General features: G+C 28.3%; 56 protein-coding genes, 1 other RNA gene and 2 pseudogenes (1 of these 59 running past the window's edge). 28 read left to right on the top strand and 31 right to left on the bottom strand.

Annotated elements, in window-relative coordinates; all coding sequences use genetic code 11:
* From L8X97_RS03075 to L8X97_RS03025, 11 genes are all read right to left on the bottom strand, one after another.
* Nucleotides 1-70, bottom strand: the start of a protein-coding gene (locus tag L8X97_RS03075; RefSeq protein WP_263662601.1) for a hypothetical protein. The gene continues 266 nt to the left of window position 1, outside the view; only the first 70 of its 336 coding nucleotides appear in the window; it begins with the start codon at nt 68-70; the stop codon falls past the left edge of the window.
* Entirely contained in the window at nt 60-1,373 is a 1,314-nt protein-coding gene (locus L8X97_RS03070; protein WP_263662600.1) for a hypothetical protein, read from the bottom strand. The genes L8X97_RS03075 and L8X97_RS03070 overlap by 11 nt, the downstream gene beginning before the upstream one ends.
* Before the next feature lie 108 nt (nt 1,374-1,481).
* Nucleotides 1,482-2,654 (bottom strand): type II secretion system protein GspD, encoded by a 1,173-nt coding sequence (locus tag L8X97_RS03065; protein WP_263662599.1) that lies wholly within the window; start codon nt 2,652-2,654, stop codon nt 1,482-1,484.
* Entirely contained in the window at nt 2,617-3,762 is a 1,146-nt protein-coding gene (locus L8X97_RS03060) for a zonular occludens toxin domain-containing protein (RefSeq protein WP_133319746.1), read from the bottom strand. The genes L8X97_RS03065 and L8X97_RS03060 overlap by 38 nt, the downstream gene beginning before the upstream one ends.
* A gap of 2 nt (nt 3,763-3,764) precedes the next feature.
* Nucleotides 3,765-4,184, bottom strand: coding sequence for a hypothetical protein (locus L8X97_RS03055; RefSeq protein ID WP_133319747.1), 420 nt, complete (start codon nt 4,182-4,184; stop codon nt 3,765-3,767).
* Nucleotides 4,185-4,193: 9 nt separating this feature from the next.
* Nucleotides 4,194-6,023: a hypothetical protein gene (locus tag L8X97_RS03050; RefSeq protein WP_263662598.1), complete on the bottom strand. Its 1,830-nt coding sequence runs from the start codon at nt 6,021-6,023 to the stop codon at nt 4,194-4,196.
* The gene (locus L8X97_RS03045) at nt 6,024-6,155 is read right to left on the bottom strand and encodes a hypothetical protein (protein ID WP_263662597.1); all 132 of its coding nucleotides are present in this window, start codon (nt 6,153-6,155) and stop codon (nt 6,024-6,026) included.
* A gap of 11 nt (nt 6,156-6,166) precedes the next feature.
* On the bottom strand, nt 6,167-6,307 hold the full coding sequence (locus L8X97_RS03040; RefSeq protein ID WP_165955277.1) for a hypothetical protein: 141 nt from the start codon (nt 6,305-6,307) through the stop codon (nt 6,167-6,169).
* Between the two features lie 120 nt (nt 6,308-6,427).
* Nucleotides 6,428-6,571 carry a hypothetical protein gene (locus L8X97_RS03035; RefSeq protein WP_263662594.1) on the bottom strand — a complete coding sequence of 48 codons (144 nt, stop codon included), beginning with the start codon at nt 6,569-6,571 and terminating at the stop codon, nt 6,428-6,430.
* Nucleotides 6,572-6,580: 9 nt separating this feature from the next.
* Nucleotides 6,581-6,703, bottom strand: coding sequence for a hypothetical protein (locus L8X97_RS03030; protein ID WP_263662592.1), 123 nt, complete (start codon nt 6,701-6,703; stop codon nt 6,581-6,583).
* Nucleotides 6,704-6,817: 114 nt separating this feature from the next.
* Nucleotides 6,818-7,189, bottom strand: coding sequence for a hypothetical protein (locus tag L8X97_RS03025; RefSeq protein WP_133319750.1), 372 nt, complete (start codon nt 7,187-7,189; stop codon nt 6,818-6,820).
* 226 nt (nt 7,190-7,415) lie between these two features.
* Between L8X97_RS03025 and L8X97_RS03020 the strand changes: the two genes are divergently transcribed.
* Nucleotides 7,416-7,679, top strand: a complete 264-nt coding sequence (locus L8X97_RS03020) for a TetR/AcrR family transcriptional regulator (RefSeq protein ID WP_243705656.1) — start codon at nt 7,416-7,418, stop codon at nt 7,677-7,679.
* 337 nt (nt 7,680-8,016) lie between these two features.
* Here L8X97_RS03020 and L8X97_RS03015 read toward each other — a convergent pair whose 3' ends face one another.
* Nucleotides 8,017-8,298 carry a type II toxin-antitoxin system RelE/ParE family toxin gene (locus L8X97_RS03015; protein WP_133319751.1) on the bottom strand — a complete coding sequence of 94 codons (282 nt, stop codon included), beginning with the start codon at nt 8,296-8,298 and terminating at the stop codon, nt 8,017-8,019.
* Nucleotides 8,279-8,515 carry a hypothetical protein gene (locus tag L8X97_RS03010; protein WP_133319752.1) on the bottom strand — a complete coding sequence of 79 codons (237 nt, stop codon included), beginning with the start codon at nt 8,513-8,515 and terminating at the stop codon, nt 8,279-8,281. The genes L8X97_RS03015 and L8X97_RS03010 overlap by 20 nt, the downstream gene beginning before the upstream one ends.
* A 204-nt stretch (nt 8,516-8,719) precedes the next feature.
* Here L8X97_RS03010 and L8X97_RS03005 point away from each other — a divergent pair, with 204 nt between their 5' ends.
* Together L8X97_RS03005 and L8X97_RS03000 are read left to right on the top strand one after the other, a co-directional pair.
* Nucleotides 8,720-10,189 carry a DNA methylase gene (locus L8X97_RS03005; RefSeq protein ID WP_263662590.1) on the top strand — a complete coding sequence of 490 codons (1,470 nt, stop codon included), beginning with the start codon at nt 8,720-8,722 and terminating at the stop codon, nt 10,187-10,189.
* Entirely contained in the window at nt 10,182-10,376 is a 195-nt protein-coding gene (locus tag L8X97_RS03000; protein ID WP_039668753.1) for a hypothetical protein, read from the top strand. The genes L8X97_RS03005 and L8X97_RS03000 overlap by 8 nt, the downstream gene beginning before the upstream one ends.
* Before the next feature lie 18 nt (nt 10,377-10,394).
* Here L8X97_RS03000 and ciaB read toward each other — a convergent pair whose 3' ends face one another.
* Nucleotides 10,395-12,230, bottom strand: a complete 1,836-nt coding sequence (gene ciaB, locus L8X97_RS02995; protein WP_263662588.1) for an invasion protein CiaB — start codon at nt 12,228-12,230, stop codon at nt 10,395-10,397.
* Nucleotides 12,231-12,294: 64 nt separating this feature from the next.
* Between ciaB and L8X97_RS02990 the strand changes: the two genes are divergently transcribed.
* Entirely contained in the window at nt 12,295-12,699 is a 405-nt protein-coding gene (locus tag L8X97_RS02990; protein ID WP_133319755.1) for an acyl-CoA thioesterase, read from the top strand.
* Between the two features lie 64 nt (nt 12,700-12,763).
* Nucleotides 12,764-13,693, top strand: coding sequence for a ribose-phosphate pyrophosphokinase (locus tag L8X97_RS02985; protein ID WP_039619082.1), 930 nt, complete (start codon nt 12,764-12,766; stop codon nt 13,691-13,693).
* A 29-nt stretch (nt 13,694-13,722) separates the two neighbouring features.
* Here L8X97_RS02985 and L8X97_RS02980 read toward each other — a convergent pair whose 3' ends face one another.
* The 4 genes from L8X97_RS02980 to L8X97_RS02965 form a co-directional block, all read right to left on the bottom strand.
* Complete coding sequence (locus L8X97_RS02980) at nt 13,723-15,276, bottom strand: DUF4435 domain-containing protein (RefSeq protein WP_263659275.1); 1,554 nt, start codon at nt 15,274-15,276, stop codon at nt 13,723-13,725.
* A gap of 1 nt (nt 15,277) precedes the next feature.
* Nucleotides 15,278-19,030 carry a class I SAM-dependent DNA methyltransferase gene (locus L8X97_RS02975; protein WP_263662586.1) on the bottom strand — a complete coding sequence of 1,251 codons (3,753 nt, stop codon included), beginning with the start codon at nt 19,028-19,030 and terminating at the stop codon, nt 15,278-15,280.
* 225 nt (nt 19,031-19,255) lie between these two features.
* Nucleotides 19,256-19,614, bottom strand: a transfer-messenger RNA (tmRNA) gene (ssrA, locus tag L8X97_RS02970).
* A 1-nt stretch (nt 19,615) separates the two neighbouring features.
* The gene (locus L8X97_RS02965; RefSeq protein WP_039619086.1) at nt 19,616-20,026 is read right to left on the bottom strand and encodes a hypothetical protein; all 411 of its coding nucleotides are present in this window, start codon (nt 20,024-20,026) and stop codon (nt 19,616-19,618) included.
* An 88-nt stretch (nt 20,027-20,114) separates the two neighbouring features.
* On the opposite strand from L8X97_RS02965, the gene ruvB reads away from it, so the two are divergent.
* Both ruvB and L8X97_RS02955 read left to right on the top strand, forming a co-directional pair.
* Nucleotides 20,115-21,125 (top strand): Holliday junction branch migration DNA helicase RuvB, encoded by a 1,011-nt coding sequence (gene ruvB, locus L8X97_RS02960; protein ID WP_039619088.1) that lies wholly within the window; start codon nt 20,115-20,117, stop codon nt 21,123-21,125.
* On the top strand, nt 21,115-22,158 hold the full coding sequence (locus L8X97_RS02955; protein WP_133319757.1) for an AI-2E family transporter: 1,044 nt from the start codon (nt 21,115-21,117) through the stop codon (nt 22,156-22,158). The genes ruvB and L8X97_RS02955 overlap by 11 nt, the downstream gene beginning before the upstream one ends.
* Nucleotides 22,159-22,164: 6 nt before the next feature.
* On the opposite strand, the gene L8X97_RS02950 is transcribed toward L8X97_RS02955, so the two are convergent.
* A complete protein-coding gene (locus tag L8X97_RS02950) occupies nt 22,165-23,466 on the bottom strand; it encodes an MFS transporter (RefSeq protein ID WP_263662585.1) in 1,302 nt (433 codons plus the stop codon).
* A gap of 76 nt (nt 23,467-23,542) precedes the next feature.
* Between L8X97_RS02950 and rdgB the strand changes: the two genes are divergently transcribed.
* Nucleotides 23,543-24,160 (top strand): RdgB/HAM1 family non-canonical purine NTP pyrophosphatase, encoded by a 618-nt coding sequence (gene rdgB, locus L8X97_RS02945; RefSeq protein ID WP_263662584.1) that lies wholly within the window; start codon nt 23,543-23,545, stop codon nt 24,158-24,160.
* A 61-nt stretch (nt 24,161-24,221) separates the two neighbouring features.
* Here rdgB and L8X97_RS02940 read toward each other — a convergent pair whose 3' ends face one another.
* Genes L8X97_RS02940 through L8X97_RS02930 form a run of 3 tightly spaced genes read right to left on the bottom strand, consistent with a single transcriptional unit; the run spans nt 24,222 to nt 27,916 of the window.
* Nucleotides 24,222-26,651 carry an efflux RND transporter permease subunit gene (locus tag L8X97_RS02940; protein ID WP_263662583.1) on the bottom strand — a complete coding sequence of 810 codons (2,430 nt, stop codon included), beginning with the start codon at nt 26,649-26,651 and terminating at the stop codon, nt 24,222-24,224.
* Complete coding sequence (locus L8X97_RS02935) at nt 26,651-27,220, bottom strand: ABC transporter substrate-binding protein (RefSeq protein ID WP_258108135.1); 570 nt, start codon at nt 27,218-27,220, stop codon at nt 26,651-26,653. Before L8X97_RS02935 ends, L8X97_RS02940 begins: the two co-directional genes overlap by 1 nt.
* 9 nt (nt 27,221-27,229) lie before the next feature.
* Nucleotides 27,230-27,916, bottom strand: coding sequence for a VacJ family lipoprotein (locus L8X97_RS02930; protein ID WP_133319762.1), 687 nt, complete (start codon nt 27,914-27,916; stop codon nt 27,230-27,232).
* 211 nt (nt 27,917-28,127) lie between these two features.
* Between L8X97_RS02930 and modA the strand changes: the two genes are divergently transcribed.
* Genes modA through L8X97_RS02915 form a run of 3 tightly spaced genes read left to right on the top strand, consistent with a single transcriptional unit; the run spans nt 28,128 to nt 30,108 of the window.
* On the top strand, nt 28,128-28,874 hold the full coding sequence (gene modA, locus L8X97_RS02925) for a molybdate ABC transporter substrate-binding protein (protein WP_263662582.1): 747 nt from the start codon (nt 28,128-28,130) through the stop codon (nt 28,872-28,874).
* Nucleotides 28,871-29,260: a hypothetical protein gene (locus L8X97_RS02920; protein WP_263662211.1), complete on the top strand. Its 390-nt coding sequence runs from the start codon at nt 28,871-28,873 to the stop codon at nt 29,258-29,260. Before modA ends, L8X97_RS02920 begins: the two co-directional genes overlap by 4 nt.
* Nucleotides 29,254-30,108: an ABC transporter ATP-binding protein gene (locus L8X97_RS02915; RefSeq protein ID WP_263662210.1), complete on the top strand. Its 855-nt coding sequence runs from the start codon at nt 29,254-29,256 to the stop codon at nt 30,106-30,108. Before L8X97_RS02920 ends, L8X97_RS02915 begins: the two co-directional genes overlap by 7 nt.
* An 86-nt stretch (nt 30,109-30,194) precedes the next feature.
* Here the strand turns inward: L8X97_RS02915 and L8X97_RS02910 are convergent, their stop codons facing one another.
* Nucleotides 30,195-31,847: a 4Fe-4S dicluster domain-containing protein gene (locus L8X97_RS02910; protein WP_133319766.1), complete on the bottom strand. Its 1,653-nt coding sequence runs from the start codon at nt 31,845-31,847 to the stop codon at nt 30,195-30,197.
* 90 nt (nt 31,848-31,937) lie between these two features.
* Between L8X97_RS02910 and selA the strand changes: the two genes are divergently transcribed.
* From selA to L8X97_RS02890, 4 genes are read left to right on the top strand one after another with little or no spacing between them, the layout of a single operon-like run.
* Nucleotides 31,938-33,269, top strand: a complete 1,332-nt coding sequence (selA, locus tag L8X97_RS02905) for an L-seryl-tRNA(Sec) selenium transferase (protein ID WP_263662581.1) — start codon at nt 31,938-31,940, stop codon at nt 33,267-33,269.
* On the top strand, nt 33,262-35,067 hold the full coding sequence (gene selB, locus L8X97_RS02900) for a selenocysteine-specific translation elongation factor (RefSeq protein WP_263662580.1): 1,806 nt from the start codon (nt 33,262-33,264) through the stop codon (nt 35,065-35,067). The genes selA and selB overlap by 8 nt, the downstream gene beginning before the upstream one ends.
* Before the next feature lie 53 nt (nt 35,068-35,120).
* Nucleotides 35,121-35,834, top strand: coding sequence for a thioredoxin fold domain-containing protein (locus tag L8X97_RS02895; RefSeq protein ID WP_220566922.1), 714 nt, complete (start codon nt 35,121-35,123; stop codon nt 35,832-35,834).
* Nucleotides 35,821-36,348 carry a hypothetical protein gene (locus tag L8X97_RS02890; protein WP_412175469.1) on the top strand — a complete coding sequence of 176 codons (528 nt, stop codon included), beginning with the start codon at nt 35,821-35,823 and terminating at the stop codon, nt 36,346-36,348. The genes L8X97_RS02895 and L8X97_RS02890 overlap by 14 nt, the downstream gene beginning before the upstream one ends.
* 22 nt (nt 36,349-36,370) lie before the next feature.
* Here L8X97_RS02890 and gdhA read toward each other — a convergent pair whose 3' ends face one another.
* From gdhA to gltX, 4 genes are all read right to left on the bottom strand, one after another.
* A complete protein-coding gene (gdhA, locus tag L8X97_RS02885; protein ID WP_263662579.1) occupies nt 36,371-37,738 on the bottom strand; it encodes an NADP-specific glutamate dehydrogenase in 1,368 nt (455 codons plus the stop codon).
* Nucleotides 37,739-37,750: 12 nt separating this feature from the next.
* Nucleotides 37,751-38,416: an MqnA/MqnD/SBP family protein gene (locus L8X97_RS02880; protein WP_263662578.1), complete on the bottom strand. Its 666-nt coding sequence runs from the start codon at nt 38,414-38,416 to the stop codon at nt 37,751-37,753.
* A gap of 247 nt (nt 38,417-38,663) precedes the next feature.
* Nucleotides 38,664-39,899: a malic enzyme-like NAD(P)-binding protein gene (locus L8X97_RS02875; protein WP_133319773.1), complete on the bottom strand. Its 1,236-nt coding sequence runs from the start codon at nt 39,897-39,899 to the stop codon at nt 38,664-38,666.
* On the bottom strand, nt 39,899-41,290 hold the full coding sequence (gltX, locus tag L8X97_RS02870) for a glutamate--tRNA ligase (RefSeq protein ID WP_263662577.1): 1,392 nt from the start codon (nt 41,288-41,290) through the stop codon (nt 39,899-39,901). Before gltX ends, L8X97_RS02875 begins: the two co-directional genes overlap by 1 nt.
* Nucleotides 41,291-41,354: 64 nt before the next feature.
* On the opposite strand from gltX, the gene L8X97_RS02865 reads away from it, so the two are divergent.
* Nucleotides 41,355-42,182: a peptidylprolyl isomerase gene (locus L8X97_RS02865; protein ID WP_133319775.1), complete on the top strand. Its 828-nt coding sequence runs from the start codon at nt 41,355-41,357 to the stop codon at nt 42,180-42,182.
* A gap of 18 nt (nt 42,183-42,200) precedes the next feature.
* Here L8X97_RS02865 and L8X97_RS02860 read toward each other — a convergent pair whose 3' ends face one another.
* Nucleotides 42,201-43,532 carry an acetyl-CoA carboxylase biotin carboxylase subunit gene (locus L8X97_RS02860; RefSeq protein WP_263662576.1) on the bottom strand — a complete coding sequence of 444 codons (1,332 nt, stop codon included), beginning with the start codon at nt 43,530-43,532 and terminating at the stop codon, nt 42,201-42,203.
* A gap of 1 nt (nt 43,533) precedes the next feature.
* Nucleotides 43,534-43,983, bottom strand: a complete 450-nt coding sequence (accB, locus tag L8X97_RS02855) for an acetyl-CoA carboxylase biotin carboxyl carrier protein (protein WP_039626958.1) — start codon at nt 43,981-43,983, stop codon at nt 43,534-43,536.
* Between the two features lie 131 nt (nt 43,984-44,114).
* On the opposite strand from accB, the gene dcd reads away from it, so the two are divergent.
* From dcd to L8X97_RS02805, 10 genes are read left to right on the top strand one after another with little or no spacing between them, the layout of a single operon-like run.
* Nucleotides 44,115-44,675 (top strand): dCTP deaminase, encoded by a 561-nt coding sequence (gene dcd, locus L8X97_RS02850; protein ID WP_012661997.1) that lies wholly within the window; start codon nt 44,115-44,117, stop codon nt 44,673-44,675.
* A gap of 50 nt (nt 44,676-44,725) precedes the next feature.
* On the top strand, nt 44,726-45,733 hold the full coding sequence (gene pseB / locus L8X97_RS02845; protein ID WP_133319776.1) for a UDP-N-acetylglucosamine 4,6-dehydratase (inverting): 1,008 nt from the start codon (nt 44,726-44,728) through the stop codon (nt 45,731-45,733).
* Complete coding sequence (pseC, locus tag L8X97_RS02840) at nt 45,730-46,860, top strand: UDP-4-amino-4,6-dideoxy-N-acetyl-beta-L-altrosamine transaminase (protein WP_263662575.1); 1,131 nt, start codon at nt 45,730-45,732, stop codon at nt 46,858-46,860. The genes pseB and pseC overlap by 4 nt, the downstream gene beginning before the upstream one ends.
* Nucleotides 46,853-48,124 carry a DUF4910 domain-containing protein gene (locus L8X97_RS02835; RefSeq protein WP_263662574.1) on the top strand — a complete coding sequence of 424 codons (1,272 nt, stop codon included), beginning with the start codon at nt 46,853-46,855 and terminating at the stop codon, nt 48,122-48,124. Before pseC ends, L8X97_RS02835 begins: the two co-directional genes overlap by 8 nt.
* The gene (locus tag L8X97_RS02830; RefSeq protein ID WP_263662573.1) at nt 48,121-48,903 is read left to right on the top strand and encodes an AAC(3) family N-acetyltransferase; all 783 of its coding nucleotides are present in this window, start codon (nt 48,121-48,123) and stop codon (nt 48,901-48,903) included. Before L8X97_RS02835 ends, L8X97_RS02830 begins: the two co-directional genes overlap by 4 nt.
* 2 nt (nt 48,904-48,905) lie before the next feature.
* The gene (locus tag L8X97_RS02825; RefSeq protein ID WP_087699877.1) at nt 48,906-49,130 is read left to right on the top strand and encodes an acyl carrier protein; all 225 of its coding nucleotides are present in this window, start codon (nt 48,906-48,908) and stop codon (nt 49,128-49,130) included.
* Entirely contained in the window at nt 49,124-50,026 is a 903-nt protein-coding gene (locus L8X97_RS02820; RefSeq protein WP_173787020.1) for a class I SAM-dependent methyltransferase, read from the top strand. The genes L8X97_RS02825 and L8X97_RS02820 overlap by 7 nt, the downstream gene beginning before the upstream one ends.
* Nucleotides 50,023-51,546 (top strand): HAD-IIIC family phosphatase, encoded by a 1,524-nt coding sequence (locus tag L8X97_RS02815; RefSeq protein ID WP_263662572.1) that lies wholly within the window; start codon nt 50,023-50,025, stop codon nt 51,544-51,546. The genes L8X97_RS02820 and L8X97_RS02815 overlap by 4 nt, the downstream gene beginning before the upstream one ends.
* Nucleotides 51,536-52,603 carry a beta-ketoacyl-ACP synthase III gene (locus tag L8X97_RS02810; protein WP_263662571.1) on the top strand — a complete coding sequence of 356 codons (1,068 nt, stop codon included), beginning with the start codon at nt 51,536-51,538 and terminating at the stop codon, nt 52,601-52,603. Before L8X97_RS02815 ends, L8X97_RS02810 begins: the two co-directional genes overlap by 11 nt.
* The gene (locus L8X97_RS02805) at nt 52,596-52,814 is read left to right on the top strand and encodes an acyl carrier protein (RefSeq protein WP_214100219.1); all 219 of its coding nucleotides are present in this window, start codon (nt 52,596-52,598) and stop codon (nt 52,812-52,814) included. Before L8X97_RS02810 ends, L8X97_RS02805 begins: the two co-directional genes overlap by 8 nt.
* A gap of 12 nt (nt 52,815-52,826) precedes the next feature.
* On the opposite strand, the pseudogene L8X97_RS02800 reads toward L8X97_RS02805, so the two are convergent.
* Both L8X97_RS02800 and L8X97_RS02795 read right to left on the bottom strand, forming a co-directional pair.
* Nucleotides 52,827-54,066: pseudogene (locus L8X97_RS02800) on the bottom strand (DUF2920 family protein).
* A 34-nt stretch (nt 54,067-54,100) separates the two neighbouring features.
* Nucleotides 54,101-55,321 carry a DUF2920 family protein gene (locus L8X97_RS02795; RefSeq protein ID WP_263662570.1) on the bottom strand — a complete coding sequence of 407 codons (1,221 nt, stop codon included), beginning with the start codon at nt 55,319-55,321 and terminating at the stop codon, nt 54,101-54,103.
* Nucleotides 55,322-55,390: 69 nt separating this feature from the next.
* Here L8X97_RS02795 and L8X97_RS02790 point away from each other — a divergent pair.
* Both L8X97_RS02790 and L8X97_RS02785 read left to right on the top strand, forming a co-directional pair.
* A pseudogene (locus tag L8X97_RS02790) lies at nt 55,391-56,174 on the top strand (AAC(3) family N-acetyltransferase).
* Between the two features lies 1 nt (nt 56,175).
* Nucleotides 56,176-57,671 (top strand): amino acid adenylation domain-containing protein (locus L8X97_RS02785; RefSeq protein WP_263662569.1); only part of this gene is annotated, 1,496 nt, incomplete at its 3' end.

Genomic DNA, 57,671 nt, shown 5'->3' with positions numbered 1-57,671 from the left:
AATGTGTTGAAACTTTATAGTTATTTTGAGAAATTTTCAAAAATAATTCAGAATATGATTTAAAAGACATATTTATAACCTTTTTCAATCAAATAATCTTCTAAATCATCAATATCATTTATTTTTATTTTTTTAGCATCAATAAGCCCGCGTTCAATAGCTAAATTCACATGATATAAAATTTTTCCATCAATACCACAATATTTAAAATCATCGCTTTGAATTAATTTCATAAGTGCATAATCACTTAATGGATGTTTATTATTTCTCATTACAGAGAGAATGCCTGTATTTTCTCTTTTTTTGAATGATATTTTTTTATATCTTTTATATAATTTAGGATGTTTTTCTTTTTCATACTGATATACAATTCTTCCCATAAATTTATAAATTAATTTACAATTATCATACTCTATAGTTTCCTTATCATTCATAAAACAAAAATATTGCTTATCAAAACTCCATTCACAGACACAATCATCATTATTTATAAAATCAAATAAATTATAAAAATCTTTTTTAAAAAAATTAATTTTTCTATATATCCATAATGGAACAGGAGTTTTAGAAGTTAAAAATCTTCTTACTTTATGCTTAACATACCACGCACTTAAAAAATCTAAATCATATCTATCATTGAAATTAATAAAAGTTTTATAAATATATTTCATAACATAGCCGGTAGGATTATTTAAAGACCATTGAAAACCATTAATTTCACCATTTAAAACTTGTTCTTTTGTAAGTTTATTGCCTTGTTTTAAGTTTTGAGGTGCATAGAATATTTTTTTATATATTTCAAAAGTATAATTAAACGCATATTTAGGAATATAAATTAAAGCGTGAATATGTGGAACTCCGTCCTTTTTATGCGGTTCAAAGCACCTGATATAAAGCTTTTTTAAACCTTTATATTTTCTATGAATTCTCATAATAAATAAATTCCATTGATAATTTAATAGTTTAATTAAATCTTTAATTGTAAAAGCTTCATTAATATTTATTTTATAATTTAAAGAATAATCAAGATATTTTCTATCAAATGGTTTAAAAGAAGTAAAATCGCCTTTTAAAGCATTTCTAAAACAACCATTAAGAGTAATAGTCAAAAAAACAGGCATTAGATCGTAATCAAATTGTAAGCTTGAAATAACATTACAACGATTAACAAGCTCAGCATAATATTTTTTACCAAAATTAGCAGAATATGACAAATCTAAAAAAGATTTTATTTCACCGGTAAAAGAAGTATAAAATCTATTAGAAAGATAATTTCTTTGATTATCTAATTTTAAATTACACAGCTCTAAATCTTTTAAACTTAGTCCATAACTTAAAGGTAAGAGTTTTTTATTAAATTGATAAATTGACAAGAGCTGTCATTATGTGCGACTGCGTCGCTCATAATGCCATCTTTTTTTAGATTGTAATTTATTGATTGATTAAATAAATTATTTTCCATTGCAACACCTTTATATAATTTATAATATTTCTATTGAGAGAGTTAAGACAGTATTACTAACTTGATTTCTTTCTATCTTAAATAAATAACCAAGAAGCCAAATATCTTTTAATAATGGAATACCAGATTCATAATTAATATTAGTTTGCTTATTAATTCCACTTAAAACCAATAAATCGCCCCGCTTAAGTGTATAAGATGATTTTAATTCTTTTTTAGAAGTAATAGGAGTTAGATTATTATTTGATATTAAATCTTCAACAATTAAATGTAAATCAAAATCAACTAAATTACCTATAATTAAAGGTTTTAACCTAACTTGTAATCCTACATCTTTATAATCATAACTTGAATTTTGAGCAACTTCAGTATTAGAAACTTGTGTAGTAGATTTTAAAAATGGAATATTTTGAACAGAACTAAAAAACACTTCAGAATTAGATCTAGCGACCAAAAAAGGATTAGAAACGATTTTGGTAATACCTTTATTTTCTAAAAAGCTAAGAGTTGAATAAAAACTCTTTTTATCAACTTCAATAATATTATTTTCAGTTGAATAAGGAATAGTAATTAAATTAACATAGAAATTAAAATTATTGATAGAATTATTTTTTAAACGAGCTTTTAAGGTAGAACCCATATCTTTTAAATTATCAAGATTAGTTTCTAAGATAGTGATTTTAAACTTTAATTGTTTTAAATCAAAACTATCAATATCATTAATAGCACTTTTTAACTTAGAATATATGAAATCATCACTTAAAAAAGAAATAGAATTAGAACGATAAATATAGGTAGAATTAATATCATAAATATTTAAAAGAGAAGATATATCATCATAAGAATTTTTATTAAGTCTTATATATCTTAAATTCTTATTATTATTTTTATTTTTTAAATAACTTAAATTATTATCTTTAAAATTATTTTCATACACATAATAAAAAGATCCGGTAAAAGCAAGCTTTAGATTTTGAAGCTTTAAAGCACTTTCAAAAACATCTAAAGTAATATTAGGAAAATTTTTATTAGTATAAAAAATATATTTATCAGGATTAATATTAGAACTTACCAAAATATCAACATTATTATAAGTGGAAGCTAACTCAGCATATTCAAATATATTATTTGAAAAAGTATGACCAAATAAAAAACTAAAACTTAAAAGAATTAAAACTAGTTGTTTTTTCATTAGATTTATCATTTTTTTTAACACCTTTCTTAAGATTATCAAAAACTTCAATTTTAAAGACTAAAAAATAAGAATATCCCTTAAAAATTTTTGTTTTATGAATAAAAACAGGATTGTAAAAATTAAGAATTTCATCAAAATAATCTCTAGGAATACTAAAAAAAGAATTATCATCCTTATCAACAATATTACATTCAAGTTGAATACAATTAACCTTATAAACAAAAGTAGAATTAAAATCTTTAACATTATCAGAAAAATCATTTAAATAATTACTTGTTTTAAATAAAGGAAATGAAGAATTATTATCAAAGTTAAAAGTTAAGTTATTTTCATCAGAATTAATTTTAGGTATATCATTTGAATTAGTATTAAAATAATTTAAAAAAATATAGAAAAATAAAATTAAAAGAAAAAAAGAAATAAAAGCAAAAATAAAAATTTTAGTAAAAAAAGATTTATTAGAGCTAGATTTCCCAGACTGATAAAGATTAAAAACTTCTTGATTAGCTTTTAAAGAAAATCTAAAAACTAAATCTTTGCCATACATTTTATAAGATGAAAATTGAGCGTATCTAAAAGAATTTTTACTTATTCTTTTACCACTATCTAAAGCTTTATAAAAAAACTCAGCAACTCTTTTATATTCATTAGAAACTAAACTTAAATCTTGAGTGATTAAAATAATTTCTTGATGTATATGACGATGATATGTTAACCACCAAATTAAAATTTTATCATCTTTATTTTTAAAAACATTGTGTATCTCATCAATAATAAACATTGATTTAAATAATTTCAATTCATTGGCTTTAATATTTATTTCATCATCATTAGCACTATTAGAATATAAATTATAAAGTTCTGATAGATACAAATAAAAAACATCAAAATCAAACTTTAAAAGCTTATTGCTAATATCAAATTTTAAGCCATTTATATTAGTATAGCAATAAAGATAATCAAAAGTCTTAATTTTTCTTTTAATTTCAAAACCTAATATTTTTTTATTCTTTAAAGTAGGCTCAACAAAATATTCATATAGCTTATTTACCGCAAAATAAGTTTTACCACTTCCAGGATTGCCAACAATATAAGTAATAGCCATTTTTACTCCTTAATAGAAATAATTACAGCTAAAACAGAATTTCTAATATGAAAAAGAACAGACCAAAGAAGTTTAGAAAAAATTAAAACAAAAACACTAATTAAAATAGGAGAAAAAACAGAAAAAACATCATTAAAAGCCTTAAAAAATCCAAGAGATGAAAATACAGACAAAACATTTAAAAATATATCATCTGAACTTAAAAATAAAGAATTGATATATTCAAAAAAATTATTTATTTCATTAAAAACAAAAATTATAATTTTTGCAAACGATAAAAGACCAGCAAAAAAAGCCAAAAAAAATAAAGAATTTATAGCAATGATCGTAACAAAACTAGAAATTCTTAAACTAGCTTCAATAACATATCTTTTAAAAAAATCACCAAAAAAAGCAAGCGTAGCTACAATAATTTGAAACATATTATTCCTTTAAAGATTAATTAAAAACTTAAGAGAAAAACGCCAAATAACCCTGATAAAAAATAAGAAAAAAAGGCAATAAAAGAAAACATAGAAAACGCCTGATAATTTACTTGTAAATTCACAAAAATCAATTTTTATTTCATTTTTACCATCTATATAATCAAAATCAAAAGTTAAAGGACAAGTATTTGTCTGTATTGGAAAATCTATAGATTTAAAACCACTTTCAACAACAGATATAAAATCATTTATAGAATTAGAAAAAGACTTATATTGATTATTCAAATCATCAGAAAAAGATAAAAAATCTGATTTTAAAGAATCAATAAAACTATTATAGCTACCAAAATCAGATCCATCATAAGAACCGCAATTATTATCTTTACAAACATTATCGCCATTAGAACCATTTCCATTATTAGAACCATTTCCAACAGGATTAGAGCTATTACTATTATTAGAGCTATTACTATTATTAGAACCATTTCCAACAGGATTAGAAGGTTTTATAGAAGAACAATTACTACCAATACATAACTTATTATTATCCTTAATAGAAGTTCTTTCATCACTATGACCAAAATGAAAACAATTATTATCAATACAAATAGTATTATTTTTACTAAAGCCTGATCCTTTATTAATAGAAGAACACTTACCATTAATACAGATTTTATTGTCTTTTACATCAGTATTATCATCAGCTTTAAAACAACTATTACCATCAAAACAAATATTATCATTATCTTTAGAAATACTAATTTCAGAACCACTAGAAGATGGGGTAGAAGGTTTATGAAAAGGTATATTATTAGAACTAGTATTTTCATTTGAAATAAAACTACAATGATGCTCAATACAAGAAGGAGTAAAATTATCTTTAGAAAAATCAATAATATTAGGGCAATTATAATTTATATAAGTAGTTTCATCAGCACAAATACTAACACAATTATAACCTTTACCACCATTAGAAATACCAAGAACGCTATCAATGTATTTTAAACCACCATTTTCAAAACACTGAGCTTTAGCATAAGAATAGGGATTAGATATACTTTCTTTATCAATCAAAGAAACACATTTATTTTTAAAACTATCAGCTATTTCACCAGGTTGGCAAGGAACGCAAGTAACAGAATTAACGCTATCATCAATTTTAAAAATATAATTATCTTCACAAGGTTCATGAATTTTTTTATAAAAAGTTTGATAAAATTTCTGAACTTGTAAACCTCTTTGCAATTCAATATTAACATATTCTCCATTATAAGAGCCTTCGCAACCTTCATCTTCACTGTTCATGATAAAAGGAGAATTATAGTAATTATCACCGCCGTCGGTGTATATATAACCTTCTTCATAATCAAAAATAGAATCTAAAGGACGCAAACAACTATTATCAATCTCTTTCAGGGTATTTGGCTTTCCAAAACTAAGTAAAATACCAATTTCACCACCACCGAAATGAACATCATCTATAAATAATTTTCCGTAAATATAATTATCATTAATAACATGAACTTCATAAAATGCAGTATCTGGAACTTTAAAATCATACTTATCATAAAAATAGTCAGAATATGGATATCTTGAATCAGCTACAGTAAAATCTTGATAATCAGGATCTAACTCCTTAGATGAGTTAAAATAGAGTGCTCCACGCTCACTGACTACAAAACCAATCTCACTAAAAGCAAAATTAGCACTAAAATGTGCATTACCAATAAAATTTTTAGGAAAAGAACGATTTAGCCAATCCGAAGGAGAATAATACACAGGCCAAAAAGCAAAAGAAAAATCAAGAAAAAATAACAAAGAAATTAAAAAACGCATTTACTTCATCCAACGACTAACAAATAAAACCAAAATAAGCAAAATAGGAGTTATACCAACAATAAAATATATGAAAATACTAAAAAAGAAATCAAAACTAACAACGCCTGTTATGTTAAGAATACCACTCATAAAAACACCTTTTAAGACTTAAAAGAAGCTATCAAAAGCACCACAAGAAGCAAAAGAGAAAAACCACAAAGAATACCTGTTAAACTCATTAAAAAATTATAGTTTTGCTGACCCAAAATATATAAAACTTCCAAAGGTAATTCAAGTTTCATAAAAAAATCCTTTAAAATAGGCTTTGAAAGTGTTACACATCGCCGAGAAGTTTTTAAAAAGCCTTTAAGTTGAATTGTCGGCGCTAGGCACTATTTTTTTAAAAAAATAGTGCAAAAAAACTAATCAACAACATCATTTAAGATTTTAATTGAAAATAATACAGATTTAGCAATAAAAAAAGTTGCTATAAGTAAAGCGATAAGCGAATTAGCAAAAAGAATTAATTTACCTACATCAAATACATTGCTAAAACCAAAACCCATAAAAAAACCTTAAATTGACTTAAGCATTTTTATACCGGCTTTAACAGCAACTATAGTCCCAATAGCAGCGATGACAATAGCAACACCAAAAGCAGAAGCTAACATTTTATGTTTAGAAATTTTCTTTAACATAACAATTCCTTATATTTTTATTAGAGAATTTAAATTCTCTTATATTTTCAACACCAAAAAATATAAGAAAATTCAAAAAGAAGTATTTAAAATATTTTAAATACTTCAAAAAAATTATTTTTTATCGGATTTTTTAAACTCGACACCTAAAAAATGTTCTATTGGATTATTCACTCTAACAACTCCATTATTATCAGGAATACCACCGTCAATAACAATAATTTCTTTATTTTTAAACTTATTGCGGATAAATGAGAGAACTTGACCAGCGGTTAAATTATCAGGGCAAATAATACGAAAGATAAGTTCTTTTTTAATAGTATCCAAAACGCCGGTTTTTTCATTTAAAACATCATAAACATTAGATGATTCTATTCTAACACTAGCAGAATAAGTCCTACCATCAAAAGAACCTTCAGCAACAGATCTAACAAGACCATTTGAAAGACTATAATTAATTAAATAATCTTGACTTACAATTTCCATTTTTACACCTTTCAAAAAAAATTAACACCTTTAAAAAAACTCCCTTTCAAGGTGTTAAGAAAAAAGGGAGCAGAGCAAAAGCTCAAAAATTAAATTCTAATAATTTGACTTTTCAGCTTTTGAAAAATTTAAAAAAATTTAGTAAAATTAAAAATAATTAAATATGAAATTATTTCAAATATATTTTAGAAATTATTTCATATAAAAAATAAAAAGTAGCTTAAAAATGAAAGAAATTCAAAATAAAATCAATAAAAAAGAAATATCAGAAAAACTAGACATAGAAATAAGAACACTCTATAATTGGGAAAAAACAAGACCAAAGTTGTATAATTTCATAGTTAATTCAATAAATAAAGAAAATGAAAGAAATTCAAAATTAGAAGAATTACAAAAATTATATGAAAATCTTACAGATTTAGAAAAAGAATATTATCTATCAGAAATGAAAACAAAAATATTAAAAAGAAAATTAAAAGAAAATGAATAAAAAAAGATATTAAAACACTTTATAATTGGGAAAAAACAACCCAGAATTATACAAAGCAGTAATTAGTTATTATTCCAAAAAAGAAAATAATCCAATGGAAAGCAAGTTATTAGAACTTTTTGAGAAATTAAACGAAAAGGAAAAAAATTCTATATTGCTGATATAGAAGCTAGAATATTAAAAAAAGAAATAGAATGAGTAAAAGAATCTTGATTTAAAAAAGAAATAAAAGAAAGCAATCAAGATTCTAAAAAATAGCTTTTGTAATTAATTACGATTATAAATTATAGTATATTTATTTATTATTTTTATAAAAAATAAAATAAAAAATAAAAATTTAAAAGAAAATGTTACTTTTATAAATACCAAGTATTATAATTTGATCTTTGTTTGTATCAATTAAATAAGGGATAACATAACCTTTAAAAATTAAATCTCTTATATTTTCATCATCAAAAGATAAAGATTTTCTATTTTTATAAGGCATAAAAGAAAGATTATGAATACTTTGTTCTAATTTATCTAAAAATAAATTAGCTTGTTTTACACTATCCAATGAAATAAAATCAGATATTACCCCTAATTCATTTAAAAAACGATCAGTTTGTATGATCTGCATTTATTTTAGACCTAACTTTTGAAAAAACTTCATCAGAAGTATATGTTTTTAATTTTCCTTGTTTATAAAGTTCTATATCTTTTTTATAATCTTCTATTCTTATCTTATGCTCTAAATAGGTTAAAGCGAGTTCTAAAACTTCTTTTTGACTTAAATTGTTATCTTTACAATAATTAGTTAAAAAATGTTCTGATTCTCTTGAAAGCTCTAAATACATATAACAATCCTTTCTTTTTTTGAAAATTATAACAAAAAAACATAATAAAATATTTTTATGAAAAAATCAATATTTATTAGGGTTCAAATCCCTCTCTGTCCGCCACCTTATAAATTTCATTTTATTTCATCTATTTTAGCAATTTTTATTGTTATAATTAATACCATCAAAACTTAATAAATCTAAAGGCAAGCTTCACATACTATGCAAATTTACGCTTCTATTGACTTGAAATCTTTTTATGCATCAGCTGAGTGCGTTTTAAGAAATTTAGATCCTTTAACAACTAATCTTATTGTAGCAGATGAAACAAGAACGGACAAAACCATCATACTAGCAGTTTCACCCGCGTTAAAAACTTACAATATACCCGGTAGATTAAGACTTTTTGAGTTTAAACAAAAAATCCATTTAATCAACCAAGAAAGACTAAAACAAGCTCAAAAACACCACTTTAAAGCTAAAAGTTTTAGTATATTAGAACTTGAAAATGATTTAAGTTTAGAATTAGACTACATTATTGTTAAGCCTAGAATGGCTACTTATATAGAATTTAGCACAAAAATATACAGCATTTATTTGAAGTATTTTGATGCTAAAGATATTCATATATACTCTATTGATGAAGTTTTTATCGATCTTAGTTCTTATCTTGAAAAATACAAACTATCAGCTTATGAGCTACTTACTAAGGTTTTACTTGATATTTCACACACAAGTAAAATCACCGCAACAGCAGGCATAGGCACAAATTTATACTTAGCTAAAATTGCTATGGATATACTCGCTAAAAGACAAAAAGCAGATGAAAATGGCTTGCTTATAGCCTTTTTAGATGAAAAATTATATAGATATAAATTGTGGCAGCATAAACCTTTAAAAGATTTTTGGCGTATAGGTAAAGGCATTGCCTTAAAACTTGCAGATTTAAACATTCATACTATGGGAGATCTTGCAAGATTTTCTTTAGAACATGAAGACTTGCTTTATAAACACTTTGGTGTTAATGCTGAACTTTTGATCGATCATGCATGGGGTATTGAAACTTGCACGATGAAAGATATTAAAAATTACAAATCACAAAATCACTCTAAAATCATGGCTAAGGTTTTGCCTTTTGCATATGATAATAATCAAGCAATAAAGGTTTTAAAAGAACTTGTAGATCATTTAGTACTTGAACTTATACAAAATAACCTTAAAACAAACCATATCACACTAGATATACAATATGATAAAAGCAATTTAGAAAATTCAAGTTTTTTAGGTTCTTATATAGGAGCTATTACTAAAGATAATTACGGAAGAGCTATACCTAAAAATGCTCACGGAAGTATGAATTTAGAAAATTTTACCCATTCTTTAAAAATCATCAACAAAAAAACCTTAGAACTTTTTTATAAAATCAGTGATAAAAACTTAAGTATTAGAAAAATCAGCCTAAGTTTAAATAATATCACAGATAAAGCTCAAGAAAATTACCAAGAATTAAATTTATTTAGTGATTTTAATGCAATTTCACAAGAGAAAAATCAACTTGAAAAAGAAGAAAAGCTCCAAAAAGCAAGACTTCAAATCATACAAAAATTTGGTAAAAAAGCTATTTTAAAAGCTTCAAGCTTGGATGATGAGACTAAAGAAATTACTTCTTTAATAGGAGGTCATAATGCATGATGATTATAAAGATATAATAGATATAAAATATCAAAAATCAAAACAATTTCCACCAATGTCAAGAGAAAAAAGAGCGGCACAATTTGCTCCATTTTCAGTACTAAATGGCTTTAGTAAAGCTATTTTAAAAACGCAAAAAGATATGGAAAAAGCATTAGAAAATAGTAAATATCAAGAAGAAAGCTAAGTTCTTCTTGATAAAATTTTATTTTGCATTAGAGTATTTTTCAAACTCTCCACTTTCATCGATTTCATTGCCATAAAGTTTGTGTAATTCATAGTAGTATTTTACAAATTCCTTACACTCTTCATCAAGCGGTAAAAACACCTCATCTTCTAAAACACAAAATTCATCTAAATAATTTTTAGCATCTTCTTTTAACATATAATGTCTTGCTAGCTTATAATAATTTTGCATAAACACAGCCTTAAAACTCTCGTAAGCTTCCTCATCAAATTTAATGTTTAATTTCTCATTTGCAAAAGATAACACCCCTGATTTAAACAACAATGACAAATGAATCAAACCTTCTGTATAGTAAGGCTTAACCTCCTCTACTCTTTGCCAAGCAATCAATCCTATAGCCCTTTTAATAAGCTCATAAAATACAGGAAGCTTTAAATCATCTTCTTCATGTAAAAAGAAATTCACAAGCCCACCCGCAGTAGCTTTAAACTCTTCTATATTTTTAAACACGCCACTTTCATTCATTTTCTTTTCGCTATCATTTGCCACAAAGAAAATATGTCCAAACTCATGACCTATGGTAGAAACTTCATAAATTCTTTTCCATAATTTTTCATTGTAAAATAAAATTTCTCTACCATAATCTAAAAATTCTTTTTCAAATACCATAGAAGAAAGCTTCATAAAGGGCTTGGTTTTAGCATTTTCATAAACATAATTTAAAAAAGCAAAGATCTTTTTACCTGCTATATTGCTTACATACTCATCATTTGGCACTACTTGAGCGGAAAAAAGCCCCTTAAGCTCTGCTCCATAAAAAATCATAGGCATACAAATATAAAGCTGAGTTTTTTCAAGATTAAAATTCACTTCATCAAACAAAGTTTCATCTTCTTCATCTAAATTTGCATACACCATCGCAAAGCTTTCTTTGATTTTATCTTTAAACTCACTCCCATTAAAATCACTCACATCTTCTAAGCGTATATCCCACTCAAGTGCTACTGCATGTGTATAAGAGTCCTCATAGTATTCTAAAGGATGGCCAATTTGCAATGGACATTTTACTTCCATCCACGCAAGCTCTGCTTCTTGCCATTTTTTAACTACTTCATTATTATCTTTTTCACAAAATGCAAATTTTAATTTTTCTATATAATCAATATAAGCATTTTTTTCATCATCTAGCACACAATTTCTTAGTTTTTCTAAAAGTTTATCAAATTCATATTCAAGCTTTAAAACTTCATTTTCAAAAGCTTTTGCATAAGGTAAAAATCTCCAAAGTGTTCCTATTTTAACTAAAGCTCCATAGCTTCTTTCACAAATTTCACTATCTTGATTTAGCTGATAAAGCTCATTTTGTTTTAAAAACTCCAAAGCATCGCTTAAATTTGGAAATTGTTCTTTTAAGATTTTATTATTTGTATCTAAAATTTGCTTGCTCCAAACAAGCTCAAAAGAATTCATAACTACACCTATATTATGCACACCTTGAACTAGAGCCAAATAAAACTCATCAAGTAAATTTTTACTCTTAATCTCATCGATTAAATCTTGATGCTCTACCTCATAAAAGGCTCTTACTAAAGAAAAAACTTTATATTTTATTTGAGAAATTTCTTCTTCATTTAAACCTTTTTTCTCAAGTTCTTGGACTAAATTTTCCTCTTTTAAATCCACCAAACGACGCAACATTGCTAAAACATTGCTTTTTTCATTTTCAAGATTAGCTAGTTCTAAAGCTCTATCTATCAAAGGATGACTTTGATTAGTTTGAAGTATATTATAAAGACTATTGATATTTTGTTTCCTATTTTTCACAATTTTTGCTATTTGCTTAAAATCATTCATTTTTTACCTTTCTTTATTTTTAAAACTTAATTATAATGTTTTTTTTAAAACACAAGGAGAATGTATGAAAGATATGGGAGAACCTAAACTAAGAGTTATAGCTATGCCAAGCAATACAAACCCCGCTGGTAATATCTTTGGTGGTTGGATCATGTCACAAATTGATCTAGCTGGAGCCATTGCAGCAAGGGAGCTTTCTCCGCAAAGAGTAGTAACTGTAGCAGTGGATAAGATCATTTTTAAAGAACCAATTTTCGTAGGTGATTTGGTATCTTGCTATGCAAAAATCATCAAAGCAGGTAATACTTCTATCACCGTAGAAGTAGAAGTAGTTACCCAAAGAGCCAATGATTATGGCCGTGTATATTGCATGCATGTAACTTCAGCTGTGGTAACTTATGTAAGTGTAGATAAAGACGGAAATAAACTTCCTATTGATGCGGATTTAAAAAGATTGCACGGCTTTTGATATGTTTTATTGTATTTTCAAAAAAAATTTTATATCATCACAGAAAACTTTCTAAGGCTTATATATGCGCGGATATAAAATATTTTCTGGTTCAGCAAATGAGGAATTTGCTAAAAAAATCTCAAAATACCTTTCACTGCCTCTAAGCAATGCGGGTGTGAAGCGTTTTAGTGATGGTGAAATTAGCATTCAAATAGATGAAAGCGTGCGTGGTAAAGATGTATTTATCATTCAAAGTACTTGTGCTCCAACAAATGATAATCTAATGGAACTTTTAATCATGACAGATGCTCTGCGTCGCTCAAGTGCAAGCTCTATCACAGCTATCATCCCTTATTTTGGCTATGCTAGACAAGATAGAAAAGCAAGTCCTAGGGTGCCTATTACTGCAAAATTAGTAGCAAATCTTATAGAATCAGCAGGGGTAGATAGAGTAGCTACCATAGACTTACATGCTGGACAAATTCAAGGCTTTTTTGATATACCTGTGGATAATCTTTATGGAAGTATTATTTTTAATGATTATATTAAAAATAAAAACTATAAAAACCCTATCATCGCAAGTCCTGATATAGGCGGTATAGCAAGAGCTAGGAGCGTAGCAAAAGCTTTAGGACTTGATATAGTTATAGTAGATAAAAGACGCGAAAAGGCTAATGAAAGCGAAGTAATGAATGTCATCGGTGATGTAAAAGATAAAGAAGTAATTTTGGTAGATGATATTATCGATACAGCAGGAACCATAGTAAAAGCTGCTGAAGTATTTAAAAGCAAAGGTGCAAAGTCAGTTATAGCTTGCTGTACCCACCCTGTGCTTAGTGGCGTAGCTTATGAAAGAATAGCCAAAGATGCGCTTGATGAGCTAGTAGTAACTGACACTATACCTTTAAAACAACAAATGGATAAAATCAAAGTCCTAAGCGTAGCACCTATTTTTGGCGAGGTAATACGCAGAGTTTATCACAATGAAAGTGTGAATTCTTTATTTGTATAAATTCTTTGCAAGAATAGCCTTGCAAAGAATTATTCTGTAAAGCTTGGAATATATTTTAAGACTTCTTTTCTAAGCTCTTCATTTTCTCTTAATAATTTTAAAACCGATTTTGCATAAGTATCTTTTGTTTTGCCTACTTTGCTTAAAAATACACCATTTTCAAGAATTCCTTTTTGATTAAATATTTTTAATAATTCATCATAGTCTTTACTTTCATATACAGAATTAAATTTATTTTCAATATCTTTATGTAAGTTTTCAAAACCTATTAGTTGCTCCAAAGAACTAATCTTTTCTTGTATTTGTTTGGGTGTTTTTGATTCTTTAAATATAGATTTTAATTTATGTTTTACTTCTTTTTCTAATTTTTCTGAAATTTGACTTTGTAGAACATTTTTATATTTTATTTCAAAGATATAATCTTTTACTTCTTCAAATTTTTCTCTTGCGTCTGATTGTTCTAAAATAGCTAAAATAATGCATTCTAATAAAAACAAATTTTCTACTTCAGCTACTTCTAAAACTTTCACTTTATTTTTATTTGCACTATCTATTTCCTCTTGTGTTCTAAAATCTCTATCTATAATCCCATAAGCATTGAAACCATGCAAGGCATTTTGTTCGTTGAAAGTTTTTGTATAGTTTAAAACATTTTCGCAACTACTGCATGGAATGATTTGATATTGTGGATATAATATACTATAAATTTTAGTGTCTAAACTTTCACTTTTTCCCTCTACAAATAAAATATCTCTTCTAGCACCTAAAAGTTTTAAAAATAATTCTTGTGACATATCATTTTTTTCTATTTTTTCTATTTCCCATTTTTGCCCATTGTAGGATTTAATCCAAAATTTATCCGCTTCTATATGATTTGCAGCAAAATTTAAATCATGCGTTATGTATATAAATAAACAATCTTGCCTATGCTTTTCTAAAACACTCCAAAGTCTGTTAGTTAAAGATGGATGTAAGTGTAATTCTGGCTCATCGATTAAAATAATTTTTTCTTCGATACACAAAACATACATTATCAAGTATAATACAGCTCTTTCTCCATCACTCATCATTCTTGCTTCATATTTGTTTTGCTCATTCATAATGCATAAAAATTCATCTTTTATAAGATCTATTTTTCTATGAGGAAAAATTTCTTTCCAAATATTTTTAGTTTTATCTATGATATTTTCAATTCTAATACCATTTCTATGTTCTTGTCTTAATTGTTCTTGTTCATAAGATAAAACATAGCTTAAAAGCTTATCATAATCGCTATGAAGTTTTATTGTTGCATTTTCAAATCCATTAAATTTTAATTGCCATATATCATTATATGGATTAATATTTCCATAGAATAAATCATTCTTAGCTTCATTATATTTATATCTTATTATACGATCTGATATAGTTATGTCTCTTTGAGCTGGAATTCTATATAAATTTCCGCATTCTTTTTCCATCCAAGCCCCAAGCCTACTTTTACCTGAGCCATTAGCACCTACGATTATGATAGAATTTGCATTTGTTTTAAATTCTTTTTTATCTCCATTTTCATCAGGCAAATAATAAATATATTCTTCCATCTTAATTCCTTAATAATGCTATATATTCACTTTGTTTTTCGTTTAAGACTTTAAAAGTGCTTATCATGTAAGAAAATTCATCATCACTTAAACTATAAAGTTCTTTAACTAATAAGTCATTTTTTGCTCTTAAGACATCATAAGCTTTTTTAGTTTTTGGAATTTCATCATCTTTTATGTTAAATTCTTGTTTTAGCTCATCAAAATGATGATTTTTATCATTATAAAGCTGCAAAAGTAAGGCATTTTTAGCTAGAGTTTTATAGATTTCATTGTTTTGAATTTCTTTATCACTTGGTTGAGGCAGAGGAATTCTTTCTAAGTAGGTTTTACTTACATTGATTTGCACCATATTTCTTATGATAAAATCAACCACTAAAGAATTAAACAAAGCCAAAGTAAATAAAATTCTTTCATAAGGCACTACATCTATACAAATTTCATCATCTTTTAAAATATATAGTTTTGGTACATTTGCAAACATACTATGTCCAAAACCACAATTTTTTGGCAATAAAGAAGCTATCAAAGTTCTCTCATCAGTATCTCTTGCAACAGCTCTATAAGCAAGTCTAAAAAATTCTCTATCATACTTTATCAATTCAGGCTTTAGTTCTTTGCTGGTGGCCTTTTTAGCTCTTAAAAGTTCTTTGCTTTTTAAACGCTCATCAAATTTAGCCTTTTCTAAAAAATAAGTAGCTTGGCTAAAATTTGCATTAAATTGATGTATCATTTTACCTTCATATAAGGGCAAAAGTCCTTCCCTAAACTCTTCTATAAACAAATCTTTATCACTAGTCATATTTAATTCTTGTCTAAAATCTATATAATCAAAAGACAAGGTTTGAAAAGTATTGTAGCATTTTCTTAGAATTTCTAAAGCTTGCTTGTCTTTTAGCTCCATTAAGGCTAGGTGAGTTGGGCTTAGCTTTTTGATATCTTCTAAGCTTAGAGTTAAAATTTCATCTTTGTTTTTTAATGAGTTTATATCTGTTTTATAAAACATTGTTTTGATTTTGTGAGTGTGATTTGCTTGCGTGTTTTTTATAAGCATAAGAGCAAATTTATAGCTTCTATGAACATCTATAAAGATAGCTTTATTGTTTTCAAAACTATAAAAATACTCTAAAGTTTTATTTTCTAAAATTTCTTTTCTTAAAGTCAAGCTTCCATCTTCAAACATCAAAGCACTAGGAAGCACATAAGCTAAATTTCCATCTTGTTTTAAAAGAGAAAGATTTTTTTCTACAAAAAGACGAAATAAATTAATATCTTTTGTTAAAGAATTAGACATAAATGTGTTTTTATAATAAACATTAATTACATCTATATATGCTTTTTGTTTTTCATAATTTTGCTTTATATAATCTTTCGCTAGCAAATTGTCTTGAATTTCTTTTTTCTTGCTAGCGATTAAGCTTCTATAATCGCTTTTATATTGTGGAAAGAAATCATTGTCACTAAATTCTGATTTATCCCAAGGTGGATTACCTATGATGATATCAAAGCCTTTAAAGACTTGATTTTCTATGATTTCAGGAAATTCTAACTCATAGTTAAAGAAGTTAAATTCTTTTTGATATTTGCTAATGATAGCTTTTGCTTGTTTATTTTGGCTTAAATTTTGTATATCATCTTGACTTAGGGCTTTTAGAATCTGTAATTCTTCTTTGTTAGCAAAATGAAGTGAGTTGATATAGTTTAGATATAAATTTAACTTATCAAGTTTTGGTGTGATTTCATTTTGATAGATTTGTTTGGATTGTTTGATTTGTTCTTCGTTGGTATCTTGTAGATTATCAAGCTTTTCAAATACTTCTTGTAAAATTTCAAATTCTTGAGTAATGGAATTTGTGAAAATATTTTCTTTATTTTGCTTTATTAAATTTTCAAAATCACTTATACTTGAGCCTAGCAAAGCATTGCCACATTTTATGTGATGTTCTATAAAAGAAAGTGGGGTTCCAAAGATAAAACTATCTATCCAAAGACTAAGCTTAGTAAGCTCTATACTAAATGGATTTAAATCCACTCCATAAATAATGCGTTTTAGCAAAAGTCGTTTTAAAACATCACTTTCATCTAACTCATAATCTTGCGTGAAATCTTTTATATGATTTGCGATATTTTCTTTTTCTTGTTCGTGGAGTTGCTTTAAATTTGTAAAATGTTCAAAATCTGATAAAACAATATGCGTGATAGCATTTAAAACCGCAACTAAAAAATGCCCACTACCGCAAGCATTGTCTAGAATTTTAAATTTCAAAATATTTTCATTGTTTAGTTTGTCTTTTAAAGCACTTTGGATTAAAAAATTAGCTATGGATTGAGGTGTATAAAAGCTTGCACTTGCTTTTCTTGAGTTGCTAGTATTTTTTAGATAAATTTGTCCTTTTTCATAAAAGGTGTATTTTTCTAATTTTTTTGATTTTTCTAAAATTTTAAAATCATAATTATCAAAATAACACTCTATTTCTTTTGATTTTTCTTTATAGCTTACATAGTAAATATCTTCATTTGCTACTTCAAAAAAGTAAGAAAGCAAGCCTTCATAAATCGTGCCTAAATGCTCTATACTTAAGGTTTTATAATCTCTTTTAAAAGTTAAATTTTTATCTTTGTAGTATAATAATTGTTCTAAAATTTTCTTCAAGTCTTTATCGCTGAAAATCTTTGGTGTGTTTAAAAGAGTGGTTTTGCTCTCATCAAACAACCCACCATTGAAAACAGGCATGTCAAAATTGCCTTTGCCTTTATTATAAATTTGAAATATCATTTCTAAATCGCCAAAGCCAGCACTTGAGCTTTCATCATCGCTTAAATTTTGCAATAAAGTTTTTATGCTAATTTTGCTTTTGAAGTATTTATGCTTTTCTAAGATATTTTCAAATTTATCTTCAAAATAAGCAATAAATAAAAGCCTAAACACAAAATATAAAGAATTTTCATAGATTAGCTTTAAATCAGCTTTAGTTTTGTTATAAATCTTAGAACCTATAAATTCAAATAAAGATTCATTGCCATTAGTTCCATAGATGATAGATTTTAAATCATCTTCTATTTTTATTTTTGATTCTTTATTAACTTGTAAAGATTTTTCTATGTGTTTTTCTTCCGTATAACTTGCTGAAGCAAAAATACTATAAAAATACGCAAAAGCTTGGTAGTTTTTATCTTTTATGATGTGTTCTAAATTTATCTCATAAAATACCTTGTTTGCACTAAGTGTAGAGTTATCATAAAAACGCCAAAATCTACCATTAGTTAAAAAGCCATAATTTTTCTTAAGATTACTAAGATATCTTAAAATTTGAAAATGGGGATTTTCTTTTACTTTTTTATTATCTATTTGCACATCATAGGCTTTTGACTCCATGATAATAGTGAATTCATTGCTTGATTTTTTTGTTTCTTTGTCTAAATTTTCATAATTTGCTTTTATATTTTCATCACTAAAAAGCAAAAAATCGGGCTTTTCTAATTTACCTTGTATGATCTTTTCATCTTGTCTTATAAATTTCCACCCTAAAATGTCTAACACTTTTGATATAAATTCATCTTCAAATTGATGTTCGTTATAATTTTGAAAATTTCTTTGAGTGGCGTTGTATAGACAGATTATATTATCTAAGGTTGTTTTATATGTGTTTTCATTTTTAGTAAAATTATAAATATTTGGAAAATCCACCTCTAGAGCATAGTTGGTAAAAAGATTATTATCAAGATATTTTTTAATTTCTTCATAAAAATTCATAGAACAACCTTAGTATTTTTTAAAATGATAACAAAAAGAACTTTTTAAAATGCTAAGAAATACTATCAAGCTTTATAATGAATTTAAATTTAGAATTAATAAAAACCTTACCATCTATCTTAAAAGAAGCCTTCCTTGAAGTCCTATCAATAATAAGAAACCTTTGATGAAATAAAATTATTAAAATACTAAATTCTAATAAATTGATATATGAAAGATTAAATTTGGTGGAGACGAGGGGAATTGAACCCCTGTCCAAAAATAAAACAACCACGGCATCTACATGCTTAGCAAAGGTGAAAATTTCATCTAGCCAAACTCACCTTCCAAAATTTCAAGCTAGACTAAGACTTTAACTTCAATCAAAACTTGTCAAATTTCAATCTACACTATCGAAAATGACCAAATCCTAAGCTAGATAGTATCACTTAAAATTCAGGCTCAACTGAACTTACGCAGCTTTAGCGTAAGCAGGAGCAAATTTAACGTTGTTTGCGTTTAATTTTAATTTGAGCTTTATACGCTTTGCTCAAAGCGACATGCCACCAAGGCCACTCTACTCCTGTCGAAGCCAAGTCGTCCCCGTTATTTAGAAATTTTATCAGGAACATTTGCAATTTGAGGGTTAAATACACTTAAAAAAGAAGCATTTTTTTCATAATCACTGCAATATCTATCAAGCTGCTCACCCACTAAAAACATCCAATCCACAAATTCATCGCTAGCAGGCCCATCAAATTTAGCTGCTTCTTGCATAATTTCCTCACAAAATGTGCAAAAATTTGCAATCTCATCTAAATTTAATCTTTTAGCAGCCCAAACTACATTGTGAATATTTTGTTCTAAGTCTTTTAAAGCTTCTTTGTATTTTGAGCTATCACTGCTTAGCTTTACTATCAAAGGCTCTAAAACATCGCAAAGACTTCTAAAAAAATACAAAAAACGCTCGATTTCTTCAAGCTCGTAATCTAACTCTAATTGCTCTAAAATTCCCATAAAAACTTCTATAATCTAAGTTTAAATGTTTATTTTAGCAAATTTTAGATAAAATTAAAATTTCTTAGCAAAATAAAATGGAAAAAATATGGATAGAATCGTAGAGATTGAAAAATTCTCCCCTGATGAAACTTATGAAACAAGTCTTAGACCTTCAAATTTTGATGGCTACATAGGACAAGAAAACATTAAAAAAAATTTAGAAATTTTCATTAAAGCTGCTAAAAAAAGAAATGAATGTCTAGATCATATCCTTTTTAGTGGGCCTGCAGGACTTGGTAAGACAACTTTAGCAAACATTATCTCATATGAAATGAATGCAAATATCAAAACTACCGCTGCACCCATGATAGAAAAAAGCGGAGATTTAGCTGCGATTTTAACTAACCTTAGTGAGGGAGATATTTTATTTATCGATGAAATTCATCGCTTAAGTCCCGCCATAGAAGAAGTGCTTTACCCTGCTATGGAGGATTTTCGTCTTGATATCATCATCGGCAGTGGACCTGCTGCACAAACGATAAAAATCGATTTACCCAAATTTACTTTAATAGGTGCTACTACAAGAGCAGGTATGCTAAGTAATCCTTTACGCGATCGCTTTGGTATGCAATTTCGCTTGGAATTTTATAAAAATGAAGAGCTTGCTATCATTTTAGAAAAAGCAGCTCTAAAGCTTAATAAAACTTGTGAAAAAAAAGCTTCTTTAGAAATAGCCAAACGCAGTCGCTCAACCCCAAGAATAGCATTAAGATTGCTTAAGCGTGTAAGAGACTTTGCTGATGTAAATGATGAAGAAATCATTAGCGAAAAAAGAGCTAAAGAAGCGCTTGATTCTTTAGGGGTAAATGAGCTTGGTTTTGACGCGATGGATTTGCGGTATTTAGAGCTTTTAACTGAAGCTAAAAGAAAACCTATAGGACTTTCTAGTATAGCTGCAGCATTAAGTGAGGATGAAAATACCATAGAAGATGTGATAGAGCCATATTTACTAGCAAATGGTTATATAGAAAGAACAGCCAAAGGTCGCATTGCAAGCTTAAAAAGCTTTGATGTTTTAAAATTAAAATATAACAAAGGTTTATTTGATGAAAAGTAGTAATTTTTTCTTGATTAGTTTTATTTTGATCATTTTATTTTGGGTACTTTTTTTGTTTAAACCTTTTTTGATGAATATAGCCATAGCAAGTTTAATGGCTGTTTCTACTTCTAATGTTAATGTTAAATTTTTAAGTATTTTCAAAGGTAAAAAAGTCGTTGCTGCAGCAGCTACTACTGCTTTTATGCTAGCTTTATTTTTTATCCCTTTTGTATATGCTATTATAGAGCTAGCAAAGGCTGCAAAAGGTTTTGATATAAGCTATTTTCACAATACCATAGAATATTTTAAAAATTATTCCCTACACCTACCCGAATCTTTAAGCTTTATAGAACCCAAAATCAAAGAAGCATTAGCAAGTATTGACTTAAATTCTATCTCTAAAAATGTTTTAACCTATCTTTCAAGCGCAACTAAATTTGGCACTAAATTTCTAACTGACATGGTATTAATTTGCGTATTTTATTTCTTTGCTAATCTTTATGGAGCCCAACTCATTGGCTATATAAAAAGCATAGTGCCTATGAAAAAAGAAGAAACTCAAGGCATTTTAAGTGAAGTGAGTAATGTAATGTCTGTGGTGTTTTATTCTATGGTGCTAAATGCCATTTTACAAGGGGTGCTTTTTGCTATCATTACTAAATTTTATGGTTATGATGCGATTTTAATGGGAATATTATTTTGCTTTAGCTCTTTAATCCCTGTGGTAGGTGGGGCCTTAGTTTATGTGCCTGTCTCTTTATATGAATTTGCAAATAATAATCTAAGCGGTGCTTTAGTGATTTTCATTTATAGCGTGGTAATGATATCTTTTATCGCAGATACTTTAGTAAAACCTTATATCATTAAATGGATCAATGAAAAACTTGTTCAAATTCCAACACAAATTAACGAACTTTTAATTTTCTTTGCGATGATAGCAGGAATTTCAAGTTTTGGCTTTTGGGGTATTATCCTTGGACCTGCTATTTTAACTTTCTTTATTTCTACTTTAAAATTATATGTGATTTTAAAAGAAAAGCATTTTGTATAAAAGCGATTATTTTCCAATAATCGCTAAAATTTCTTCTTCGCTTGTAAGTTTTTTATTGTATTTAATCACTAAAAATTTAGAGTTTTTATACACATCTAAAACTCCATTTATGCCTTTAATCATATTTAAATCATGTTTTGTTTCTAAAGATAAATAGACATTTTTAAAATCTGCCGGACTTTGTAAAAACAAAAGCAACGCAAACCAAATTACAGACAAAGCTATCAAAATAAAAGCAAGAGCAACTAAACTAAAATGGTGTAAAAAATACCCTCCAACGACACCACCTAAAAAGCTTCCAAAATAGCCAAAAGCATTAAACACACCCAAAGCTGCGCCTTTTTCATTTACCTTAGCAAATTTACTCGCACAGCTTTGCATAATAGGCTCATGTAAATTAAATCCTATAAAAAACACTACAACACCCACCATAAACACTAAAGCATTATGCGAAAAAGCAAATATAATATAAGCAATGATAAAAAATGCCACACCTAAAAGCAATATCTCTTTACTTAAGCCTCTTTTTTCTCCCAAAGATCCTGATAAACCCATAGCTAAAAACCCAAGCACCATAGAGCTAACATAAACATGCCATAAATTCTCACTTGGATAATTAAACTCATGCACCAAAACCAAAGGAATACTTAAAAACGCAATACTCATAAGCATTTTTTGCATACAATTAGTAAGATTCATCAAAGCTAAGTTTTTTTCTTTTAAAAGTTTTTTCAATGGGGTTTTAGTATTTTCATGCACTATTGTATGCTCTTTTGGCACAACGCTAAATAAAAGCACGATACAAATTAGACTTAAAATGGCACTTAAATCAAACAAACTAGAAAGTCCAAATTTAGCACTCATTAAAGGAGAAAGCACTAAAGAAGCTGCAAAAGAAAGTCCTATAAATGAACCCATGATAGCCATAGCCTTGCCACGATTTTCTTCATTGATAAAATCACTTATCATAGCAGTAGCTACTGCTCCTATGGCTCCTGCACCTTGTAAAAGCCTTCCAAACATCATCGTATAAATATCATCAGCATATGAACACACCAAAGAACCTATGATAAACACCACAAGTCCTATTAGCATAGTTTTTTTACGCCCTATTTTATCTGAAATAATACCAAAAGGAACTTGCAATGCCATTTGAGTTAGAGCATACACACCTACTAAAAGCCCTACTAAAAACTCATTAGCTCCTTTTAAATTTAAAGCATATAAACTTAAAACCGGTAAAACTATAAACAATCCAAAAAATCTAGTTCCTACAATAAAAGACAAAGGTAAAACGGTTTTTAACATCTTTTCTCCTTATAAAGGATAATTTTACTATGATTTTGATAAACTTTTTTTAAAGTCAAAACAAAAAGAGTAATTTATGAAGAAAAAATTAAAAATCATTCTAGCAACTTCTAACGCACACAAAGTAGAAGAAATCAAAAAATTTTTAACTACTTATGAAATTTATGCCTTAAATGAAATCATCACCCCTTTTGAAATCATCGAAGATGGCACAAGTTTTAAAGAAAATGCTTTGATAAAATCTAAAGCTATTTTTAATGCTTTAGGCAAAAAACAAAATGAATTTATCACCTTAAGCGATGATAGTGGTATAAGCGTAGAGGCTTTAGACAATGCGCCAGGGATTTTTTCTGCAAGATACTCTCAAGAAGGCACTGATGAGGCCAATAGAAACAAGCTCATCCAAGCTTTACATGAAAAAAATCTACATCAAAGCAAAGCTTTTTACACTGCAGCCATAGCTATAAGCTCAAAATATGGACATTTTAGCACGCATGGATATATGCATGGCCTTGCTATTGATACTCCAAGGGGTAATAATGGCTTTGGGTATGATCCTTTATTTATCCCAAAAGGTTTTGATAAAACTTTAGGTGAATTAGACGAGCAAGTAAAATTAAAAATTTCACACCGCTCACAAGCACTAATGTTTGCTACTTATATCTTAAGGGTATTAGAAAAAATGGAGTATTGATGAAACAATTTATAAAATATATGCTTATTGCTTTTGGTGTTTATGTGATTTGGATTTTACTTTATTTTAATTTTGCTTTAAAATAATGATAAGTTAAAATAAAACTTGGCAATAAAAAAAGCGAGCCAAACAAAAGCAAGCTCATAGCTAAAACCGTAAGCAAACCAAAATAAATCGTCGGGATAAAATTACTGCTAATCATCACTAAAAAACCTAGAATAATCGTAACACTAGTATAATAAATCGCACTTCCTATACCTATATGTGAAGCTTTTATAGCCTCTTCTAAGCTTTTATGTTTTAATTCTTCTTTAAAACGATGAATATAATGAATCATATCATCAACCCCTATTCCTATACAAATAGCAGCTATGGTAATACTCATAATATCAAGTGGTATATTTAAAATACCCATTAAGCCAAACACCAAAGCTAAAGGTATGAGATTGGCCAAAATCGCCACAAAAGCATAAACAAAACTTCTAAAAATCACCACAAACAAAGCAAAAATCACAAGCACCACAAAGGCTAAAGTGTCAAATTGTGATGAAAAAAGACTTTGAAGCATATTATTATACAAAGGCATAATACCACTGATTTTAACCTCTACATTATCATTTTGCAAAAGCTCATTTAAGTCTTTTTCAAGCTGTTTTAAAAAAGCATCGCGTCTTAAATTTGGATCACTATCTAGCATACGCACGCTAAATCGCAACTCATTATTTTCTACACTAACAAAAGGGGTTAAAACTTGCTTTTTAAAATTCTCATCTAAATTTTCATACAAAAACGCTAGAGCAAAATCATCTAAAGTCTTACCATCATTAATGCTTTTTCCAAGCTCTAGCAAACTTTGCAAGCTAAGCACAGAGCCTACATATTTTTGCTTACTTAAAAACTCATGAACCTTAGCAGCTATTCTTGTTTTTTCACTACTAAAAAAATACCTATCATCTTTGGATAAATCATCAAATTCTTGTTCAAACTCATCTAAGCTTTCATTTTGTTTTGGATTTTGCTTAAATTTGACAATCACATCTAAAGGCATAGTTCCACCTAGCTCTTTATCTATAATCAACAAACCTTGTTTAATCCTAGAACTATCTTTAAAATAACTCACAAAACTATTTTCTACTTTAATTTGTAAAATTCCATACAATGCAAAAGCTACACAAAATAAACTTATACTATAGATAAATTTTCTATGTTTTAAACTTACATTTGCACAAAAACTTAAAAATTTCAACGAATTTTGATTAAGCTCTTTAAAATTTAAACGCGGCATTAATACCAAAATACTTGCAAAATAAATATAAGCTAAAATCAAACTCACACTGATGCCAAGGCTCATCATAATACCGAGTTTGATAATAGGCTCAATATCTGAAAAAACAAAACTTAAAAACCCAACAACCGTGGTTAAAATAGCAAAAAAACTAGGACTTGCTTTATCAAGTAAGGTTGAGAGTAAAAGCTTATAAACGCTAGCTTTTGGGTGTTTGTGTAAATTTTCTATAAAATGCACGATTAAGTGTATCACAACAGAAACAGTGATAATGAGTACCAAAGCTACATAGTTTGAAGACACCACAGTAATATCAAAGCCCAAAAGCGCGAAAATCCCGCTTGAAGTAAAAAGCGAAACCACACAAATTCCCAAAGCCAAAAACACTAAACGCAAAGAGCCAAAAAACCACCAAAGTGCTATAAATAAAAGCCCTATTAAGCTAAGTCCATAAATTTTTAAATCACTTTTTACATAATTAATCATATCATTAGCGATCATTTCAACACCACCAAGGTGTAAAAAGTCTCCATTTTGACTATATTTAGATACTATTTTAGTAATTTCTTCTAATCTTTTTGCACTAAATTCCCTTGAGCTTTCTTGGTGCTTTTTAATCAAGGCTCTAAAATGTTCTTTTTCATTTTCATTTTGCGCATTATCCCTTGAATCAATCAAGTCATTATAAACAAGATCAGGTGCTAGATAAATCAAAATTCCCGTTGTTTTTCCATCTTTTGAGATAATATTATTTTTATAAAAGGGTTGATTTAAAATTTCTTTTTTAGCTAGATTAATATCCACATCTTGACTAAAAATATTAGGTATATTTTGGATAAGCTCTTTTAACTCTTTACCTTTAGAACTTGCAAGCAAAGGTGCATTAGCGACAGAAAATACCTTTTGCACACCATTGATTTTTTCTAAATCAAGGGTTAAGTTTTTGATAGTTTCTAAATTTTCTTTAGCAAAAATATCTTTATTTTTAGGAGCAAAAGCAAGCATTAAAAAATTATCATTGCCATAACGCGCTGAAACTTCTCTATATAGTTTTAAACCCTCATCATGCTCTAAAAGCAAGCTTTCAGCACTTGCATCAACACTTAAATTTTTAGCAAAAAAACTAAAAAATATACAAAAGATTAAAGTAATCCCCAAAGTTAGCTTTGGGAAATTAAGAAAGATTTTTAAAATTTTACTTAGCATTATTTAGAAAAATCAACACTAGAAAGCTTTTCAAGCAAGGTTTTAAAATCACCATTTTGTAAGACATCTTTAAATTGTGAGCGATAAGTTTGTATAATACTTATACCAAAAATATCCACATCATAAATTTGCCAATCATTATTTTTATCATAAAATTTAAAGATTACAAAATTTTCTTTACCATCTACTATCATAGAAGTTTTTAAAAAGGCTCTTTTATTTTTTTCTTCTAAATTAATCACTTTTAATTTTTGAGAATCATACAAAGCAAGCTTATCTGTGAAACTTTTTTTAAGGTTTTTTTCAAAAGCTTTGTTAAATTCATTTTTTTCATTTTCACTTAATTTTTCATATCTTGTAGAAAGACTAAGTTTAGCCATAAGTTCATAATCAAAAACACCATCAAATAAAGCAAAGATTTTTTCCGCTGCTTTAGCTTTATCGTTTTTATTTTGATCTAGAATTTTTAAGCTCTCATCAATTTTTTCTTGCATGGTTTTAGAAATATCTTGCAAATTTAAAGCAAAAGCAAATACTACGCTAAAAAACAAAGCTATGATTTTTTTCATTTTATCTCCTTATTTGATGAGTTCTTGGCGTCTTTGTTCATACGCATCGCGTATAAAAATGTAATAATCTACACTATTTTGGTAAATATCATCTATTTTTTCATACTCAAAACTTAATTCATTGAGTTTTAATGCAGCATTTACACCCACACCAACCCAAAAATTCTCAATATACCCCTCAGGCACCATAAACCAATTTACAGGCAAAGCTAAAGCATCTCTTACATTATAAGGACCTAAAAGTGGAAGCACTAAGTGTGGTCCACTACCTACTCCCCATTTGCCCAAAGTCGTTCCAAAATCAGCTTCATAACTTTTTAAAGGAGTTTTACTCGCACTATCTAACAAACCAAATCCAAAAATCACATTCACACAAAATCTTCCAAATTCCTCACCAGCTTTTCTAAATTCTAAACTTAAAAGATGATTAATAAATCTAAAAGGTGATCTTGTGGTATCAAAAGCATTTTTTACACCTGTTCTTATAAAACTTGGAGTAATGCTTTTATAAGAAAGCACAACTGGTCTTAAAAAATAAGTATAAAGATCATAATTAAATTTACTCATAGCTTTATTGTAGGTATAAAAGCTATCTTTGACTTCTTTTTTTTGATATTCTTGTTCAAAATCTTCAAAGTCATTTGCTAAAATCAAAGTGTTAAAAAATAAACACAAAGTTAGTATGTATTTTAACAAGCTTTTTCCTTTTAAAATTTCATAAATTGAAATCTTATATTATACAAAAATTAAAATAAATTTTTACATTAAAAATATTCTTTAAAAAAAATTAGTAATTTTTATTTACTTATGAAATAAGTCTTAGAAAATATGCAAAAAATATAAATTTATTTTTGCTTTTAAAAATAAGCTATAATTTTTTTAAAATTTACTATTAAAAGGATAAAAAATGAAAAAAATTTTTACCCTACTTTTTTTGTGTATTTTTGGCTATAGTGCTGATGTAAATATCGCTGCAGCTGCAAATGTAGCTTACGCTTTTAAAGCCTTACAAAAAGAATTTCAAAAAGAAAACCCTGATATTAGTATCAATGTAAGCTTAGGTGCTAGTGGAAATTTAGTTTCGCAAATCAAAAATGGAGCGCCATTTGATATATTTATGGCTGCAAATATGAAATTTGCACAAAGTTTGTATGAAGATAATTTTGCTAGTACAAAACCTGTTATTTATGCTCAAGGAGCTTTAGCTTTACTAAGTGTTAGAATGGATTTAAGCAAAGGATTAGACACGCTTAAAGAAGAAAAAGTAAAAATCATCACCATAGCTAATCCCAAAGCTGCTCCCTATGGTCAAGCTAGTATAGAAACTTTACAAAATGCTAAAATTTATGAGCAAACAAAAACTAAAATTATCGAGGCAAAATCCATAGGAGAAGCACTTACTCAAACATTAAAAGCAGCCGATGTGGGTTTTATAGCAGCAAGTGCTTTATATGAAGATACGCTAAAATCTTATAAACTCCAAGAAGGAAAAAATTATATTTTAATCAATCCAAAGCTTTATGAACCAATCAATCAAGGCATTGTTATCACTTCTTATGGTAAAGATAATGCTAAAGCTAAGAAATTTTATAATTTTATTTTAAGCAAAAAGGCTAAGGAAATTTTCAAAGCTTATGGCTATAATATCCCATGATTAAAGCTAAAATAAATATTATAAAAAATCATGAAAATATAAACTGGGTAGAATTTCTTATAAATAAACATAAATTATTTATGCTTGCTTTAGAACTTGATGAAAAAGCAAGCATTGATCAAGAAGTTTTACTAGCTTTTAAAAGTAGCGAGTGCTTGCTTAGTAAAAAAAATTTAGAAAATTCATTTTTAAATACCTTTTATGCAAAAATCATTGATATTTTTCAAGGACAAATCATCACTATCGTAAGATTAGAAAATGAAATTTGCACTTTCGAAGCTCAAATTAGCACCCATGAGTTTTTAGAGCAAAATTATCAAAAAAATGATTTTGTATTTGCTTATGTACATCCTAGTGCTTTATTTATCAAAGAGTATTTATGCTAAAACTTGACTTTGAAAAAATCTTTAAAAATAAAGAAAAAGAATTTAAACTTAAGGTTAAATTTGAAGTTAAAGAAGGAGAATTTTGTGCTATTTTTGGAAAAAGTGGTAGTGGCAAAACTACGCTTTTGAGAATTTTAGCAGGTTTTGAAAAAGCACAAGGAATTTGCACTTTTAATAATACGATATTTTTTGATGATAAAAACTTTCTAAGCCCACAAAAAAGAAAACTTGGCTTTGTTTTTCAAGATTATGCTTTATTTGAAAATATGAATGTAGAGCAAAACTTACTTTTTGCCAAAAAAGATCTAAAATTTGCTAATGAACTTTTAGAACTTTTAGATTTAAGCAAACACAAAAAAAGTCATATTTTAGAACTAAGCGGGGGACAAAAACAACGCGTAGCTTTAGCAAGAGCCATTATGCAAAAACCCAAACTTTTACTTTTAGATGAGCCATTTAGCGCCTTAGATAATGAGATAAAACTACACTTGCATGATTATCTTTTAAATATACATAAAACTTATAAAATCACTACTATTTTAATCAGCCATGATGTAAGTGAAGTTTATAAACTAGCTAATAAAGTCATCATTTTAGAAAATGGAGCCATCATCAAAGAAGGCTCGCCTAATGAAGTTTTTTTAAAGACACAAGGCTCGCAAAAATTTGCCATAAAAGCACGCATTTTAAAACTACAAAAACAAGATAGCATATTTATAGCCATACTTGCCATAGGTAATCAAATCAGCCAAGTAACACTAAGTCCTTTAGAAGCTAAAGATTTTAAAGAAAACGATGAAGTGCTTTTGAGCCAAAAAGCTTTTGCGCTAAATTTAAGCAAAGTATAAAAACTATAATTTAAATTAACTTGTATATTAAAAAATTATATAAAATTTTTAATACAAGCTAAAACTTAGTGCTTAAGCCTTTTGGCTTAAAGCACATTCATACTTTGTATCATTACTTTTGCTTTACATTCAGCACAGCAATATAGTGTTTTTATCTTAGCTTCATCACCCATAAATCTTGGCTTCATAATGCTAGCAATTTTCTCAATGGCCTTTTTAGTAGCAAATTCTTTCCCACACTCTACACAAGCAAAAAGTTCATCTTGAGCTAAAACCATAAAAGAAAAATACTCTTTTTCCAAATCTATCCCACTTCTTTGAAGCATTAAAGTATCTTTTTCAGCACAACTTGCCTCACAATACCCACAGGTAGTACATAAACTTGCGTTAAATTTCAAAGAATTATCTTTAGTATCAGCCACTAAAGCTCCTACATTACAAGCTCCCACACAAGAAAGACATAAAGTACAGGTGTCTGCATTGATGGTGATTTTTCCATAGCGTATCCATTCTTTACTTGGGATATTGCCTAAATTTTCTTCCTTTATAAGCTCTCTTAATCTTATAGCAAAATCTTCTCTTTTTAAAAGCGCAGGGTTATAAGATATAAATTTGAGATTTTCTATAAAATGTGCTTGATTTATAGCCTCTAAAAGTTCTTTTTCATCTTTAGCTAGAAAAATTGCGTTTTGTTTAAATTTTCTTTGAAAAATTTCATTCATCAAAGCTATCACTTCTAAAGCACCTTGCGATAAGCCATCACTATAAAAAATCACACTCGCACCACTTGTTTGAAGCATAGCTAAAAAATGTGCTTGATCAAGATAATTCTCGCCTTTAATCATAAAAGGCATTACATCTTCTTTTAAAGTGATATTTAAATTTTCTATAGACATTTTCTCAGGGATTATTAAAATGATTTTATCTTCATAAAATTTTAAAATTTCATAAAAGCTATTGCGTGGCATAGGTGCATAATCAAGCGCTCCACTAGGACAAATCCCTACACAATCACCACAGCTTAAACAATCCACATGAGAAAATTCTAATTTTCTTTGCTCATCATCTTTTAAAATAGCCACACTAGGACAAATTTCAGCACATTTTCCACAATGAATACTTCTTCTTTCATGGTATTGACAAATGCTATCATCATAACTAATATAATTTCTAAATTTATATTTTGGAGAATTAGAATTTAAAAGTTTTATAAGTTCTTCTTGACTTAAGGTGGTTAAATCATAGCAACCACTTTGTTGATCAAAACTTTCTTTTTTTACATCATATAAGAAAAAATCACAATCAATCTCTACTTGCTCATTATCTTTTAAAGCTATCACGCAAAGCTCACCTACACAACCCAAAACACCCAAACATTGCTCATTACTTAGTTTTAAAACCTTGTATTCTTGTTTTTTTAAGCTTTCAATAAGCTCATTTTGATCCTCATTGCTTACAATAATTACATTTTTACCCACTTCTTTGGTATATTCTAAATCAAGCCCTAAATCATAAACTTTAGATCTAATTTTATATAAGGACTCAATAGTTTTGGCTTTTTTAAGCACATCATCTTGTGAGTTTTTAAGGTAAAAATTAATCTCAGGTGCATAAACTTCAGGATTTAAAAGCTTTGAATTTCCTATAAAAACTTCTTCATTACAGGCTTTTTGAACTATGCTAATATCATCACTTAAAGGAATTAAATCTTCATTTTCTAAAAATACAAAATCTTTCATAACACTCTCTTTTAAATTTTTTTAATCTTAATTATATAAATTTCATTATAAAAAAGTTATAATTTTACTAATTTATTCTTAAGGTTTAAGATGAACAAATTTAGAAATTTTCCACCCATAAACACACTTATAAACGATGAAAACTTGGCTAATTATCCTTTGTATTTAAGATCTCATTTTGCAAAAATAGTTGTTTCAAATTGTAAAAAAGAACTAAGTAAAGATGAAAATTTAAATTTTAGCTTACAAGATTTGCTAAGTAAAATTGCTCAAAGCATTGATGAGTTTTTAAATATGCAAAGTCAAAGTTTGATCAATGCTAGTGGAGTTATCATACACACTAATCTTGGTCGTAGCATTATTGATGAGAGTATTTTTGAAAGAACTAAAGAAATCATCTGCTCTTATTCTAATTTAGAGTTTAACATGCAAAGTGGCAAAAGAGGTTCAAGGTATGACGCACTTAGTGCAAATTTGAAAATATTATTTAATTGTGAAGATTGTTTGGTTGTTAATAACAACGCTTCAGCTGTATTTTTGATCTTAAACACCTTAGCAAAAAATAAAGAAGTTATTACTTCAAGAAGTGAGTTAGTTGAGATTGGGGGAAATTTTAGAATTCCTGAAGTTATGCTAGCAGCTGGGGTTAAACTAAAAGAAATAGGCACGACTAATAAAACTCATTTATATGATTATGAAAAAGCTATCAATGAAAATACTAAAATGATTTTAAAAACCCATCGTTCTAATTTTGCTTTTAAAGGATTTTTTGAAGAAGTAAGCTTAAGTGAAATTCACGCTTTGACAAAAAAGAAAAAACTCATATCTTATTATGATTTGGGTGCTGGCTGGTGTGAAAAGATTAATAAACAACTTAGTAAAAACGAGCCGAGTGTGAAAGAGCTTTTAAAACATTGTGATATTTTAAGTTTTAGCGGTGATAAACTTTTTGGTTCTACTCAAGCAGGCATTATACTTGGAAAGAAAAAATACATTCAACAATTAAAGAAAAATCAACTTCTAAGAATGCTAAGGGTTGATAAAATCACTCTAGCTTTTTTAAATGAAACTGCCAAAGCTTACTTAGAAAAAGAATATGAAAAAATCCCCACACTAAAACTTTTAAATGATGATTTAAAAACCATAGAAAAAAAAGCACTCTTTGTCAAAGAAAAAATTCCTATAAAATGTGAGTTAAAAGCTTCTAAAAGTTTAGTAGGTGGTGGCTCTATGCCTGATAAAAGCTTAGATACTTTTGTGTTAAGTTTTGATGAGAAAGCTTTGCTTTTACAAGAAAAATTTAGAAAAAAAGGCGTAATCGGCCGTGTTGAAAATGGGCATTTTGTGCTAGATTTTAGAAGTATTTTAGAAAAAGATTTAAATAAAATAATAAGCATTATTAAAGAGGTATTTCATGCATAGTATCATCATAGGCACTGCTGGGCATATTGACCATGGTAAAACTTCGCTTATTAAAGCTTTAAATGGTTTTGAAGGCGATGATTTAAAAGAAGAGCAAGAAAAAGGCATTACGATCAATCTTAGCTTTTCAAATTTAAAAAGTGAAAATTTAAATATTGCTTTTATCGATGTGCCTGGGCATGAAAGTTTAATTAAAACTATGATAAGTGGTGCTTTTGGCTTTAGAGTGTGTATGTTTGTCATAGATATAAACGAGGGTTTAAAGGCTCAAAGTATAGAGCATTTAAGGGTTTTGGAATTTTTAGGCGTAAAAGATGTAGTGCTTATTTTGAGTAAGGTTGATTTATGCAAGGATTTAGTACAAAAGCAAGCAGAGCTTTTAAAAGAATTAAAAGCCTTTAAAATCAATATCTTAAAAGTTTTTCCAACTAGCATTTATGATGAGCAAAGTATATTAAATTTAAAAAACTATCTACTTAGTTTAAAGCCTAAAGAAAATGATGAAAATTTGATTTTTAGATACTACATTGATAGGGTTTTTTCTCTAAAAGGTATAGGAACGGTAGTAACAGGGAGTTTAAATGAAGGAAAAATAAGCAAAAATGAAAAAATATTTTGCCTTGAAAATCAAAAAGATATCATTGTAAAAAACATACAAATTCATGAAGAAAATGTTTTAGAAGCAAAAGCTTATAATAGAGTTGCTTTGAGTTTAAATTGTGATTATCATGAGTTAAAAAAAGGCTATATATTAAGTAAAAAAGGTGTTTTTAAAAGCTTTAAAAGTATCGATGGGGTTGTTTTTAATGCAGAGATTAAACACGGAAGTATTTTAGAATTTTGCAGCGGCTCAAAAAAGCTTAATACAAAAATTAGTGTAATCAAAGAATTTGAAGATAAAACTTATATTAACTTAGAATTTGATAAAAGCTTACCTTTGTGTTTTGATGATAAATTCATCTTGCTTGAAAATGGGCGTATTAAAAGCGGTGGTGTGGTTCTTAATGCGGTAAGTGAGCCTTTAAAAAAAGATATAAAAGCTAAGTATTTAGCACTTTTAGAACAAAAAGATTTAAAAAAGGTATTTGAGTTTTTAAAACAAACTCACAAACTTGGCTTTGGATTACTTTCAAGCTATCAACGCTTTAAACTCACTCATGAGCAAGCCCTAAACCTAGCAAAAAGCTTAAATCATGTTTTTGTCGATGAGCAAGCTTTAAATGTATATGATCTAAATGCTATGCAAACTTTGAAAGAATTTATTGATTTTATTTTCTCTAAAAATCCTTATGCTTTAATCTCGCCTCATTCTATCGCCTTAAGGCTTAGCTGGGCAAGTGAGAGCTTTTGCGCTTATACACTCAAGCAAATGCAAGAAAAATTAGATTTTAAAGATGGCATATGGTTTTTAAAAGGACAAGATTTTGAAAAATTACAAGAAAAGGCTCATTGTGAGCTTTATGAAATTTTAAAAAAAGAAGGTATAAAACCTACCGCACCTTACAATCTTTATGAATATTTAGAGCTTGATAGGAAAAATGGAGATCTTATCTTAAAAAAACTCACCAAAGAAAACAAAGTCAAAAGATTAGCACATAATCTTTTTATAGAAAAAAATACTCTTGAAAATCTCATGCAAGAGTTTTTAAAACTTTTACAAAATCATCATTTAGATGTAGCTTTTGTTAAAAATCATTTTAAAATTTCGAGAAAATATGCCATAGCTTATTTAGAATATCTTGATAAAAACTACCCTCAAGTTAAAAAAATAGAGGAAAAAAGAATATTAAAAATCTAAGTGTTAAAGATTACATTTTATAATGTGCAAAAATTTTAAAACAAAGGAAAATGATGAAAAAATCTTTAGCTCTCTTAACCCTTGCTAGCTCTTTATTTGCTGCAAGCAATGAAGAAATTATTAATTTTTTTAAGAAAAATCCAAATTTATCAAATGCAAACATTAGTGTTTCTAGTAGAGAAAAAATTCCTGACACTAACTTTGAAGCTGTGATAGTTAATTTTGAAATTAGTGGTAAAAATTTCCAAGAAATCGTTTTCACTCAAGATAATATCATCACAACTGAAGTAATTGATGTAAAAAAAGGTGAATTTTACTCTCAAGTTTATCAAGCAAAACTCATGGAAAAACAACAAGCTGAATTTTCAAAAAAAGCTCTAGTTGAACTTAAAAAAGAAAAAATGTTTATTTCTTTAGGCGATAAAAACAAACCTTTACTTTATGTTTTTAGCGATCCTGAATGTCCATATTGTAGAATGCATTTAGATAAAATAGAAGAAACACTAAAAACCCATCAAGTGAAATTTATCTTAACCCCTATCCATGATACTAGTGCTTTTGAAAAATCTGCATTAATTTACAAAGAAAGTAAAAATGCTAAAGATGATGCACAAAAAATCGCTATCATGAAAAAATATTATGATAAAAATTTAAAAGATTATAAAAAACCTAGTGAAGCTGAGGTTAAAGCAGTAAGAGAAACTTTCGCAAAATACTCTAAACTTGGTCTTCGTGCTGTGCCAACTATAATCGATGCTCAAAAATAATTTTTTCTTGCTTGTGTTTGCACTATTTTTAAGTGCTTGCACAGGCTCTATGCAAACTTTTATCCAAACAAATAATGAAGGTATTTTCCTGCATGCTAATAAAAATCAAAGTTTTTCTTTACACATCAATAATCCTTCAAAATTAAACACAAATTTAGAAGCCAAGCTCGCTCAAAAATTACAAAATTTAGGCTTAGTTTTAAATAATGTTCAAAGTGATTATAAAATTTATATCAATATAGTAGATTTTAAGAAATTTTCTTACGCACAAAGATTACGCGCTTCTAATGCGAGATTTTTTTATAATGACTTTGATAAAATAGATGATGTTTTTGAAATGGAAGTAGAAAATTACTATCTTTTGCAAGTTAATTTACAAATTAGCTCCAAAAACTCTACTCAAAGCACCTCGCTTTTAGCAAGAACTGCTTATCTTGGCAATATAGACAGAGCCAAAGAGTCTTTAGAAGAAAAAATCGCCAATCAAATAACAAGCTTTTTTTATATACACTAAAGATGGCATTTAAGCCATCTTTTTAAATATAACCATGATCAATCATCGCATCAGCTACTTTTTTAAAGCCTGCTATATTTGAGCCTACTACTAAATTTCCTTCATGATTATAAGCTTTTGCACACTCGTATGAATTTTCAAAAATATTTTTCATAATCTTATGTAATTTTGCATCAACTTCCTCAAAGCCCCATTGACACATACTTGCATTTTGTTGCATTTCAAGTTGAGAAGTCGCTACACCACCTGCATTAGCAGCCTTAGCTGGCGCAAATAAAAAGTCTTTTTGATTTAACATAAAATCGATCGCTTCAAGTGTGCTTGGCATATTAGCTCCCTCTGCTACCATACGACAACCATTGTGATATAAGGTTTTAATATCTTCTAAATTTAATTCATTTTGCGTAGCACTTGGAAAAGCTATATCACAAGGTATACTCCATACTCCATTACAACCTTGTTTATACGCACTTTTTGGAGTAAAAATAGCACCTTTTTTAAGCATTGCATAATCACTCACTCTAGCTCTTTTTACTTCCTTAATTTCTTTTAATAAATCCAAATCTACCCCATCTTTATCATAAACAAATCCATCGCTATCGCTTATTGTGATTGCTTTTGCACCAAGTTGATGTAATTTTTCTATGGTATAAATTGCCACATTTCCGCTACCTGAAACTGCACACTCTTTTCCTTCTAATGCATTGTTGTATTTTGCTAGCATTTCTTGAGTAAAATACACACAACCATACCCTGTTGCTTCTGTTCTTACTAAACTTCCACCCCATGGAATTTTCTTTCCCGTTAAAGTTCCATCAAAATTAGAGCTAATTTTCTTATAAGCTCCAAACATATATCCAATTTCTCTAGCGCCAACCCCTATATCACCTGCTGGCACATCAGTGCTTGCACCTATGATTTTTGAAAGCTCGGCCATAAAAGCTTGACAAAAACGCATAATTTCTGCTTCGCTTTTGCCTTTAGGGTCAAAATTTGCTCCACCTTTAGCTCCCCCTATCATTAAACCTGTTAGAGAGTTTTTGAAAATTTGTTCAAAACCTAAAAATTTCAAAACATCTAAATCTACACTAGGATGAAATCTGATCCCACCTTTATAAGGTCCTAAACTAGAATTAAACTGCACTCTATAACCAAAATGCGTTTGAGCTTTACCCGCATCATTGATATATACAACTCTAAATATAGTCGTTTTTTCAGGCATAACAATACGCTCTAATATAGCATGATCTTGATAAGTTTTGTTAGATTCAAGTAAAGGTTCTAAAGAATTTAACACTTCAGTTGCTGCTTGAAAAAAGATAGGTTGTCTTGGGGAAGTTGCTTGAATTTTTTCTAAGGTTTCATTGATATATTGTTTAGCTATACTCATAAATTGTCCTTTTTATAGTATCTTGCTGTTTGCATTGGCTAAAAATTTTTTTAGCGCCTTTTGCTCCTTTGTTCCTATTTTGTAGTAAATTAGCTTTAAATATGCACTAATTTCTTTTTGAGAAAGATTTCTTGACTTAGAATAATCTAGCAAAATATATTGCGGAATGAAAATTTTACTTTTTGTGAAATTTTTCATAATTTTTTTATAAATAGAAAAATTTTTAATACAAGAAAATCGAGCAAAAACAAAAGGTAGTTTTGTCTTTTCATACCATAATTCGCATAAATCAATATAATCTTTTGGATTTTGCAAATAAAGTTTTAAAGCCTTATCACCGATGATAACCTCCCCTTTTTGCTTTAAAACTTTTGCAAGAGCATTAGAAGTTGCAGAGCTTGCATCTTCTTTGCTTTCAGATTGTTTTTTCACTAAAACGCTTTTTACCTTTTTGCTTGCGCAAATCCCCACATTTAAGGTTTTGTATTTTTTTCTACGACTTTCAACACTTGAGATAATCGCTGCATCAATGCGTCTAAAATACAAATGGCGATTTAGCTTACTAGGAACCCCTTTTTTGTATTCTGTAGTTTGCTTAACATAGCTAGGAAAAGCTGATTTTTTAAGATAGATATGTAAAGGGAGTAAATTAAGATAATCTATCTTACCAAAAATCATCTCGACCTTTCTATGATTAAGTAAAAATATCCTATTAAAAAATATCTTAAATATAAATTAATTTTATTAAAAACACTAGTAATATCAAATTTATATAATTTAAAAAGAAAAAAAGTAACATTTAAAACATATTTTTTAAATGATTTTTAAAAAATACGTTTTTATAACTCATATAAACAATAAAAAATAGATAAAATTAAGTTTTATAATAAAAAATTATTTTAAATAAAACTTAATTTATAAAAAATTATTTTAAACTATCAAAATATCTCTGATAATCAAAATTATTTATCAAAGCTACTCCATCTTCAACCGCAGCTTTTGCTACCGCAGCACTAACTACAGCTTTTACTCTGCTATCAAATGGTTTTGGTATCACATAATCTCTACCAAAACTAAGCTCTTCTACTCCATAAGCTTGTTTTACCTCATCAGTTACTTCAAGCTTAGCTAAATCAGCCAAAGCTTTTGCGGCTGCTATTTTCATATTTTCAGTAATTTTAGTTGCCTTTACATCTAAAGCTCCTCTAAAGATAAAAGGAAAACCTAAAACATTATTAATTTGATTTGGATAATCACTTCTACCTGTTCCAACTATAGCATCGTTTCTAACTCTTTTAACATCTTCTGGCATTACTTCAGGTACAGGATTAGCTAATGCAAAAATCACGGGATCTTTTGCCATACTTAAAATCATCTCATCATCTAAAATCTTAGGTGCACTCAAACCCAAAAATACATCAGCACCTTTTAAAGCTTCTCTTAAAGTGCTATCTTTGGTATCGCTTACAAATTCTAGTTTGTATTTATTTAAATCATCTCTTTGAGTATTAATCACACCTTTACTATCTACTAAAACAATATTTTTAACCCCTAAATTTCTATACATTCTAGCACTTGCAATACCTGCTGCACCTGCACCACTTACCACTACTTTAATATCTTCAAATTTTTTACCACTAATTTCCATAGCATTCATTAATCCTGCTGTAGAAATGATCGCAGTTCCATGTTGGTCATCATGCATTACAGGAATTCCAAGATCTTGCAAAGCGGCTTCTATTTCAAAACATTTTGGTGCTGAAATATCTTCTAAATTAATTCCTCCAAAAGTAGGTGCTATAGCTTTACAAAAGGTAACAATCTCATCTATACTATGAGCATTAATTTCCAAATCATAAGCATTAACATTAGCAAATTTTTTAAACAAACAAGCTTTTCCTTCCATAACAGGTTTGCTTGCACTCGCTCCTATATTGCCAAGCCCTAAAACCGCACTACCATCGCTTACTATAGCAACTAAATTAGCTTTATTAGTGTATTTATAAGCTAAAGTTTCATCTTTTGCTATCTCAATACAAGGTTCAGCAACCCCAGGAGAATACGCCAAAGATAAATCATGTGCACTATCCATAGGCTTTCTAGCAACAATATCTACTTTACCACCTAAGTGATATTCTAAAGCCTCTTCTTTTAAATTCATTATTTTTCCTTCATATAATTTAGTAAATTTTTTATCCTAAATTTAGCCTTTTGCACTCCTAAAAATTCCAATACTTCAAATATACTAGGACTAACCGAGTTTCCTGTGAGTGCAATGCGTATAGCTTGAGCTAGATCTTTTAACTTAAGATTATTTTCTTCTAAGAATTGATTAGTTAATTCTTCAAATTCACAAGCATTTTTTTGCTCATTTAAAACCATAGCGTATTTTTCCAAATAAGTTAAATTTGTAACATTAAGAAATTTATCTACAGCCTTTTGATCATATTCTTTTGGGTCATTTAGTAACACTTTAGCCCCATTAATAATATCATGTAAGGTTTTAGCTCTCTCTCTTAACATATCTAGCAAAAAGCCTGCTTTTTCATACTGACTTAAATCAAATCCTAAATCTTTTAATTGTCTATTGATTTCTTCAAAAGGTAAAGTTTTAATATAATGAGCATTAAGCCATTCTAATTTTTTAAAATTATAGCAAGAAGCACTTTTGTTAATATGATTTGGATCAAAAAGCTCTTGCATACTTTCTAAAGAAAAAATTTCATCATCGCCATGACTCCAACCAAGACGCACTAAGAAATTAAGCAGGGCTTGAGGTAAAATCCCCATATTTTTATATTCCATCACATCAGTTGCTCCATGACGCTTAGAAAGTTTCTTACCATCTTCACCATGTATCATAGCTACATGATAAAATTTAGGTATTTTAAAGCCTAGTGCTTCATAAAGGACAATTTGTTTTGGAGTATTTGATAAATGATCATCTCCTCTTATAACATCACTCACACCCATTAGTGCATCATCAATTACAACGGTTAAATTATAAATTGGGCTACCATCGCTTCTTGCAATTACAAAATCATCTAAAATATCTTCAGCCTTAAAACTAACCTCGCCTTTAATGCCATCTATAAATTTAATCTCTCCACTTTGTGGTGCTTTTATACGCACCACAGGCTCAATACCACTTGGCGGAATTCCTTTAAAATCTCTATATCTACCATCATATTTTGGACGCTCTTTAGCTGCTTCTTGCTTAGCTCTTAACTCATCAAGCTCTTCTTTGCTCATATAACAATAATAAGCCTTGCCCTCATCTAATAATTTTTGAATGTATTTTTTATAAATATCAAATCTTTGAGATTGATACTCAATCGTCCCATCATAATCAAGCCCACACCATTTAAATGCTTCTATAATAGCTTGCGTAGCTTCTTGTGAATTTCTTTTTAAATCCGTATCTTCAATACGCAATAAAAATTTACCCTTATTTTTTCTTGCATAAAGATAATTATATAAAGCTGTTCTAAGCCCTCCTATGTGCAAATATCCTGTTGGAGAAGGAGCGAAACGCGTTGTGATTTCTTGCATATTTTTACCTTTTTTAAATTTTTATTGTTATAATGCTATATTTACACTTAAATAAAGGTTTTATATGAGAAAATTTTTAATATCTTGTTGTTTTGCTGCAAATATTTTATATGCTCAAACCCTTGGTGGTGTAGCAATGGTAGTAGAAAATCAACCTATTACTCTTTATGATATAGAACAAACTATGAAAGAATTAAAAACTAATGACAAACAAAAAGCTATAGCATTTTTAGTAGATGATAAAGTTCAACAAAGTGAAGCTAAAAAGCTAGGAATTTATGTAAGCACTTTTGAACTTAATGAAAAATTAGCCCAAATAGCAAAAGGCAATAAAACTGACATTAATGGTTTGCAAGCAAAGATAGAAAAAGATGGTTTAAATTTTGAAGTTTTTAAAAACAAAGTTAGAAAAGATCTTGAAAGAGAAAAACTTTATAGAAGCATAATGCAAAATGCAAAAATCAATATTGATGATGAAACACTAAAACATTTTTATGAAAGCAATCTTGATAAATTTAGCACTTTTTCAAATATAGACTTAGTTGTTTATAATTCTACTAATCCTGAACTTTTACAACAGCTTGCACAAAATCCTATGTATAAAAATTCTCAAATTAAATCAAAAGCCATTAGTTTAAACGCAGCTAGTTTAGATCCAAGATTACTTGCTTTGTTAAATAATACAAAAATAGGAGAATTTACTCCAGTGTTAAATGGCGAAAACGCTTATATAGTGTATTTTGTAAAAGAAAAATATGGTAAAAATCCTATCGAATTTGATTTAATCAAAGATCAAGTTAGCAATGTCTATACCCTAACTCAAAAAGAACAAGCCTTAAAAAATCATCTTGATAAAATAAGAGCAAATGCCCATATAGAAGAATTAAGATAGGTTAAAACCTATCTTCAATTAATGTCTTGAAAGATAATTTGTATCATAATTATTATTGATAAAATCTGCATTATCCATCATTGCTAAATGAAAATCTTTGGTTGTTTTTATCCCACCTACGATAAGCTCTTGCAAGGCTATTTTCATTTTAGCTATAGCTGTGTTTCTATCTTCTCCCCAAACGACTAATTTTCCAATCATAGAATCATAATATGGAGGCACACTATAATCTTGATAACAATGGCTTTCCATTCTTACATTGCGTCCTGCAGGAGCTACATATTTTGTGATTTTACCTGGGCAAGGTAAGAAAGTTTTAGAATCTTCAGCAGTAATTCTACATTCTATAGAATGACCCTTAAGTTTAATTTCTTCTTGTTTTGGTAAAGGATACCCTTCTGCTACTTTAATCATAAGCTCGATAATATCTACCCCGCTTACCATCTCACTCACACAATGCTCAACCTGCAAACGCGTATTCATTTCAATAAAATAAAAATCTAAATTTTTATCCACTAAAAACTCAAAAGTTCCCGCACCCTCATAATCAATAGCCTTAGCAGCTTTAACTGCTGTTTCATGAAGTCTTGCTCTTGTTTTTTCATCTAGTAAAATTGCAGGAGATTCTTCTATAAGTTTTTGATGGCGTCTTTGCATAGAGCAATCTCTCTCACCCAAATGTATCACATTTCCAAAGCTATCTCCTATGATTTGCACTTCTATATGGCGTGGGTTTTGGATGTATTTTTCCATATACATAGTTCCATCACCAAAAGCACTCATCGCTTCACTTTCTGCTGACCAGTAAGCTTTTTCTAAATCTTTTTCATTTTCAACTACACGCATACCACGGCCGCCACCACCTGCTGCTGCCTTTAAAATCACAGGATAACCTATTTCTTTAGCAAGTTTTTTTGCTGCTTCAACTCCACCTAAAGCCCCATCGCTTCCTGGAATTACAGGCACACCTGCTCTTTGCATTACTTGTTTTGCTTTACTTTTATCACTCATTAGTGCCATAGCAGCTACTGAAGGGCCTATGAATTTGATATTATGTTTTGCACAAATTTCAACAAAATTTTGATTTTCACTTAAAAATCCATATCCTGGAAAAATCGCATCCGCTTCGCTAATTTCAGCTGCACTAATAATAGCTGGGATATTTAAATAGCTTTCTGAACTTCTAGCATTTCCTATGCAAATACTCGCATCAGCATATTTTAAATACAAAGCATCCTTATCTGCAGTAGAATACACACAAATTGCTTTTTTTCCCATTTCTTTTACAGTTCTTAAAGCTCTTAATGCAATTTCTCCACGATTTGCTATTAAAACTTTTTTAATTTCCATTTTATAATTTCTCCACCACAAATAAAGGCATACCAAATTCTACAGGCTGACCATCTGCAACTAATACTTCTACTATCCTACAATCATATTCGGCTTCGATTTCATTCATAATTTTCATCGCTTCAATAATTGCTATAGTACTTCCTTTTTTAATAGTTTGTCCTGCTTTAGCAAAAGGTGCTGCACCTGGGCTTGGAGCTTGATAAAAAGTACCTACCATAGGGCTATTGATAGTCGGTTTATTAGAAGAGTTTGAGCTTGCTTTGGTTTCATTAACTACATTTACATTAATTGGCTGTGGAGCTGGAGCAACAGGAGCTGGAGCTGGTAATTCACAACACATATCTCTTTCAAGTTCTATTTCAAATCCATCTTGTTCTTTTATTTTAATCTTGCTTATATTTGCTTCTGCAAAAAGTTGCATTAGTTCTTTGATTTCTTCTTTTGTCATATATTCTCCTTAATTTATAAGACTTAATTTATAATTATATATAAAAATACTAAAAATAACTTCAATTATTTATTTTTTACTTTTATTTTAAGATATAATTTAAGAATTCACTTTAATTATAAAGGACAAAAATGGGCTTAAAAGCAGATAATTGGATCAAAAAAATGGCATTAGAGCACAATATGATAGAGCCATTTTGTGAAGCAAATATAGGTAAAGGTATAGTTAGTTATGGGCTTTCAAGCTATGGATATGATATAAGAGTTGGAAGAGAATTTAAGATTTTCACTAATGTAAATTCCACCGTTGTAGATCCTAAAAATTTTGTAGAAGAAAATGTAGTAGATTTTGTAGGCGATGTATGTATAGTACCTGCAAATTCTTTCGCTCTTGCAAGAACAGTTGAGTATTTTAAAATGCCAAATGATGTTTTGGCTATTTGTCTTGGCAAAAGTACTTACGCAAGATGTGGCATTATAGTAAATGTAACCCCTTTTGAGCCAGGTTTTGAAGGACATATCACTATAGAAATTTCAAACACAACCCCACTACCTGCTAAAATTTATGCTAATGAGGGTATAGCTCAAGTTTTATTTTTACAAGGAGATGAACCTTGTGATGTAACATATGCTGATAAGAAGGGTAAATACCAAGCTCAAACAGGTATAACTTTACCAAGAATTTTAAAATAATTTTATTTTCAACCGATATAAAAACTTAGTCAAGTAATAGGAAAATATATATGTTTAATGGAAAAAGCATTTTAATCACCGGTGGCACAGGAAGTTTTGGAAAAACTTATACTAAAACTTTACTTCAAAAATACAAACCTAAAAAAATCATCATTTATTCAAGAGATGAGTTAAAACAATTTGAAATGGCAAGAGAATTTAATGATGATTGTATGCGTTATTTTATAGGCGATGTAAGAGATAAAGAAAGATTGAGCATAGCAATGAAGGATGTTGATTTTGTCATTCATGCAGCTGCTATGAAACATGTGCCAATTGCAGAATATAATCCAATGGAATGTATAAAAACTAATATCCATGGAGCACAAAATGTAATCGATGCGTGTTTGGAAAATAATGTAGAAAAATGTATCGCTCTTTCAACCGATAAAGCATGCAATCCTATTAATTTATATGGAGCTACAAAGCTTGCAAGTGATAAGCTTTTTGTAGCAGCAAACAACATCGCAGGAAATTCTCATACTAAATTTAGCGTTACAAGATATGGTAATGTAGTGGGCTCAAGAGGATCTGTCATACCATTTTTTAAAAAACTAATCAATGAAGGCGCTAAAGAACTTCCTATCACAGATGAGAGAATGACAAGATTTTGGATATCCTTAGAAGATGGAGTTAATTTCGTGCTGAATAATTTTGCCTATATGCATGGAGGGGAAATTTTCGTACCAAAAATTCCTTCTATGAAAATCGTTGATTTAGCTAAAACTATGGCTCCTAATTTAGCTCATAAAATCATAGGTATAAGAGCAGGTGAAAAACTACATGAAATTATGATTTCAAGTGATGATAGTCATTTAACTTATGAATTTGAAAATTATTATGCTATTAGTCCAAGTATTCAATTTAATAACACTAATGTTGATTTTAGTATAAATGCAAAAGGACAAAAGGGTAAAAAAGTTTCTAATGGCTTTTCTTATAGCTCTGATAATAATCCATCATGGATTAGCCAAGAAGAGCTTTTAAATATAATAAATCATACAGAGCTTGAAAAATGATAACTTATTCTCATCAAAATATTGACGAACAAGACATACAAGTAGTTTGTGAGGCTTTAAAAGATGATTTTTTAACCGGTGGAAAAAAGGTTGAAGAATTTGAACAAGCCCTTTGTGAATATGTAGGTGTAAAATATGCTTGCGTGCTAAATTCAGCTACTTCTGCTTTACACCTTGCATATTTATCTTTAAATGTAAAAGATAAAATTGTCTTAACAACCCCCATTACCTTTGCTGCAACTGCAAATGCAGCTTTAATGGCAGGTGCTAGGGTTGAGTTTATAGATGTAAAAAGCGATGGAAATATTGATGAGAAAAAACTTGCTTTAAGATTAAGCCAAGATAGCTCTAATATAGGAGCAATTTGCGTGGTTGATTTTGCGGGAAATAGTGTAGAAATGGATGAAATTTTAGCCTTAGCTAAACAACACAACATCCCACTAATTGATGATGCAAGTCATGCCCTAGGTGCTATTTATAAAGATCAAAAAATAGGTTCTATGGGGGATTTGAGCATATTTTCTTTTCATCCAGTTAAACCTATCACAACCTTTGAGGGTGGTGCGGTTGTTAGCAATGATGAGGAATTAATCTCAAAAATCAAGCTTTTAAGAAGTCATGGCATAGTCAAAAAAAGACTTTGGGATAGTGATATGATTGAACTAGGCTATAATTATCGTTTAAGTGATGTAGCTTGTGCTTTAGGTATAAATCAACTAAAAAAACTTGATAATATGCTAGAAAAAAGAGAAATCATCACAAGTTTTTACGATAAAGAATTTGAAAAAAATCCTTATTTTAGCACTATAAAAATCAAAGATTATAAAAAAAGCTCAAGACATTTATATCCTATTTTGCTTTTTCCTGAGTTTTATTGCCAAAAAGAGATTATTTTTGAAAAATTATTAAATTTGGGCATAGGTGTACAAGTGCATTATAAACCTACTTATGAGTTTAGTTATTATAAAAACTTATATGGAAATTTATTCTTAGAAAATGCGGATAATTTTTATAAAGCTGAACTTAGCATACCTGCTCATCAAGAAATGAATTTAAAAGAAACACAATTTATTAAAGATAGTTTATTTAAGATTTTAGAAGAAACTAAAAAGAATTGCCATGAGTAAAAGTATGTATGAGCTAGTTTGTGAGCTTTTTCCTATATGCAGAAGTATTACCGGGAAAGGCTTTAGACAAAGCTTAAAAATACTTGATGAAGCTATGGGGGGGGGTATATTAAAAATTCACTCTATAGTAAGCGGGAATAAAGTATTTGATTGGGAAGTACCTGCTGAATGGGAGATAAACGATGCTTATATCATCACTCCAGATGGAGAAAAAATTTGTGATTTTAAGCAAAATAATCTTCATGTATTAAACTATAGCACAGGCATAGACACAGAGCTTGATCTAGCAAGCTTACAAGAGCATCTTTACTCTATAGAGGATATGCCTGATGCCATACCTTATGTGACAAGCTATTATAAAAGGCGTTGGGGGTTTTGTATAAAACACAAAGATAGAGTTAAACTAAAAGAAGGAAAATATAAAGTTTTCATAGATGCAAAGCACCATGAAAATGGAGTTTTAAACTATGCTGATTTACTCATACCTAGCACACAAGAAACAAAAGATGAAATTTTAATTTCCACTTATCTTTGTCATCCATCTATGGCAAATAACGAGTTAAGTGGTCCTGTGGTAGCTGCATTTTTAGCTAAATGGCTTTTAGAACTTAAAGAGAGAAAATATAATTATCGTTTTGTTTTTATTCCTGAAACCATAGGGAGTATAGTTTATCTTAGTAAACATTTAAAACATTTACAAAAACACACTAAAGCAGGTTTTGTACTCTCTTGCATAGGTGATGATAATGCTTACTCACTCATTCACACTCCAAGTGAAAATACTCTAGCAGATAAAGTAGCTTTGCATACCTTAAAAGAAAAAAATAATTTTAAAGAATTTAGCTTTTTAGATAGAGGAAGCGATGAGAGACAATACTGTGCTCCTTTGGTAAATTTACCCGTAGTTTGTGTGTGTAGAACTAGATTTGGTGATTATAAAGAATACCACACTAGCAAAGATGATTTAAATTTCATCAGCGAAGAAGGATTGCAAGGTGGCTTAAAAGCTATGCAAGAAATTATCATGAATTTAGAAGTGAATGAAATTTATCAAAATACTGTATTTTGCGAACCCAATTTAGGTAAAAGAGACTTATATATAGACCATTGCAAAAGAGAAGGAAGAGTTGAAAATATACTTAGTTTCTTAGCATTTTGTGATGATAAAAACGATGTTTTAGATATAGCCTCAAAGCTAAATATACAAGCTTATGAATTAAAAGATTTAATAGAAAGATTAAAATTTCATAAACTAATAAAATGAAATATTTCTTAGAATACAATGATAAAAAATACTCTAATGTAGATTTAATAGAAGCTTTTAAAAAACTTAGTATTAAAAAAGGCGATATTTTGTGTGTGCATAGTGAACTTTTTAATTTTGGCACACCCTTGCTTCCTAGAAATGAATTTTTACAAACTATATTAGATTGTTTTTTTGAAGTTATAGGTAAAGAAGGTACTTTAATCATGCCTACTTTTACCTATAGTTTTTGCAAAAATGAAGTTTATGATAAATTAAATTCTCCTACAAAAATGGGTGCTTTAAATGAATATTTTCGCAAACAAGCAGGAGTAAAACGCACTAATGATCCTATATTTTCCTTTGCTATAAAAGGAGCCAAAGAAGAATTGTTTTTAAAGGACACTACAAGTTGTTTTGGAGAAAATTGTGTGTATGATATTTTAACACAAGAAAATGGAAAATATATACTTTTTGGAAGCACTACAGGACACACTCTAACTCATTATATCGAAGAAGAATACCGAGTAGATTACAGATATTTTAAAGATTTTCACGGAAAAATAATAGACGAACAAAACAGAATGCATGATAAAAAAATAAAATTTTATGTTAGACATTTAGATAAAAAATCTTTACCAAATGTCGATAATATAAACTATATTACTAAAAAAACAAAAAATTTTATATACGAAAATTTTGGTGGTGCAACTATATGTTTATTTCATACAAAAGAATACAAAGAAGCGATAAAAAATGCTCTTGATGAAGATAAAAATATTTTTATATTACAGGATTAATCATGGAAAATAAATTTTATGAAATTTTAGAAAATATACTAGAAGTAAAAGTTGATGAAAATTCAAATTTAAGCATGCAAAATTGCAAAAATTGGACTTCTTTAAATCATATTGATATAATCATGAGCTTAGAAGAAGAATTTGAAATCAAATTTAGCAAAGATGAATTAAGTCAGCTAAAATCACAAAATGAACTTTTGCAAGCTATTAAGGAGAAATTATGCTAGAAAATACAAAAGAATTATTTAAGCTAATAGAAGAAAAAAATCCACTACACAAAAAATGTTTAGATGGATTACAACTCTCTAAAGAAGAATATGAAGATTTAGAAAAGCTTATTGTTTATTACAAAGATACACTAAATATTACTTTAGAAGAACAAGCTCAAAGCTATATAGTTGTATTAAATGATACTTTAGAAGAAACTAGATATTTTATAGAATTTGGAAAATATAGATATAGCACCTTAGCAGAAGTAGAAAATATGGTGTATTTTAATGAAAACTATATGAAGCAATACATGGTAGGTCTTGCCATATCTTCTTTTATATGGAATGCTCATATTGAGGTTAGAAGATATTTTGCTAAGTATATAGATGAAAAACAAAATCAAGAAAATACCTATCTTGAAATAGGACCAGGGCATGGTGAGTTTTTTGTTAAAGCCCTAAGAAGTCAAAAATTTAAAGAATATTTTGGCATCGATATATCTCCTATAAGTTGTCAAATGAGCAAAGATATGGTAGAAAATCAGTTTGGCAAAATAAATACTAAATGCGAATTTATATGTAAAGATTTTACCAAATGTGAGTTTAACAACAAAGCTGATTTGGTAGTAATGGGAGAGGTTTTAGAACATGTTGAACAACCTTTACAATTTATGAAAGATGTAAAAGCCTTATTAAATGATAATGGAGAAATCTTTGCGACTATACCTATCAACGCTCCTGCAATTGATCATATTTATTTATTTTCTCATCCTGATGAAGTTAAAGAATTACTTAATAAAGCAGGATTGAAAATCAAAGAATGTGAATATTTTATGGCGAATAATTATTCTTTAGAAAAAGCACTAAAAACAAAAAATGCTATTGTAATGGCAGTAGTTTTGGTCAAAGAATGAATCTTTTTTCACCAAATTTAAAAAGAAATGATCTTATAAAACTTAGCAAGGAAAATCATTATAAAAAAATTACTATTAATGTTTTTAGAAATCACTCTTTTGAAGTGATTTCAAGCATACTAAATGCATTTTTAGCCTTTAGTAAATTAAAGGCTGAATTTAACATAAGCTCTTATGATGATAGTTTAAGTTATGATAATTTTCAAAAAGCAGATTTAAACATTATATTTATAGATTTAAACAATTATAAAAAAAATGTAGATGATTTTATCAAAGAAAAAATACAAGAGCTATCAAGCATTAGCAACGCTCCTATCATCACACTTTTACTTGGTAATACAAGCTTAAAAGAATATAGTATTTGCAAAATACTAAAGCCCTTTTTAGATGAAAATCTCATCATAGATGATAGTAATTTTGAAATAAATGCAAGCAGACTTAGTAATAAAGCTTGTGTAAAATTAGCCCAAATTCTAGGACTAAAAATCCTACCTAGCTTCTTGCAACCAACTTTAAAAGCAATCATCATAGATCTTGATAATACCTTATACCAAGGAATTTTAGGCGAAGATGGCATTGAAAATCTTACTTTATCTAGCAATCATAAAGCCTTGCAAAGTGAGCTTTTAAATTTAAAAAATCAAGGTTTTTTACTTGCCATCGCTTCAAAAAATGAAGAAGAAGATGTAAAAAAACTTTTTTCACAAAGAAAAGACTTTTTATTACAACTTGATGATTTTAGTATGATCAGGGCTAATTGGAAAAGTAAAGACGAAAATATTAAAGAAATTGTAAATTTTTTTAATATAGCTTTTGATAGTGTGCTATTTATTGATGATAATATAGCCGAAATTGAAAATGTATCACACCTTCATATTAACACCTTACTAGCTGATGAAAATAGTGCTTATAGTTTAAAGCTCTATCCTAGACTTTTAAAAACAAGCTTTAGCAAAGAAGACGAGTTAAGAAGTGCTGATATTAAAGCAAATTTACAAAGACAAGAGCTTGTCAAGCTTAGCCCTAAAGAGTATTTTGAAAAATTACAAATTTGTTTGAAATTTCATATCAACCACGCAGATGAACTTGAAAGAATTTCACAACTACTTAATAAAACTAATCAATTTATATCAAATTACTCAAGATTAAGCTTAAAAGAGTGTGAAGAATTTATGCAAAAACATGCTATTTTGACTATAAGCATGAGTGATAAATTAAGTGATAGTGGCATTATAGCAATTTTTTTAGCTTATAAAGATGAAACAAATTTAATCATAAAAGATCTTTGCATAAGTTGCAGAGCTTTAGGAAGAAAGCTTGAAAAAATTATGCTATATAAGGCTATAGAGTTATTACATGTGCATTTTAATACAAAAGAATGTATTTTATACTTTCAAAAGGGCGAAAGAAATATGCCATTTTTAGAATTTTTATATAGTTTAAATGCAAATATAAAAGAAAATTTTGCTCTAATCCAAAAAGAAATGATAAATTACGAAGGACTTATAATTGAAAGCTAGTTTTTATAAAGCCAAAATAGCAGGCATAAGTGTTTGCGTGCCTAATAAATACATAAATATAGATGATTGCTTAGAAGATGTTTTTCAAAATGATGTCAAAATGCTAAAAAGAATGAAAAAAATTTCAGGCATACAAGAAAGATTTATCGCTGATGAAAATATTAGCACAACAGATTTAGCCTATGAAGCAAGTATAAATTTATTTAAAATGCTCGATTTTGATAAAAATAAGCTTGATATAGTGATTTTTGTTACACAAACTCCTGATTTTTTTATGCCATCATGCGCAAACTATCTTCACAAACGATTAAATTTAAAACCTCAAACCATAGCTTTTGATGTAAATCAAGCGTGTTCGGGGTATTTATACGGCTTATTTATAGCTTTTTCTTTTTTAGAAAATCAAAATGCAAAAAATATTTTATTAATTTGTGGTGATACTTTAAGCAAAACCATAAACCCTTTAAATGCAAATTTAGCTCCAATTTTTGGCGATGGAGTAAGTGCAACACTCATAAGCAGTGCAAATGAAAAATCGTTTTTTAAGCTTCATTCTAATGGAGAAGGTTTTGACAAACTCATCATACCCAATAGAGCTTTTGCTAAACTTGATGAGAGTAAAAGCTCCAATAAAGAAATATTTCAAACCAATAAGCATAGGAGCTTAGATAATCTTTACATGGATGGGGCTGAAATTTTTAACCAAGCACTTAATCTTGAGAGTCAAAGCATAAAAGAAATGCTTGATTTTTGTGAAAAAAGTAAAGATAAAGTGGATTATTTTTTATTACATCAATCCAATCAATTTTTAGTTGATTCTATTATAAATGACTTGGGTATTGATAGCTCTAAAACACCAAATTTTTTGATGTCAAAATACGCTAATTTAAGTGCTTGCTCTTTACCTGCTTTACTTTGTGAAATGCAAAAAAATGATTTTAGTGCCATTTTAAGTGCTTTTGGTGCTGGATATGCCTGGGGGAGTGCTTATATAAATTTTGATAAAAACTTTAAAACTGATACAATTTCAATTTATAAAGGAGAAAAAAATGACTAAAGAAGAATTATTAGAAGCTATTAGCGAAGCTATGCATATGGATGAAACACTAAAAGAAGATATGATTTTAGATGATATTGATGAATGGGATAGCTTAGCTTTTGTATCTATCATGGTATTATTTAAAAACTCACTTGGCAAGCAAATTAGCGGTGATGATCTTAAAAAATGTGAAAAAGTAAGCGATCTTTTAGCTTTAGCTGGTGTTTAAACAAATATTTGTTTAAACCCTTTCCACACTTAAAACAATCTGCTCATTTTCCTCTTTAAAAGTATATATTAAATCATCACACTTGTATGAGATTTCTTTTTTACAAGTTTTATCTTTTAAAGGTTCTTGTAAAATTTGCGGTAAGTGTTTTTTTATAAGTAGTTTTATAGGTATACCCATACCATGAGTTAGATTTTTAATAAACTTACCATCTATTTGTTTTTCATCTATAACTTTTATAAATTCAACATCAAGTCCATGTTCTTTTAAAATATTAACATATTCTTCTTTTTCTTCTAAAGGAACATATTCATCAAATTTAGAATGATAAGCAATATATTTTGGATTTGGATATTTTGCTTGTATATTTAGATGATCTTTATTTAGTGTTTCTCTAATGAGTTTTCTAGCAGGTGAAAAATAATAAGGGGATTGTTTGTTTGTAGTCCATAGTGTTTTTTCACAACAACACAATCTTATATTTTGAAAGAAATTAAAAGTCGCAACCGAATAATACTCAGTATAATCAACTTCTTTTCCAAAACCTATAACTCTCCATAAATTAGTAAGACTAACATGAGAAGAATTATCTATTACAACATCAACAAGCCAAGGAGCTATTTTTGCACATAAATTTGCTAAATAACCTCCATGAGACGATCCGATTAAAATATGCTTTATACCCCCCCCCCATAGCTTTAAAAGGAGAATTTTTTCTAATATATAAAAGAGCATTTAGTATATCTGTTGCTTGCATGATGCCAAAATTTTGATATTCGTTTTTAGTAAGTCGTAAACTCGCACTTAAGTCTAAATAATACTTTTTATCAAACCTCCAAGCGTCTTTCTTTTTTTGAATTTCTTTATTAAGATATTCCATAGCAGGATGAAATTCTTCAAAAGTATTAAGTTTTGATATATCATAAGGAATTTCTATGTCAATAGCTTTTAAGCTTGCATCAAAAATAAGTTTATCAATATCATCTAAATACCATTGTGCTCCAGTTTGAGGACGATTACCTATACCATGATAATTTACACTCAAAACTGCTACATTGTAATTTCTAGCACAATAATCACTTATATAATAAATGCTTTTTATATCACTGCCAATACCGTTTATAACGCAAACAATGGCCTCTATTTCTTTACTATCATCATAAGTTAATTTAAATTCTAATTTACTTTCTCTTTTTATATTTAATTCTACATCATCACAAGAGTCTATGAAATAAGTTTCATTTTTTAACATTTAAAAAGCCTTTGCTAGTTTTAGATATATTTTATCAAACAATCTCTAAAACAAATTTATCATTTTCATCTTTAAAGGTAAAAACTTTATTTTTACAAGGATAAGATATACTATCTTTTTTCATACTAAATGTTTTATCTTTTAATTTTTCAAGCATAATAGGTAATTCTTTATTAAATAATGCCTTATCAGGAATTCCACAGCCATGAGTTAAATTTTTAATAAATTTACCATCTATATCTTTTTCATCTATTAGATGAAAATCTACTTCATAATTTAAGGCTTTTAAAATTTCTATCATAGAAATTTTATGATCAGCTGGAGTTAAGTCATCTTTAGCACTATGATAACTTGTATAAATAATATTTTTATTCTTTTGAGCTTGTAAGATCAAATGATCTTTATTAAGTAAAGCTCTTATTAAATAATTTTCATCAGCAAAATAATAAGGTGAGTTTGGGTTTTTGCGTGTCCAATAAGTTTCCACATAACAATGAACTTTACTATTTAACTCATCTTCGTTTAAAATAGCATCACCTTTATTTAAATCCCTTCCTATGATATATCTTAACGGAGGCAATGCAGCACCTGAATTATCTATCACTCCATCTACATACCAAGGAGCTATTTTTGCACACATTAGTGCCACTAAGCCACCGTATGACCCCCCCCCGTAAATTTTAGGTAAAGATTTAAATTGAGGATAATTTTTCATTATATCTTTTAAAGCATTGATATGATCGATTGCAGGCATAATGGCAAAATTATTATATTCATTGTTGGGTGGGATAAAAGTCACAGATAACTCAACCTTATAGTCTTGATTTAAAATTCCTTGTTCTTTTAATATACTCATTTTTTGATCAAGAATTTGATAATATTTTTCTATATTTTTTGTATTATCTAGCACTTCAAATTCTATTTCAAAATCCCTGAAAGCCTTTTCAAATGTTCTTATATCGTCTAATAAAAAAGTCATTTCAGCACTATATTTGTCTACATCAGAAACTCTTTGGCAAAAGCAATGATAAAATACATTTACAGCTACTACATCAAATTTTTTAGCTATAAAATTTCTATAACTTTCTAGAAAATGTATATTTGCATTTGCTCCATATCCACCTATGATAAAAACAATAGCTTTCATTTGCTTACTATCATCATAAGTGATTCTATATTCTAATTTACTTTCTCTTTTTATATTTAATTCTACATCATCACAAGAGTCTATGAAATAAGTTTCATTTATGAGCATATTTTTCTTTCTTGATATTATAATTTATATGCTATTATAACTAATTAAAATACATTCAAAGAAAAAAGTATGAAATATATATTTAAATGCAATGATAAAAAATATTCCAATATAGACTTAATAGAAGCTTTTAAAAAACTTGGTATTAAAAAAGGTGATATTTTGTGTGTACATAGTGAATTGATGAAATTTGGTATTCCTTTACTTCCTAGAAATGAATTTTTACAAACTATATTAGATTGTTTTTTTGAAGTTATAGATAAAGAAGGTACTTTAATCATGCCTACATTTACTTATAGTTTTTGCAAAAATGAAGTTTATGATAATTTGAATTCAAAAAGCACTGTTGGCGTTTTAACAGAATATTTTCGTAAATGGGGGGGGGGTAAAACGCACCAATGATCCTATATTTTCATTTGCCATTAAAGGAGCTAAAGAAGAATTGTTTTTAAAGGACACTACAAGTTGTTTTGGAGAAAATTGTGTGTATGAAATTTTAGCCAAAGAAAATGGAAAATTAGTTTTATTTGGCTCTAAAATAGCTGGGTACACTTTTAGTCATTTCATAGAAGAAAAAGCTCATGTTCCATATAGATATTTTAAAAATTTTAGTGGAAAAATTATTGATGAAGATGGTAAAATACTCCAAAAAAATATTAAATACTATGTTAGAAAATTGGATGAAAATTCAGATTTAGATGTTGATAAACAAATAGCTATTTTAAAAAATGATGATAATTTTAATATTTTAAATTTTTCCAATGCTCATATAATAAATATCAACATGAAAAACTATTTAGAAAAAACATTAAAAGCTTTAAAGGATAACCCTTATTGTTTGCTAAAGGAATAAAATGACAACTCATATCAATGATTTTTTACAAGAAAGTGTTGCTAAATTTGGAAGCAAAAATGCTTTTGTTGAGTTTAATGGTAGAAGTATAGGCTATAAAGAATTTGATGATTTAAGTAAAAAAATAGCAAGTAAAATTCTTTCTAAACTTCCTACTAAAAGTACACAAGATCCTGTATTAATCATACTTCCTAAAGGAATTGATTGTTTGCTTTCTTTTTTTGGTGTAGCAAAAAGTGGAAATTTTTATACACTTTTAGATGAAAAAAGTCCCGAAGAGCGTGTAGAAAAAGTTATAGAAGTTTTGAAACCAAAGCTTTTAATTACTTCTAAAAAATTAAATTTAGATTTTAATCTTGATACCATTTTCACAGAAGATTTTGAAAGCTTTGTTATAAATGAAAATGCTTTAGAAAAAGCTTTAAACGATCACATAGATACTAATTTACTTTATGTCTTTTTTACAAGCGGAAGCACAGGAACTCCAAAAGGAGTAAGCATAAGCCATAAAAGTGTGATTGATTATACTTTTTGGGTATGTGAAACTTTTAAGCTAAGCCATGAAGATATACTTGCTAATCAAGCGCCATTTTACTTTGATAATAGCATATTAGATATATTTAGCTCTGTTAAAATGGGAGCTACGCTTCATATACTGCCTAATCATCTTTTTGCTTTTCCAAATAAAATTTTAGAGTATCTAGAACAAGAAAAAATAACAACAATTTTTTGGGTACCTTCAGTGCTAATTTATTTTGCTAATACCAATGCGGTAGATAGCACCAAATTAAAAAATTTAAACAAAATTCTTTTTTGTGGTGAAATCATGCCAAATAAACAACTCAACATTTGGCGTAAATACCTTCCTAATACTTTATTTGCTAATCTTTATGGACCTACTGAAATTACCGATGTATGTTCTTTTTACATAGTTGATAGACAATTTAGCGATGATGAGCTTTTGCCTATAGGAAAAGCATGTAAAAATACCCAACTTTTAGTCTTTGATGAGAATTTAAATTTAATTACTCCAAGTCAAGTGGGAATTAAAGGTGAGCTTTATGTAAGAGGAACTTGTCTTTCCTTAGGCTATTACAACGATAAAGAAAAAACAAAGCAAGCTTTTGTGCAAAATCCTTTGCATGATAATTACCTAGACTTGCTTTATAAAACAGGTGATGTGGTAGCTTATAATGAATTTGGCGAACTTTTATGCTATGGAAGAATAGATCATCAAATCAAATATATGGGTCATCGCATAGAACTTGGAGAGATAGAAAGTATTATAAATTCTCATGAGAATGTAAGAAATTGCGCTTGTATTTTTAAAGAAGAAATTATTTGCTTTTATGAAAGTAAGGAAGAGTTAGATTTTAAAAACTTTTTAAAAGACAAACTCCCTGTTTACATGATACCTAAAAAATTTGTTAAAATAGAACAATTTACTTTAAATGCAAATGGGAAGATTGATAGGAAAGTTTTGAGTAAAAACTCTTA

The sequence above is a fragment of the Campylobacter sp. CNRCH_2013_0671h genome (assembly GCF_025773055.1).
Lineage (GTDB): Bacteria > Campylobacterota > Campylobacteria > Campylobacterales > Campylobacteraceae > Campylobacter_D > Campylobacter_D lari_D.
Note: the sequence above shows the minus strand (reverse complement) of the source record. Positions and strands in the feature narration are given on the sequence as shown.

Excerpts from the sequence above, each read along its gene's own strand:
- L8X97_RS03065 (WP_263662599.1), bottom strand. The coding sequence starts at position 2,654 with ATGAAAAAACAACTAGTTTTAATTCTTTTAAGTTTTAGTTTTTTATTT.
- L8X97_RS03060 (WP_133319746.1), bottom strand. The coding sequence starts at position 3,762 with ATGGCTATTACTTATATTGTTGGCAATCCTGGAAGTGGTAAAACTTAT.
- L8X97_RS03055 (WP_133319747.1), bottom strand. The coding sequence starts at position 4,184 with ATGTTTCAAATTATTGTAGCTACGCTTGCTTTTTTTGGTGATTTTTTT.
- L8X97_RS03050 (WP_263662598.1), bottom strand. The coding sequence starts at position 6,023 with ATGCGTTTTTTAATTTCTTTGTTATTTTTTCTTGATTTTTCTTTTGCT.
- L8X97_RS03045 (WP_263662597.1), bottom strand. The coding sequence starts at position 6,155 with ATGAGTGGTATTCTTAACATAACAGGCGTTGTTAGTTTTGATTTCTTT.
- L8X97_RS03040 (WP_165955277.1), bottom strand. The coding sequence starts at position 6,307 with ATGAAACTTGAATTACCTTTGGAAGTTTTATATATTTTGGGTCAGCAA.
- L8X97_RS03035 (WP_263662594.1), bottom strand. The coding sequence starts at position 6,571 with ATGGGTTTTGGTTTTAGCAATGTATTTGATGTAGGTAAATTAATTCTT.
- L8X97_RS03030 (WP_263662592.1), bottom strand. The coding sequence starts at position 6,703 with ATGTTAAAGAAAATTTCTAAACATAAAATGTTAGCTTCTGCTTTTGGT.
- L8X97_RS03025 (WP_133319750.1), bottom strand. The coding sequence starts at position 7,189 with ATGGAAATTGTAAGTCAAGATTATTTAATTAATTATAGTCTTTCAAAT.
- L8X97_RS03020 (WP_243705656.1), top strand. The coding sequence starts at position 7,416 with ATGAAAGAAATTCAAAATAAAATCAATAAAAAAGAAATATCAGAAAAA.
- L8X97_RS03015 (WP_133319751.1), bottom strand. The coding sequence starts at position 8,298 with ATGCAGATCATACAAACTGATCGTTTTTTAAATGAATTAGGGGTAATA.
- L8X97_RS03010 (WP_133319752.1), bottom strand. The coding sequence starts at position 8,515 with ATGTATTTAGAGCTTTCAAGAGAATCAGAACATTTTTTAACTAATTAT.
- L8X97_RS03005 (WP_263662590.1), top strand. The coding sequence starts at position 8,720 with ATGCAAATTTACGCTTCTATTGACTTGAAATCTTTTTATGCATCAGCT.
- L8X97_RS03000 (WP_039668753.1), top strand. The coding sequence starts at position 10,182 with ATGCATGATGATTATAAAGATATAATAGATATAAAATATCAAAAATCA.
- ciaB (WP_263662588.1), bottom strand. The coding sequence starts at position 12,230 with ATGAATGATTTTAAGCAAATAGCAAAAATTGTGAAAAATAGGAAACAA.
- L8X97_RS02990 (WP_133319755.1), top strand. The coding sequence starts at position 12,295 with ATGAAAGATATGGGAGAACCTAAACTAAGAGTTATAGCTATGCCAAGC.
- L8X97_RS02985 (WP_039619082.1), top strand. The coding sequence starts at position 12,764 with ATGCGCGGATATAAAATATTTTCTGGTTCAGCAAATGAGGAATTTGCT.
- L8X97_RS02980 (WP_263659275.1), bottom strand. The coding sequence starts at position 15,276 with ATGGAAGAATATATTTATTATTTGCCTGATGAAAATGGAGATAAAAAA.
- L8X97_RS02975 (WP_263662586.1), bottom strand. The coding sequence starts at position 19,030 with ATGAATTTTTATGAAGAAATTAAAAAATATCTTGATAATAATCTTTTT.
- L8X97_RS02965 (WP_039619086.1), bottom strand. The coding sequence starts at position 20,026 with ATGGGAATTTTAGAGCAATTAGAGTTAGATTACGAGCTTGAAGAAATC.
- ruvB (WP_039619088.1), top strand. The coding sequence starts at position 20,115 with ATGGATAGAATCGTAGAGATTGAAAAATTCTCCCCTGATGAAACTTAT.
- L8X97_RS02955 (WP_133319757.1), top strand. The coding sequence starts at position 21,115 with ATGAAAAGTAGTAATTTTTTCTTGATTAGTTTTATTTTGATCATTTTA.
- L8X97_RS02950 (WP_263662585.1), bottom strand. The coding sequence starts at position 23,466 with ATGTTAAAAACCGTTTTACCTTTGTCTTTTATTGTAGGAACTAGATTT.
- rdgB (WP_263662584.1), top strand. The coding sequence starts at position 23,543 with ATGAAGAAAAAATTAAAAATCATTCTAGCAACTTCTAACGCACACAAA.
- L8X97_RS02940 (WP_263662583.1), bottom strand. The coding sequence starts at position 26,651 with ATGCTAAGTAAAATTTTAAAAATCTTTCTTAATTTCCCAAAGCTAACT.
- L8X97_RS02935 (WP_258108135.1), bottom strand. The coding sequence starts at position 27,220 with ATGAAAAAAATCATAGCTTTGTTTTTTAGCGTAGTATTTGCTTTTGCT.
- modA (WP_263662582.1), top strand. The coding sequence starts at position 28,128 with ATGAAAAAAATTTTTACCCTACTTTTTTTGTGTATTTTTGGCTATAGT.
- L8X97_RS02920 (WP_263662211.1), top strand. The coding sequence starts at position 28,871 with ATGATTAAAGCTAAAATAAATATTATAAAAAATCATGAAAATATAAAC.
- L8X97_RS02915 (WP_263662210.1), top strand. The coding sequence starts at position 29,254 with ATGCTAAAACTTGACTTTGAAAAAATCTTTAAAAATAAAGAAAAAGAA.
- L8X97_RS02910 (WP_133319766.1), bottom strand. The coding sequence starts at position 31,847 with ATGAAAGATTTTGTATTTTTAGAAAATGAAGATTTAATTCCTTTAAGT.
- selA (WP_263662581.1), top strand. The coding sequence starts at position 31,938 with ATGAACAAATTTAGAAATTTTCCACCCATAAACACACTTATAAACGAT.
- selB (WP_263662580.1), top strand. The coding sequence starts at position 33,262 with ATGCATAGTATCATCATAGGCACTGCTGGGCATATTGACCATGGTAAA.
- L8X97_RS02895 (WP_220566922.1), top strand. The coding sequence starts at position 35,121 with ATGAAAAAATCTTTAGCTCTCTTAACCCTTGCTAGCTCTTTATTTGCT.
- L8X97_RS02890 (WP_412175469.1), top strand. The coding sequence starts at position 35,821 with ATGCTCAAAAATAATTTTTTCTTGCTTGTGTTTGCACTATTTTTAAGT.
- gdhA (WP_263662579.1), bottom strand. The coding sequence starts at position 37,738 with ATGAGTATAGCTAAACAATATATCAATGAAACCTTAGAAAAAATTCAA.
- L8X97_RS02880 (WP_263662578.1), bottom strand. The coding sequence starts at position 38,416 with ATGATTTTTGGTAAGATAGATTATCTTAATTTACTCCCTTTACATATC.
- L8X97_RS02875 (WP_133319773.1), bottom strand. The coding sequence starts at position 39,899 with ATGAATTTAAAAGAAGAGGCTTTAGAATATCACTTAGGTGGTAAAGTA.
- gltX (WP_263662577.1), bottom strand. The coding sequence starts at position 41,290 with ATGCAAGAAATCACAACGCGTTTCGCTCCTTCTCCAACAGGATATTTG.
- L8X97_RS02865 (WP_133319775.1), top strand. The coding sequence starts at position 41,355 with ATGAGAAAATTTTTAATATCTTGTTGTTTTGCTGCAAATATTTTATAT.
- L8X97_RS02860 (WP_263662576.1), bottom strand. The coding sequence starts at position 43,532 with ATGGAAATTAAAAAAGTTTTAATAGCAAATCGTGGAGAAATTGCATTA.
- accB (WP_039626958.1), bottom strand. The coding sequence starts at position 43,983 with ATGACAAAAGAAGAAATCAAAGAACTAATGCAACTTTTTGCAGAAGCA.
- dcd (WP_012661997.1), top strand. The coding sequence starts at position 44,115 with ATGGGCTTAAAAGCAGATAATTGGATCAAAAAAATGGCATTAGAGCAC.
- pseB (WP_133319776.1), top strand. The coding sequence starts at position 44,726 with ATGTTTAATGGAAAAAGCATTTTAATCACCGGTGGCACAGGAAGTTTT.
- pseC (WP_263662575.1), top strand. The coding sequence starts at position 45,730 with ATGATAACTTATTCTCATCAAAATATTGACGAACAAGACATACAAGTA.
- L8X97_RS02835 (WP_263662574.1), top strand. The coding sequence starts at position 46,853 with ATGAGTAAAAGTATGTATGAGCTAGTTTGTGAGCTTTTTCCTATATGC.
- L8X97_RS02830 (WP_263662573.1), top strand. The coding sequence starts at position 48,121 with ATGAAATATTTCTTAGAATACAATGATAAAAAATACTCTAATGTAGAT.
- L8X97_RS02825 (WP_087699877.1), top strand. The coding sequence starts at position 48,906 with ATGGAAAATAAATTTTATGAAATTTTAGAAAATATACTAGAAGTAAAA.
- L8X97_RS02820 (WP_173787020.1), top strand. The coding sequence starts at position 49,124 with ATGCTAGAAAATACAAAAGAATTATTTAAGCTAATAGAAGAAAAAAAT.
- L8X97_RS02815 (WP_263662572.1), top strand. The coding sequence starts at position 50,023 with ATGAATCTTTTTTCACCAAATTTAAAAAGAAATGATCTTATAAAACTT.
- L8X97_RS02805 (WP_214100219.1), top strand. The coding sequence starts at position 52,596 with ATGACTAAAGAAGAATTATTAGAAGCTATTAGCGAAGCTATGCATATG.
- L8X97_RS02795 (WP_263662570.1), bottom strand. The coding sequence starts at position 55,321 with ATGCTCATAAATGAAACTTATTTCATAGACTCTTGTGATGATGTAGAA.